Source organism: Shewanella sp. AS1 (genome assembly GCF_021412565.1).
Lineage (GTDB): Bacteria > Pseudomonadota > Gammaproteobacteria > Enterobacterales > Shewanellaceae > Shewanella.
In genome coordinates this window covers 1-56738 of record NZ_JAKCLJ010000011.1, presented here as the reverse complement: position 1 = coordinate 56738, position 56738 = coordinate 1, and the positions used below count along the sequence as shown (strand labels likewise).

Genomic DNA, 56738 nt, shown 5'->3' with positions numbered 1-56738 from the left:
GGCCGTTGTAGTGTACTTTGCCACCGTTAATCATCTCTTTGGCCAGGGCGCGGGTTTTGTAAAATCGGGCGGCCCATAACCATTTGTCCAATCTGACAGTCACAGCTTGTTCCGGAACCAAGACAAACCTCCTCTACAGGCAGACAAAAGATGGGTAAGCTCACAGGCTTAACAATAAGTTACATCCAAAGGCGGGCGATAATGGCGATATAGCGACTGACCTCACACCCTTTTTAGGCGCGTAAAGTTAGCATAAATAAAGGCTATAGGCCAATATAGCATCAGTTATAGGCTTGTTGCAGATAACAGTCTAGGTTAGCATTAGCTATAGTATGTTATTAAATTATTACTTAATTAGATTAGAGACCTGTTTAGAGGGTCCATATACATGGATATTTTAGATAAAGTTATTTCTGTGGCCAAAGGTGTACCCCACAAGCCTCTGAGCACAGCTATTTTTTGGCTGGGCCTGATTGTTTCTGCTTATCTTCTGGCACAAATAACATGGAAATTTGTGCCCGCCAGCCAAACTACCACAGCGTGGAAACCAACGCCGACCCAAGTGGGTGGCGCTTCTTCATCGGTCAACCTAGCGGGATTGGAAAACCTATCCCTGTTTGGCAAGGCCGATCCCAACGCCGACAAACCTAAAGTCGCGCCTGTCGAAGAGAAGCTGATGGATGCGCCTAAGACCTCCTTATCCATCCAATTAACTGGTGTCGTTGCCTCGACGGCCGAGCAGAAAGGTCTGGCGGTGATTGAGTCTAGCGGCAGCCAGAATACCTATAGCCTAGGCGATCAGATTAAAGGCACTGCGGCCTCACTCAAAGAGGTGTACGCCGATCGCATCATCATCTCCAATAGCGGGCGTTACGAAACCCTGATGTTAGATGGCCTGAAATATAATGCGCAAAGCAGTGCTAACGATCAGCTGCAACAAGCCAAGCGAGCTGGCAATGTGACTAAAGTGGATAGACGGGACGATGAAGAGGTATCGGAAGAGATACTTAACTCGCTGCAGGATCCAAGTAAGATCACCGACTATCTGGCTATCTCACCGGTTAACAGTGATGGTGAAGTTCAGGGGTACAGATTAAACCCCGGCAAGAATCGAGAATTGTTTCAACAAGCAGGTTTGAAGGCTAATGATTTAGCCAAATCAATTAACGGCTATGATCTAACTGATATGAGCCAGGCATTGGAAGTGATGGCGCAGTTGCCTGAATTGACCGAGATCTCCTTGATGGTGGAGAGAGAGGGTCAATTGGTAGAGATCATGTTTAGTTTGCCGCAATAAAAAGGGTTTAGGGGAAGTAATTAATGAACAACAAGAAAGTCCGCCGCAATCTTATTGCGAGCATGTTTTTGGGCGCATCCATGTTAGCGCCTTCGCAGGCATGGTCTGAACAATATGCGGCTAATTTCAAAGGCACTGACATTCAAGAGTTTATCAATATTGTCGGTAAAAACTTGAATCGCACTATTATTGTCGACCCGACGGTACGCGGCAAAATCAATGTGCGCAGCTATGATCTGCTCAATGATGAGCAATATTATCAGTTCTTCCTCAATGTGCTGCAGGTGTATGGTTATGCCGTGGTCGAGATGGACAACAACATCATCAAGGTGATCAAGGATAAAGATGCCAAGACCTCGGCCATACGCGTAGCCGATGACAGAAGCCCAGGCCTTGGTGATGAGATGGTGACACGCATAGTTGCCCTGTATAACACAGAAGCCAAACAGCTCGCCCCGCTACTGCGTCAGTTAAACGATAACGCCGGTGGTGGTAACGTAGTGAACTACGACCCTTCAAACGTCTTGATGATTTCTGGCCGCGCCGCCGTGGTAAACAAGTTGGTGGACATAGTACGCCGCGTCGATAAACAGGGTGATACCGAGGTGCAAGTTGTGCCTTTAGAGTATGCTTCTGCTGGTGAAATCGTGCGCATTATCGATACCCTCTACCGCGCGACCGCCAACCAGGCGCAGATGCCGGGGCAGGCGCCTAAAGTGGTTGCCGATGAGCGTACCAATGCCGTGGTGGTCAGCGGTGATGAGAAGAGTCGTCAGCGTGTGGTTGCCCTAATCAAAACCTTAGATGCCGAGCAGGCATCGACCGGCAATACTAAGGTGCGCTATCTGCGCTATGCCAAAGCCGAAGAGTTGGTGGAAGTGTTGACGGGCTTTGCGGAAAAACTCTCGAGAGAGCAGGAAGGCGCGGCGAATCCTCAAGGGGGAGGCCGAAGCTCACGTCGTAATGAAATCAATATTATGGCTCACGCCGATACGAACGCCTTAGTGATAAGTGCAGAGCCGGATCAGATGCGCACCATTGAGAGTGTGATCAATCAGTTGGATATTCGCCGTGCTCAGGTATTGGTTGAAGCCATCATAGTCGAGGTCGCCGAAGGGGATAATGTTGGCTTCGGTGTGCAGTGGGCTACAGAAGCCGGTGGTGGAACCCAGTTTAACAACCTTGGCCCAACCATAGGCGAAGTCGGTGCAGGTATCTGGCAGGCGCAAGGGGAAGACGGTAACACAGTCACTACTATCGACAGCAATGGTAACCCGGTAACGACCACTAACCCAGATACCCGTGGCGATATCACGCTATTGGCTCAGGCTTTGGGTAAGGTAAATGGCATGGCGTGGGGCCTGGCTATGGGCGACTTTGGTGCCTTGGTGCAGGCAGTATCTAGCGATACCACCTCTAACGTGCTGGCAACACCTTCTATCACCACCCTGGATAACCAGGAAGCCTCCTTTATCGTTGGTGATGAAGTGCCTATCCTGACTGGCGCCCAGAACTCCAGCAATGGTAACAGTAACCCATTCCAGACCGTTGAGCGTAAAGAGGTCGGTGTGAAGCTCAAAGTGGTGCCCCAGATCAACGAAGGCAGCACAGTGAAACTGACCATAGAGCAGGAAGTGTCGGGTATCAATGGTAATACAGGCGTCGACGTGACCTTCGCCACCCGCCGTCTGACCACCACTGTGATGGCCGATTCGGGTCAAATTGTCGTCCTCGGCGGTCTGATCAACGAAGAGACACAGGAGAGTGTGCAGAAAGTACCTTTCCTTGGTGATATCCCTATCCTGGGGCATCTGTTCAAGTCCACCTCCAGCAGCAAGAAAAAACGTAACCTCATGGTGTTTATTAAGCCGACCATTATCCGTGACGGTATCACTATGGAAGGGGTCGCGAGTCGTAAGTACAACTACTTCCGTGCCCTTCAACTTGAGCAGCAGGAGCGTGGCGTAAGCTTGATGCCGGGTGCCGATGTGCCTGTGCTTGAAGAGTGGAACCAGGAGGAATACCTGCCGCCCGAGGTCAACGAAGTCTTAGAGCGTTACAAAGAGCGTAAGGGGCTAGACACGCCGCTACGTGAAAGCGATTCGACTCTGAAGCATATTTCAGACAGCAAGAAGCAAGATAAAGCCGATGAGTGATCTGCAAGCCTCCCAAAATGATGAACTGGCCCAGGTATCGAGTGAACTTGGGCTGGCGCAAGAGGCCGAATCGGATGAAGTGTTTCACTCTAATAGCCGTGAACGGTTGCCCTTTGCCTTTGCTCATCGCTTTCAGCTAGTACTGGAAAAGGAAGAGTCGGGCAAGTTAACCCTGTTCCATACAGAGGCGACGCCTATCGAGGCTATGCTTGAGGTGCGCCGTTATACCGGGCAGGAACTGGCCTTGACTCAGCTCGAAGCCACTGCTTTTGAGTCTAAACTGACCAAGGTGTATCAGGCTAACTCGTCTGAAGCCCAGCAGCTGATGCAGGATATAGGCAACGAAATGGATCTCTTCACCCTGGCCGAGGAGATCCCACAAACTGAGGATCTGCTCGAAGGGGATGACGATGCGCCTATTATTCGTCTGATCAACGCGCTCCTGTCTGAGGCGATCAAAGAGGAAGCCTCGGATATTCATATCGAGACCTATGAGAAACAGCTGGTGGTGCGTTTCCGCGTCGACGGCGTGCTGAAAGAGGTGCTCAAGCCAAACCGTAAGTTATCTTCGCTGTTAGTGTCGCGTATCAAGGTCATGGCCCGTCTGGATATCGCCGAGAAGCGGGTGCCGCAAGATGGCCGTATCTCGCTGCGTATTGCCGGTCGCGCCGTGGATGTGCGTGTCTCGACCATGCCCTCTAGCCACGGCGAGCGTGTGGTATTACGTCTGTTGGATAAGAACGCCGGCAATCTGGATCTGAAACAGCTGGGGATGACAGACACAATTCGCCAGCAGTTTGATCAGCTGATCCGCAAACCTCACGGTATCATTCTGGTGACCGGGCCAACGGGTTCGGGTAAGAGTACGACCCTGTATGCGGGTCTGACCGAGATCAACTCCATCGACACCAACATACTCACGGTTGAAGATCCTATCGAATATGAGCTGGCCGGTATTGGTCAGACTCAGGTAAATACTAAGGTGGATATGACCTTCGCTCGTGGCCTACGCGCCATTTTGCGTCAGGATCCGGATGTGGTGATGATAGGTGAGATCCGGGATCTGGAAACCGCCCAAATTGCCGTGCAGGCCTCCTTAACGGGTCACTTGGTGATCTCGACCCTGCACACCAATACGGCTTCGGGTGCCATTACTCGTCTGCAGGATATGGGGGTTGAGCCCTTCCTAGTCTCTTCGAGTCTGCTCGGGGTGTTGGCGCAGCGTCTTATCCGTACCTTGTGTCCTGTCTGTAAGACAGAGCATCTGCCGGATCAGCGCGAGCGGGAGCTGTTAGGGATAGATGCCGACGATCCGCGTCATATCTACCGTGCCAACGGCTGTAGCGCCTGTGGTAATAACGGTTATCGTGGCCGTACCGGTATCCATGAATTGCTGCTGGTGGACGACCATATTCGTGAGTTGATCCATACAGGCCGCGGTGAGTTGGCTATTGAGAAACACATACGCAAGACAGTGCCCAGTATTCGTCACGATGGCATGAGCAAAGTGCTGGCCGGGGTCACTACCCTGGAAGAAGTGCTGCGCGTCACCCGCGAGGAGTAACGGATGCCAGCCTATGAATACAAAGCGCTCGACACTAAAGGTAAACAGCAGAAAGGGGTGATAGAAGCCGATACGGCGCGTCATGCCCGTGGTCAACTGCGTGAACAGCGCCTGATGCCGCTGGAAATTACCGCCGTGGTGGAGAAAGAGTCTAAGGTCAAGTCGGGCGGTTTTAGTTTTAAGCGCGGCATCTCGGTGTCCGAGCTGGCGATGATCACCCGTCAGATAGCCACCCTGGTGGCATCGGGTCTGCCTATCGAAGAATCTCTTAAGGCCGTGGGCCAGCAGTGTGAGAAAGATCGTCTCGCCAGCATGGTGATGGCGGTGCGCTCACGTGTGGTAGAAGGTTACAGCCTGGCCGATTCCATGGCCGAGTTCCCGCATATTTTCGATGATCTCTATCGTGCCATGGTGGCGTCTGGCGAGAAATCCGGTCACCTTGAGGTGGTGCTCAACCGTCTGGCGGATTACACAGAGCGGCGTCAACAGCTCAAGGGCAAGATGACTCAGGCGATGATCTATCCCATAGTGCTGACTGTGGTGGCTATCAGCGTTATCGCTATCTTGCTGGCGGCGGTTGTGCCTCAGGTGGTTGGACAGTTTGAGCATATGGGGCAGGAGTTGCCCTGGACGACCCAGCTTTTGATCGCCGCATCGGACTTTGTGCGCGACTATGGTTTTATCCTCCTTGGGGTAATAGTGCTGGCGATCGTTGGTTTTAAGCAGTTGCTTAAGAGCAGTGCCAATCGGATGCGTTTCGATAGTGCGCTGCTGAATATGCCTGTGATTGGCAGGGTCAGTAAGGGGCTCAATACCGCGCGTTTTGCCCGTACTTTGAGTATTCTCACCGCAAGCTCGGTGCCGCTGCTGGATGCGATGCGTATCGCCAGCGAGGTCTTGATGAATGCCAGGGTTAGGGTGGCTGTCGAAGAGGCAACCGCTCGGGTGCGTGAGGGGACAAGTTTAGGCGCGGCACTGGCCAATACTAAACTTTTTCCGCCTATGATGCTCTATATGATCACCTCGGGTGAAAAAAGTGGTCAGTTGGAGCAGATGCTGGAACGCGCCGCGGACAACCAGGATCGCGAGTTTGAGTCCAATGTGAATATCGCGCTCGGGGTATTTGAGCCTTTGCTGGTGGTCAGCATGGCGGCGGTGGTGTTGTTTATCGTGCTGGCGATCCTGCAACCCATTTTAGAATTGAACAATATGATTAGTGGTTGATGCGCCAGAGCAGCAAAACCATGCAATAGCGTGCTCACTCACGGGAGTTAGCACTTAATAGAGGATGTAGTAATGCAAGCAAGAAACAAGCAGAAAGGTTTTACCCTGTTAGAAGTGATGGTGGTTATCGTGATCTTGGGGATCCTTGCCTCTTTGGTTGTGCCTAACCTGATGGGTAACAAAGATAAGGCCGATCTGCAAAAAGCGGTATCTGACATAGTGGCATTGGAAAATGCCTTGGATATGTACCGTCTGGATAACAGTGTTTACCCAACCACAGAGCAGGGGCTTGAGGCGCTGGTTCAGAAGCCAACCATTTCGCCTGAGCCACGTAACTACCGTAGCGACGGCTATGTGAAGCGTCTGCCACAGGACCCATGGAGAAATAACTACCTGCTGTTAAGCCCAGGTGAGCGCGGCAAGATAGATATTTTCAGCGCAGGTCCCGATGGTCAGCCAGGCACTGAAGACGATGTTGGCAGCTGGAATCTGCAAGATTTCCAATAATAGCCAGTCGATGATTCAGTCTAAGAGTCGAGCCTAATGAGGTCGCTGCGTCAGTCGGGGTTTACCCTGATGGAGGTCTTGTTGGTCATCTTGCTGATCGGTCTTGCGGCCGCGGCGGTGACCTACACCTCAAGCAGTGCCGGTAAGCAGCAGGAGCTGGAGCGCACGGCAAAGCAGTTTATCGCCACTACTGAGTTGGTGCTGGATGAGACTGTGCTCAGCGGCCAGTTTATCGGCATAGTAATAGACAAGAGTTATTACAAGTTTGTCTATTACGAAGAGGGCAAATGGAAACCTTTAGAGGATGATCGCCTGCTGGCAGAGCGAGAGATGCCCTATGGGGTTGAGATGAGTCTTATCCTAGATGGCTTGCCCCTGTCTCAAGAGGATGAAGAGGATGACTCCTGGTTCGATGAGCCTCTTATTGAGCTAACGGAAGAAGAGAAAAAGAAATTCCCCGAGCCGCAGGTAATGCTGTTTCCCAGCGGCGAGATGAGTGCCTTCGAGCTGACCTTTGTCAGCAAGGATGAGCAGGGAGATGAGATTGATACATTGGTGGTTGGCGATGCGCTTGGCCGGTTAACTCTGGGGAGAGACGATGGATTCGAAGATGAATAAGGTCCATAACACCGGCTTAAGGGGCGCACAGCTACAGCTTGTCAGTCCGGAGGCATTGGGTGCGTAATAAGCAGCGAGGCATGACACTGCTTGAGGTGATAGTCGCCCTGGCCGTCTTTGCGACAGCGGCCGTGTCTATCACTAAGAGTCTGGGACAGCAGATCGCCAACATGCCGATTCTGGAGGAGCGCACCCTGGCACAGTGGGTCGCCGATAACCAGATGGTCGATGCCCGACTAGAGGAGAAGTTTCCCGCACTGGGCCGCAAAGAGGGGCGGGTCGAGCTGGCGGATAAAGAGTGGTATTGGCGTAAGGAAGTGGTGAAAACCGCAGATGATAGCTTTCGTATGATACGCATAAGCGTTAGCGATGATGAAAGGTATCAGCGGATTGTCGCTCAGGTCAGCAGTTATGTATTCAATGAAGGTTAAGGGAGCCCAGGGCTTTACCCTGCTGGAGATGCTGGTGGCCATCGCCATCTTTGCCATGTTGGGGCTGGCGGCTAACTCAGTGCTGCAAACTGTGATGAAAAATGATGCCACCACGGCGGAGTTTGCCGACAGACTCAAGGCATTACAGCAGGGTTTTGGTGCCCTGGAGCGGGACTTTGGGCAGATGGTTGCCCGCACCCCACGCTCCCTCGAAGGGGGGCGGGGCAGCACAGTGCTCCAGACAGGGGCGGATCTGCTGGATACGGATCCTGACTCGGAGGCGATCGTCTTCTTTCGCATCGGCTGGCTCAATCCCGATGGCATTCTGCCCAGAGGCAGCTTGCAGTCAGTGGCCTATGTGGTGCAGAACCATAATTTAGAGCGCTGGTTTTTTCCCTATCCTGAGCCGGAGTTTGGCACTGAGCCGATAAAAACTGTGGTGATTAAGGACGTGGTGTCACTGGAGTACGCTTTTTTTGTTGATAATCAGTGGCAGCGAAAAATAGAGGCCACCAGTCTACCCCAGGCGATTGCGATGGAGATAGATGTCGAAGGGCTGGGCAAGATACAGCGTAAGTTTTTATTGCCTAAGGGCGCCTTGCTGACGCCGAGCGACGATGAAGACGATAATGCCGGCAATCAACCGGATGACGGCTCGGAAACGGATACGCAAGAGGGTAGCGAAGAGAACCCAGAGGATGACGGTACTGTGCCTGAGGTCGAGGATAATAATGTCTAATTTGCCTCGAAAACAGCGCGGTGTCGCACTGATAGTGGTGCTGATGATAGTCGCCATGATTGCGGTGATCGCCACTAACATCAACAGCCGAAACCAGATCTCGGTGCGCCGTACCATCAACCTGGCGCAATATGATCAGGCATACTGGTATGCCATCTCGGCCGAAGAGCTGGCCAAGAAGGTGCTAGAACAAGATTTGAAAGATGCCGACGATGGTAAGATCCACCGTCAGCAGTACTGGGCTCAGGCCAATGTGGTTTTTCCTGCCGAGCAGGGCGAAATAGGTGGCCGCATCAGTGATATGCAGGCCTGTTTTAATCTCAACTCACTGTCGATGAAGAGCAGCGAAGTGGAGAATGGCCAGCCGAAACTGTCGCTGCCGGCGCAGCAATTTAAGGGTTTGCTGGTGGCCTTAGGTATGGATGATTTCTCTGCGGAGCGCCTGACCCATACACTGAAAGATTATCTGGATGAGGATACGGTAACCAGCCCGTTTGGCGCCGAGGATGCGGAGTATGAGTCGCGAACCATAGCCTATCGCGCGGCCAACACCATAATGAATCATCGCAGCGAACTGCGCGCCGTGATGGGGGTCAGCCAGGAGGTTTACCTCAAGCTGACACCCTATATCTGCGCGATACCGGGTAATGACAGGCAAGTGCTGAACGTCAATACCATAGAGATAGAACAGGCGGCGTTATTGGCCGGCATGTTAGATAATAAGATAAGCGTGGGCGAGGCGGAGAGCATCATCAACCAGCGCCCGCCAGATGGTTACGATTCGATCGATGAGTTTTGGGAGAATAGTTCTATCTCTTCGTTGAAGAGTGAACAGAAGCTGGCCTCCAGTTTTAGCCTGAAGAGCAATTACTTTTTGTTGGAGGCGGCGGCCAGAGTCGATAGTGCCACCTTCCGTTTAGAGAGTGTGCTTAGAGTCGTCGGTAAGACCAAGTTAGAGGTACTGACGCGTCAGTATGGCGGGCAGAAATAGTCACCTTTGCTGTGATATACGGCAGGTAAAATAGAATAAAACAAGTCAGAGCTGTTGGCTGATGCGACTTGTGGAGAAAGACCTTGAGTGAACGATTATTTATCCGTTTAGGAAGAAGCATAGACCAAAGCTGCGCCTGGCTGGTTTGGTCTGAGCAGGAGCAAGAGATCATCGCTTCCGGAGAGCTGGCCGATGCCAATGCTTTGTCGACACTGGCAGAGCGCGCCGGTAATCGTCCGGTGGATATTCTGGTGCCCGCATCGGCGATCACCCTGACCTCGGTACAACTGCCCGAAAAGGGTCAGCGGCAGGCGATCAAGGCTTTACCCTTTATGCTTGAAGAGAGTCTGGCAGAGAATGTCGATGAGCTGCATTTCGTGACCGGCCCCCGTGACGGAGAGGCTTTAAGCGTTGCCGTGGTGGCGCATTCGCAGATGCAGAACTGGCTCTCCTGGCTTAAGGATGCGGGCATCCGTGCTCGGCAGATAGTACCCGATTGTCTGGCGCTGCCATTGCAAGAGTGTAAGTGGGCGGTGATGCAGTTTGGTTCAGATTACCTGCTGCGTACCGGCAGTGGCAGTGGTGTCAGCTTGGACGCCGGCTGGTTTAATGCCGCCTTGCCTAAATTGGTCGAGAAAGAGCAGGAAGAAGTGGTCACGCTGGCAAACTACAGCGAGCTTGAGATCCAGGGGGTTGAGGTTCAGCCTCAGCCTTTAGATCTGCCCATGTTAGTGCTGGCCAAAGGTATCTTACATGCGCCCCTGAACCTACTTACCGGGGCTTATACCCCTAAACGTGAATATGGCAAGCATCTGCTGCTGTGGCGCAATAGTGCCATAGTGCTATTTGTAGCGCTGGTGCTGGCTCTGGTGAATAAAGGGCTCAACATTCACCAGATGAACAGCGAGCGTGAGCAGTTGCAGCAACAGAGCAGCCAAATCTTTAAACAGGTGGTTGGCAGCTCGCGGGTGGTCAATATCCGCTCGCAGATGGACAGTGCCCTGCGCAGCCTGCAGGGTTCTGGCAGCGGTGCCGCTTTCTTTACCATGCTTGATGAACTCAAGCAGGCCTTTATTGCCGTGCCGGATCTCAAACCGACCACACTGCGTTTCGACAGTGGCCGCAACGAGATACGCATGCAGATCACCGCCAAGAGCTATGCCCAGATTGAGCAGTTTACTCAGCTGATCTCAAATCGTTTCGAGGTCAATGCTGGGGCGATGAACAGCGCCGATGATAAGATCAACAGCACCTTAACCCTGAGGAGCAAGTAGATGGACAACATTAAGGCGTGGTGGAACGGGTTAATTCTGCGGGAGCAGCAGTTGGTTGCAGCCTGCGGTGTGATGCTGGTGGTGGGCATCGGCTATTGGGGGATCTGGACTCCCATCAGCAATGCCGAAGCGGATGCGGAGCGGGCCTTGCAGGCGCAGCAAAATACCCTCAATTATGTTAAGCAGACCGCCAATAAGATAGCCGGTTTGAAACAGGCGGGTGGTAAGCAAGTCTATTCAGGCAGCCTAAGTACAGCCGTGACCCAGGGGGCGAAGAGTTTTGGCCTGGAGATCACCCGAATGCAGCCCCAGGGCAACAAGATACAGGTGTGGATGGATGAGGTGCCTTTCAATTCACTACTGGGCTACCTGAGCGATCTGGTGCAGGAAAAAGGGATGTCGCTGGATAATATCGAGCTGGCTCAGTCCGATACGCCAGGATTTGTTAAAGTCCGTCGTATTCAATTGTCGCAGTAATCAAGGCGTTAAGGTGTATTTGTGAGTCTAGTGAAGAAAATAGCGATCGGTTTTGTCGTTTATCTGGTTTTTTTAGTCGCCCTGTTTCCGGCCAGTGTTGCCGTCAGCCTGGCGCCTTTGCCGAATATGGTTAAAATTAGCGGCGTTTCGGGCAGTGTCTGGTCGGGCAGTGCCGAGCAGGTGCTCATAGGTCAGCGTCAGCTGGAGTTAGTCAGTTGGGAGCTCAATCCCTGGGGATTACTGCTGGGTAAGGCGGATCTGGATCTGACTGTGGGCAATCGTGCCCATGCGGTCAATGGTAAAGGCTTGGTGTCTCTGTCCACCTCGGGTGTGGATATAGAACAGCTGCGTTTCGATGCGCCGAGTGAGTTTCTGCTCGGCAACAGCCGTCTGCCCTTCAGGACTCAGGTGGAAGGTAACTTTAGCCTGATAGTGCAGCAGTTGACTCAGGGCACATCCTGGTGTGAGCAGCTGAGTGGCAAGATGTTTGCCCAGCAATTGCAGGTGAATAATCAGTTCGGTAAATATCCGCTAGGGGATGTTGAGCTGGGATTAAGCTGCGTCGATGGCAACATCAAGATAGCCACAGATGAGACCATGAATGCCTTGGGCGTGTCGGGCAGCGCTCTGCTCAAAGATAAGAGTCAGTTCCAGGTCAGCGCCAAGATCAGAGAGACGGATGCTCAACCTAAAGATTTGAAACAGGCTTTGAGTTTCCTCGGTAAGAAAGACAGCCAGGGCTATTACCCCATCAGCTATCAGGGGCGTATCCCCGGCATGTAGCCTAGCTGTTGGCTGGCACTAGCTTGTAGAAACACTAGCTTGTAGCAAAGTAGACATAAAGTAAAAAAAGCACCACAAGGTGCTTTTTTTACTGGCTTTTTAGCGACAAAGCCAAGGGCTTATCCCTTAGGGGCGAGCAGTTGCTGGCGATGCTCCAACAGACTGAAAACGCCAAATAGCAGCACCCAAAGATAATGGCGCTTGCGGATTGGCATCAGGGCTTTGAACATTATGTGGAAAATCAGCACCTGCACCGCATGCATAAAGAGGGTGATAATAAACAGCAGGCTCAGCAGCAGGCCGATATCGCCCCCTATCGGACTGGGCAGGTTATAGAGCATCAGTGCCCAGGCAAAGAGGGTGATCACTTTGCCGCTTAAGATAAAAAGTTTCATGTTTTACTCGGCTATGGCTACTCGGTTATGGCTATTTTGCGATATGCCTTAGTTTATGACGTCGTTCGTTGGTGCTTGATACTGATAGAGACGGTAGATCACTTGTCCGGCTTTCTTCTCTTTCAGCTGAACCCAGGTTTCAGGCACTGGCAGAAGGGACAACTCACTCTCGGTTTCTACATAGATCTGCGCGCAGTCATTGAGCCAGTGCTGCTTATCTAAAGCCGCAATAGTCTCGGTTGCCAATCCCTTACGAAATGGCGGATCGATAAAGACGATATCGAAGCCCTGGGCCGGAGGCTGCTGCAGTAAGGCTAAGGTATCGCCCTGAACCACATCGGCATGCTCGCACTTGAGGGTGAGCAGGTTCTGTTTTAGCTGTTTCGCCGCGCTGGTTTGTAGTTCAAAGATGTTGGCATAGCTGGCGTAGCGGGACAGGGCTTCTAATGCCAAGGCGCCGCTGCCACCAAAACAGTCGAGCACCCGGGCGCCAGCCAGATCTCCGGCAAGCCAGTTAAATAGGGTTTCTCTCACCCTGTCAGTGGTTGGGCGTAGTCCTTCGAGATCATGTATGGGCAGGCGGCGTGAGCGCCATTGCCCGGCAATAATACGTACTTGCCCACTGGCGGGACGATTTCTAGCCATTTTATACCTGTCGATTAATGGATAAACTTAGCTCACACTTGGTCTGACCCAAGAAAATGATAGACTGATGCGCTAAATTGAAGCGGTTATTTTACCCCAAGCTTTCAAAAAAGGGTGGGCTAATCTCTGTTTTAGGCAAAAAGCTAAGGCTTTTCTGCATATTTGGCGCCGCTATCTGGTTATAATGGCGAGCATAATAGATTTCAGTAATTTGAGTAGCTGAGCAGCGGTATTACACATGGCAAAGAAAGGTTTTTTTTCCTGGTTCCGTAAAGACGATCCTAAACAAGAGGTCGCGGCACCAGAAATAGAAGAGGCGCAGCAAATAGCGCAAGAGCAAGCCGAACAAGCACGTCTGGCCGCAGAGCAGGCCGAACAAGAGCGTCTGGCTGCAGAGCAGGCTGAGCAAGAACGTTTGGCCGCAGAGCAAGCCGAACAAGCACGTCTGGCCGCCGAGCAGGCCGAACAAGCACGTCTGGCCGCAGAGCAGGCCGAACAAGCACGTTTGGCCGCAGAGCAGGCCGAACAAGCACGTCTGGCTGCAGAGCAGGCCGAACAAGCACGTCTGGCAGCTGAGCAGGCCGAACAAGCACGTCTGGCGGCTGAGCAGGCAGAGCAAGAACGTCTGGCTGCAGAGCAGGCCGAAGAAGCACGTCTGGCCGCAGAGCAACAAGCAGTGGCAGAAGCCCAGCCAGAGCCGCAGCAGAAACCCAGCAAAGAGGGCTTTTTTGCTCGCCTTAAACGTGGTCTTAAGCGTACCAGCGAGAATATCGGCAGCGGCTTTGCCGGTTTGTTCAAGGGCAAGAAGATCGATGATGATCTGTTCGAAGAGCTCGAAGAGCAGCTACTGATCGCCGATGTGGGGGTGGAAACCACCACTCGCCTTATCGCCAGTTTGACCGAACAGGCCAGCCGTAAGCAGTTAAAAGATGGCGAAGCTCTCTATGAGTTGCTGCGCGAAGAGATGCAGAAAACCTTAGAACCCGTCAGTGTGCCTCTGGTGCCGGAAAACAGCGATGGGCCTTTCGTTATTCTCATGGTGGGGGTCAACGGCGTGGGTAAGACCACCACAATCGGCAAGCTGGCTAAGCAGTATCAGAAACAGGGTAAATCTGTAATGCTGGCGGCGGGTGACACCTTCCGCGCCGCAGCGGTTGAGCAGCTGCAGGTTTGGGGTCAGCGCAACGAGATCCCAGTGATTGCACAGCACACGGGTGCCGACAGTGCCTCGGTATTGTTCGATGCCTTGCAGGCAGCACGTGCCAGAAAGGTTGATGTCTTGATCGCCGATACTGCGGGTCGTCTACAGAATAAGGCGCACCTGATGGAAGAGCTTAAGAAAGTGGTGCGTGTGATGAAGAAGCAGGATGAAACCGCGCCCCATGAGGTGATGCTGACCCTAGATGCCAGCACAGGCCAGAACGCCATCAGCCAGGCGCAGCTGTTTAAAGATGCGGTCGGTGTGACCGGCATTACCATCAGCAAGCTCGATGGTACGGCTAAGGGCGGGGTGATCTTTGCCATTGCCGATAAATTTGGTATTCCTATTCGGCATATTGGTGTTGGTGAGCAGATTGACGATCTGCGCCCATTCGATGCCAAAGAGTTTGTCGATGCCCTGTTTAGCCAAGAGGAAGCCGAAGCCCAGCAGTGATGTTAATTATGTAAGATTGCTGGCATATTTATCGTAAGGCTAAAACATTATTACAAGAATATTGGACACTTATGATTCGATTTGAGCAAGTGAGTAAAATTTATCCCGGCGGGCAGAAGGCCCTGACCGATGTAAGTTTTCATCTGCAGCGCGGCGAGATGGCGTTTTTAACCGGCCATTCCGGTGCCGGCAAGAGCACCTTGCTTAAGTTGATCACTGTGATTGAGCGGGCCAATGCGGGGCGTGTCTCCATCAATGGCCATGATATCGCCAATATTCGTCCTAAGGATGTGCCTTTCCTGCGGCGGGATATCGGCATGATCTTCCAGAACCATCACCTGCTGATGGATCGCTCTGTGTTTGACAATATCGCTCTGCCGCTGGTGATCGAGGGCTTTGCTCTGCATGAAATTAAGAAGCGTGTCTTAGCCGCGCTGGACATGGTGGGGCTTTACGGTAAAGAAAGGCATTATCCCATTATGCTTTCCGGCGGTGAGCAGCAGAGGGTCGGCATCGCCCGTGCGATTGTGAACAAGCCGCCGCTGCTGCTGGCCGATGAGCCGACCGGTAACTTAGATCCAAAGCTCTCCATGGACATTCTGCGTCTGTTTGAAACCTTCAATGATTCGGGCACCACTGTCCTGATAGCCACCCATGATCTGGGATTGATTGCCCGGATGAAGTATCGCACCCTGACACTGAAACAGGGGCGGGTGCTCGGGGGCAATGAGCTACCCACAGAATCTGCCTTTAGCCTGTAGTTGAGGAGCCGTGAATGAATCAACAACCTCAATTAGTGCGTAGCAAATTGCCCTTTACCGGGCGCATCGTGATGTTTTTTGTGCGCCATATTCAACATGCCATGGCCAGCATGGGCGAGCTGTGGCGCAATCCTGTCTCCTCATTCATGACCATGGCGGTGCTGGGGGTCAGCCTGAGTCTGCCTGCGGCGCTGCAGGTGCTGGTTAAGAACGCCGAGACAATTACCCAATCCTGGAACAGCGCCGCCGAAATTTCCCTGTTTATCGATAAAGATCGCAGCGAACGCAGCATACAGAGCCTGATCACCCGCATCAGTGCCTACCCTGAGGTGAGCGCGGTCAGTTATATCAATCGCGATCAGGCGTTGGAGGAGTTTCAGCGCCTATCCGGTTTCGGCGATGCCATCGCCTATTTAGATGAAAACCCCTTGCCTGCGGTGATCACTGTCACCCCAAGTCTGAAATATGCCAGTCCCAATGGCGCCAAAGAGCTGCTGAAGAAGCTGGAACTGGAAGCCGAAGTCAACTTTGGCCGCCTGGACATAGAATGGCTGGAGCGACTACAGGCGGTATTAAAGTTACTGGAGCGCACTGTAATGGCAATCGCAGCCCTGCTGGTACTGGCGGTGGTGCTGGTGATAGGCAATACCATTCGACTGGCGATCATGAACCGGCGCACCGAAATTGAGGTGATGAAGCTGGTGGGGGCGACCGAGAGCTTTATTCAGCGGCCGTTTCTCTATACTGGCATCTGGTTTGGGGTGATAGGCGGTATGCTCGCCTGGGTAATTATTAACCTCTTGGTCTGGTATCTTGACGGAGCGCTTATCGAGTTATTGGGCCTCTACGGCAGCCAGATGAAGATGCAATCGCTAACCCTGTTTGAGCTCGGCGAACTCATGCTCTTGGCCTCTTTCTTAGGCTGGTTAGGCTCTTACCTGTCGGTGCGCCAACATCTGCGCGCCATAGAGCCATCCTGATCTGTCTCCCTCTGGCTAGATGAACTAATCTTCACTTGCATTGTCTATAGATTCGGACAAAATTAATCGGTAAATGGTGTATTGACATAGGATGTCAGATCGCCGATAGTTCATCAGCTTGTCCCCATATAAACCCTAAGCTGGGTCGAGACAAAGGTCTTAAATAGGGGGAAATGGCCATGAGGCCGCAAGCGGTTTTATCGCGTTAAATTTAGCAAGAAGTAGGAGCGTTAATGACAAGTCAAACGCAATCAATGGCCCTGATGGTCCCTCAAAGCAGTGGTAGCTTAGAGGCTTATATTCATTCTGCGCACAGCATTCGCATGCTGGAGCCTGAGGAGGAGTATGAGCTGGCGAAGCGTCTGCAAGAGACTGGTGACATCCAGGCTGCGAAGCAGTTGATTATGTCTCACCTTCGTTTCGTTATCCATGTTGCCAAAGGTTATGCGGGTTACGGTTTACCTCAGGCCGATCTTATCCAGGAGGGTAATATTGGTCTGATGAAAGCGGTAAAACGTTTCGATCCCGATGTGGGTGTTCGTCTTGTGTCATTTGCCGTGCACTGGATTAAAGCCGAGATCCACGAATATGTGCTGAAAAACTGGCGCATAGTAAAAGTGGCCACCACTAAGGCGCAGCGTAAGTTATTCTTTAACCTGCGTAAGGCGAAGAAACGCCTTGGCTGGTTCAGCGATGAAGAGGTCACTATGGTGGCCGAAAATCTGGGTGTGTCGAAAGCCGACGTCACCGAGATGGAATCGCGTATGGCGGCGCAGGATCCTGCATTCGATCTGGCCAGCGATAACGACGATGAACAGGATTATGCCCCTGTACATTATCTTGAGGATCACTCTTCCAATCTGGCACAGCAGGTGGAAAACGATAATCTCGAATCCGATAATCAGGCACGTCTATTGGCGGCCATCAAAACACTTGATGAGCGTAGCCAACATATCTTAAGAGCGCGCTGGTTAGATGACGAGAAGACCACATTGCAGGAGCTGGCAGAGACCTATCAGGTGTCGGCCGAGCGGATCAGACAGCTGGAAAAGAATGCAATGAACAAACTTAAGGGTCAGATGGAGATCTAATCTCATCTTGCACTACTCAATAAAAAAACCTGCTTATAGCAGGTTTTTTTATGGCACAAAGCTAACAAATAGATGTTCGGGTATCAATAAATGTGTCAGTAGTGGCTGTTAAGTATCTGAATTATCTGCCTGTAATACGGCATCAATCAGCTGCTTACGTATCACTTTCAGTCCTGTACTTGCTGTCTCCGGCCAGGGGAAATAGCGCCTTGGCCGTTTAAAGCGGGCGATATACTGACAGACAAAAGCGTCGAGCTCCTCAGTCGATGAGAGCTCCCCTTTGATGATAGCAACCGGCAGGCAGCCAAACTCCTTATCCTCCATGGCGAAGACGATGGCATCTTGAATCTGGGGGTGACGTTTGAGGGCGGCCTCTATCTCCTCCGGTTGCACATTTTCGCCGCCGCAGACAAACATATTGTCGGCGCGGCCGCCGATCACCAAATTCCCTTCTTCGTCCCAGTAACCTAAATCTTTGGTATCGAACCAATTATCTTGATTAAGCGGCAGATTAAAGCTTAGGCCGCCATGGTCACTCAGGTAGCCCATAAACAGCGTCTCGCCACGGACCAGTATGCGTTTTGCGTCGATTCGCAGTTCCCTATGGGGTAACAGCTTGCCACTGCTGCCTTTAGCCGTGGCTAAGCCTGTGGTGATCTGCGAGCTCATCTCTGTCATGCCGTAGCTGGTATAGGCATTTAGATTCAAGGATGTGAGCTTGTCCAGCAGGGAGCCTGCGATGGCGCCTCCGCCCAGCAGCAGCGACTTGATGCCACTCAATGCCGCTTTATCTTTGTCCATGATACGCATCAGCTGTGTCGCCACCAGTGAGAGATGGGTCAGCGGCACCACTCTTAACTGCTCAATCAGCGACAAAGAGGGCGAGGGCAGCGTGATGGCGGCTTTAGCCAGGGCGCAGCGATTGACTATCGCCAGACCGCCAATATGAAACAGTGGTAGTGACAGCAGCCAGTTATCACCTTGCTCCAGCGGGATGAGGCTCGCCGAGCCCTGAGCACTGGCGATATGGTTCGCCAGACAGTGCACTGCCGCCTTGGGCTGACCACTGCTGCCCGAAGTGAGAATGATATTGGCGGCAAGCTTAGGATCTAAGGTGTTTGTTGAAGCGGCGTCATAGGTAGTGGCTGTGGTAGCCGTGGTAGCTGGGGCGCTAAAGTCCAGCTGCAGACCCGCTTTTGGCAAGAGAGAGCTGAACTCATCGGCCGCCCAGAAGGTATTTAATCCATAGCGTTGGGCCAGTTGGCTTATCTGCAGCTTGGGAAACCTTGGGGAGAGGGGGCAGAAAATCGCGCCGATATCGATACAGGCCCAATAGAGGCTGATCATGGCGCGGGAGTTGTTATCGATACAGGTTAGGATATCGCCCGTCTTTAGCCCTGCCTGTTTTAGCTGCTCGGCGAGCTTGGTTACCGCAGCACTGAGCTGAGCATAAGTTATGGCGAGGTAGGCTCCCTCTTGCCACTGTTCTTGCCACTCGAATAGCGCGATTGCCTTGGGTGCCTCACTGGCGGCCTGATGCAGAGGTGATCGAATCACTGACATATTGATTAACCAACAGACTTTATCAGATTCAGTTCATCAAGCATCAGGCAGCGCTGTTTACCGCTACTGAGCAGAAGATCGCAGCTAAAGGCGCCTAAAGTATCTAGCCCCGGCATCTCATTGGGGGTGCATTCGGCGGCGATAGCCTGTAGGGCGGCAATACCTAAGCTGGCTTCGAGACTCGAGCTGATAATGGTTTTGACGCCGGCATCGATGGCAGTATCGATAAGGGATTGCAGGCGTGAGAGGTGACCCACAAGCATAGGTTTTAGCACCAGGGCGCGCAGTCCCGCTTGCATAACAAACTGGTAGTTGGGATCGTGCAGGGTTTCGTCCAGTGCATAATGGATGCCCACGGCCTCGAACAGATCTGGGTTCTCACTCGGATTCTGGCAGGGTTCTTCTATGTAGTCGATGGCGTCCAAGGGCAGACAGGCACAGAAATCTATCGCCTGTGTCAAGGTGAAGGCGCGGTTGGCATCGAGGCGAATTTTCAGGGCTGGCCGCACCGCCAGAATATGATGGATAAGCTGCACCTCATCTTCCAGTGAGGTTTGCCCCACTTTCACCTTTACTGTATGAGTGTCTAGGCTCAAGGCGTCGATGCGGTTTTGCAGCGCGGCCTTATCCTCATCCTGATTGCGGTAGATAAGCGGAACCAAGCCGGGATTGTTGCGACACACAGGCAGCTGTCCATTGAGTTTGGCATGGAGCAGGCTCAGACCAAATGCCAGCGAGGGCAGCTTGGTGGTCTCTGCCGCATCCAGCAAAGCATCAAGCGGCACGCCTTCAAGCTTGGGAAGCAGAAGCTCAAGTTCGTCTATGACCTGCTCCAGACTCTCCCTGCTAAAACCTAAGATAGGGTTGCCGTCGATATCCACTCCTGAGAGCGGCGCTATCTCCACTTCGGCCTGCATCTCTGCTGTGCTGGCATGCAGCACTAACCCCTCGCGTGTATCGATGCGCTGAATGCCGACGGGTAACAGCTTATCCAGCGGGATTTGGTAGCGGTACAAGCAAAGTGACTGCAGCGTCATAAGGGGTCCTTGAGCAAAATTGCTTCCAAAGTGTGGCAAAAGGCCTCGCCCTGAGCGAGATGCACATTGTGGCCGGCATTGTCGAAATAGTGTAGCTGGATGGGGGCTTGTGTCTGCCACTTTGCCGCCAGGGCTGAAAATTTCGTATCGTCCTTGCCCACCAGATAGTGCCAGGCGATCGGATACTGATTGGGCAGATGGATGAGTTCCTGCTGCTGGCCCAAGGAGGTGGGCAGGTAGATGGCACTCAGTCCCTGAATCTTGTTGTAACGTCTGCGGGCGATCAACTGCTGGCGCTGCTTATCTGATAGGTCGGCAAATACCCCTTGTTGATACCAGAGGTCTAAGAATGCCTCGATTGAGACTTGCTGTAAGCGTTCATTCCACTGGTTGTCCTGAGTTAGGCGCTCACGCCTTAGGGCATCGCTGGCTAGGCCGGGATGGCAAGACTCAAGGGTGATGGATAAAATCGCTTCGCCCATTAATGGCAGCAGGTGCAGGGCGATTCGGCCTCCCAGCGAGTAACCCAGCAAGTGAAAGCGCTCTACCCCCAGATCTGACAAGCTGCTTTGGATCTGCTGTGCGACCTGCTCGAACCCCGGGCTTGGCAGGGGAAGCGCCGGGCTGTCGCCGTGGCCGGGCAGATCCATACAGATACAGTAAAAACGCTGACTCAGCCTTGGCATCAGCGCCTGCCAGTCGTCTTTGTCGCCGAGAAAACCGTGTAACAGCAGCAGCGTCGGTTTCTCCACTAAGCCGTAACAGCGGGTGGCCAACATCAGCTTTGCTTTATCCAGTGGGCGATCTGACCTATCTGCTTGCTGGCCTGATCCTGGGCAACACAAACCTCAATCACAGAGGGACCGTCGAACGCTAGGGCGTCACGGTAGATCTCATTGAAGCTGACGATATCCTCAATCCGGTTGTAAGTGATACCAAACATGGCGGCGGCATAGCCGAACTCTAAGCCGTGAGACAGGCGGTAATAGTCGCTGCGAAGCTTCTCGTCGGGCACGGGCAGCAGATTAAAGATATTGCCGCCGTCATTGTTGAGTATCACTATCACCATGGGACTTTTTACCCGCGCGGCGATGGCGAGGGAGTTGAGATCGTGCAGCTGAGATATATCGCCAATGACTAAGGTGGTGGCCTCGGCGTTATGGGCGGCAAGGCCGCAGGCACTGGCCAGTAAGCCATCTATGCCCGATGCGCCGCGATTGGTGTAGATATTAGCCGATGCCGGGGTGATAGGGGCGAACATGTCATACAGTCGCACAGGCAGGCTGTTACCGATAAACAGCTGCCCCTTGGCTTGATAGGCGATGGCGCGGATCACCTGAGCCTCGCCAAACTCCCCTTGATCTATCTGACGTTCAAACAGGGTGGCGAGTCTTTCGTTCTGCTCGATAAGTTCTGTGGCCCAGTTTGCCTCGGATGATCTTGGCCAGGGCTGGCTGGCAAAATGGCTCACGTCGCTGAGCCAGACCTGTTTGGCGCTGTGGCTAGGATCCAGTCGCCGCTGGTTGGGTAATACCTGCCAGTAGGCCTTCCATTTCTGTTCGGCCAGATAGGAAATCAAACGTTTAGAGAGCAGGCGTCCGCCAAAAAACAGCACCTTCTGCGCTTCTTGCAGTAGCGCCTTGGCCTTAGGTTTGAGCAGTAGCTGATCGATATTGTTGATTGCCGCGCCATGTTGTCTCAACTGAGACTGGGCATCGGTCAATACCGGCCAACCCAGTTTTTGCGCCAGCTCGATTATCTCTTGTGGATTCTCTTCAGGGGCTAAGGTGCCGACCACTATCACCCCTTTGCCATGGACGAAACGGGCGAGGGCATCTTGGCTTGGCGCATTGTTTATGTCGCCTTTAGCATATTGGTTATAGGGTGTCGTGTTGTGTTGCCAGTTACCCAGGGAGCGCAGATAGTCGCTAAAGTCAGAGCTAATGGCGCTGGGGTAGAGGGGCTCGCGATACATGCAGTTGATGTGCACCGGCTGAGTCTGGTTGCTGACGGCGGCATCCAGGCTGGTGAGTAAGGCCTCTGGCGCAATGGCGAGATCCGGCGTGGGCAGGTTGAGCTGCGTGGCATAGTTAGCAAAGATGGCCGGTTGCACTATGGCCTGATTGGCGCCGCAATCGAGCAGTTCTGGGGGTCTGTCGCCCGAGAGAATAATCAAGGGCACTTGAGTGAGCCAGGCCTCAACAACCGCGGGATAGAGATTAGCCACTGCGGTGCCCGAAGTGGTGATAATTGCCACGGGCGCGCGGCTCGCCTTCGCCAGCCCCAAGGCGAGAAAGCCCAGGCCGCGCTCATCGAAATGCAGATGCTGTTTGAGTTTACTCTGTTTGGCCGCGGCCAGAGTCAAGGGCGTCGAGCGTGAGCCCGGCGCCATGCAGACATGTTGTACGCCTAAACGCGCAAGTTCTTCCAGAATAAGCGAACCCCAAAGTAGGTTCAGTTCCGCTGTTTTTTCGATTGGCATAATGGTCTGGTCAACATGATGGTTTTATTAGTTTATCTTGAACTGAATGCTAATGGAAACTTGGCAAGCAAACTGTTACTTAGCTCCAGTTTAGCCCTGAGCCTGAGGATTGCCGCGAAATATTGCTGTCGGCTTTAACTTGGATTTCGGCTAAGATAGCCGCAATTTTCCCGATGCCCCTTTCTGACTGGCTGAGGGTGTTATCAAGGAGCGGATAAAGGTGGAGCAGATTCGAGGCAGTATTGGACGTTGGCAGGGGGCCGGCTTGATGGCGACCACTTTGCTGGGAACCGGTGTATTTATCTTGCCGCAACTCACCCTGGCCTTAGCGGGATTTGGCGCCCTGTTTGCCTGGATCTTGCTGACGCTAGCCATTATTCCTGTCACCCTGGTATTTGGCCGTCTGGCGGGCTTCTTTCCCCACGCTGCGGGTCCGGCCTATTTTGTTGAGCAGGCGTTTGGCCGCACCGCAGGGCGGACTATCGGTTTAATTTTTCTGCTGGTGATCCCCATTGGTGCGCCAGCGGCCATTCTGATGACCTTTCAATTTATCAATGAACTGGTGCCGATTTCGGGCTGGTATCAGGTGTTGATTGAGCTCTTGCTACTCCTGCTGCTTCTGCTGATTAACCTCAAAGGGATACAGGTGTCGGCCAAGCTGCAGTTTGCCCTGACCCTGGCGATTGTTGCCGTGGTGGTGCTCATGTTTGGTGCCGGCGGTACCAATCTGGGTCAGCTTGAGCTGGTGGCCAGTGAGACAGAGATTGAGCTGGACTTAGTGATGGCCGCTGCCGGGATCGCTTTCTGGAGTTTCTTAGGCGTGGAGGCGATGACCCATCTGGCCAATGACTTTAAGCATCCTGAGCGTGATATGTTGCCCGCCATGATTCTGGGCACTGTGCTGGTGGGTCTCGTCTATATTGCCTGTACCTTGCTTTTGCTGTTTGTTCCCCTCGGTGATGGTTTAGCCATGGTGACCGCCTTCGATCGTCTGCTGGGAGGATATGGCGCCCAAGTGATTGGCATTTTGGGCATAGCGGGCGGCCTCTCCACGGTAAATGTCTATACCGCCAGTGTGGCCAGGCTGGTGTGGAGCTTTAGCCGAGAGGGAGTCTTGCCACGTTATTTCGACAGGCTTAACCAGCATCAGGTGCCTGTGAGGGCGCTCTCTATGGTGTTATCGCTGATGGGCTGCGTGATAGTGCTGACCTACCTATCCGGTCAGGAGCTGGAGCATCTGATCGCCTGGAGTAACGGCGTGTTTGTGATCATCTACCTGATGTCCATGCTGGCCGCTGCCAAATTACTAGGCAGAGGCTATTGGCCTCAGGTGCTCTGTGGTGTGCTGTTTTGTGTGATGATGCTATTCGCCCTGGGCTGGAGCATGCTATATGCCCTTGGGCTGGTTATCTTAGTGGCGCCATTGCTGAAATGGCAGCGCCGCTATCAGAGCCGTAAGGCGGTAGCTTTAGATGTAAAGCTTCAGCCCTAAATCCTATCGGCCATCTCAGCTGGAGATGGCGGCATTACGCAGCTGAATAAGTTCACTGTGTTTCAGATAGAGCAGCTCGGCGGTGCGGCGGATGATTTGATCTTCGTAGCGGCAGAGCTGGCCATCGGCGTAGGCGAGTTTCCACATGGCTAAGATAAGTTTCTGCTTCTGCTCGATAGAAAACAGCGCGTTGATCTCTTTGGTAAATTCATACAGAGAGGTGGCATCGCGCTGGGCAGTTTTACCTTCCTCAATCAGGCGGCTGGCCTCCTGTTTCTCTATGCCCAGCTCGTTGCTTATGACGCTTGGCAGCAGCGCCGCTTCGGTTGCATCTAAGGTCTCATCGGCATACACAACTTCCAGCAGCAGGCTGACGGCGGCCAGATGTAGGTGTTTTTCCTGCTCCTCAGGCGTGAGGGGGCGGGGCTTTGAGGTTAACATTTGTCTGAGTTGTGCCAGCATCACCCATCCTTTTTTCTTGAGGTTAGCTTTAAGTTGTTATGCTTAGGGGTTAACTATTAGAACAGAAAGGTGTGTTCGAGTTCACCCTTTCAAGATGAACTCTTGTTCATCGAGCGGTTATCATTTTAACACTCTGGCTGTGACGCTCACATTAAGGTGCCAACCCCTTGCATCAGGAGATCGGCCGTGCCTTCACCCGCCGTGCTGTCCAGATAATCTTTTACTATACCCACCATGGGCTGGGCCAGCTCTTTGGAGATGCCGAGTTTCTCAAAGGCATCATAGACTTGAGCGCCACCCTGCAAGGATGAGCCTAAACTGCCTGCCTTGGATAGGAGTCCCGACATGCCCGAGCCGCTGTCTGCCGATGGTGCCGCGCTTAACAGGCTGTCCATGTTAGGCACAGCATCCGCGATAGGGCCGAAGCTGTCATCGCCCAGGTTTGACTTTGCCAGGCCAAACAAGCTACCCAGCCCCCCTTCAGCCTGAGATTGGCTGAGTCCGAGTTGCGACATCACAGAGCCGACCAGATCGCCGCTCGCTGGCGTTGAGCTGGCCGTGGGCTCTTCACTATTGGCGTCGGTTTGGCCGGTGGCAAGGGCTTGGGGGAGATAGAGGGCTAAAGTTGCCAGTAAGGCACTCAGCAAAAGGGTCACTTTCATGGGGTCATCCTATGTTTCTTTTAGGTAAGCTTCTAAACTGTGGGATATTTCAGTCTAGATTGCTCCGGGTTTTATCGCTATTTTTAGATATCTGTTGTGCATTGAGACTGAAATTTCGGTATCCTGTGCGACTTACTGCCTGGTTTATAATTATCTAATGGAAAGACCTATGTCGATATCAGCGATTTTGACAGAAGCTTATTACTTCTTTCGCAATCATATTCGTCAATTAGCCATCTTGACTGTGCCTATTTTACTGGTACAGGTGGGCATTCAGATGTGGTTAGGAATGGAGCTTAGAGCCGCTGACCTGGAAAATCCTCAATTTGGTGTGCCCCATATGGTGGCCATGATGGCACTCTTGTTGGTATTTTCGCTCTTGATTGCCGCGCTGACCCTGTTTATGGAGGTGCGCTCCCACGGTCACGAACCTTCGACCGGGATGCTGCTGAAAACCAGTCTCAATTTTGTACCTGGCCTGCTGTTAGCCGGGGTGTTTTCGGGCATGGCGATCATTGCTCCTGTGATGATTCTGGCCGCTTTTGGGCCGCTGACACTCGTCGGTCTGGCCATCAGTATCTATCTGTTTGCCCGTCTGGCCTATGTGAACTTTATGGTGGTGGTCGAGCGTTTGACACCGCTGGCGGCCATTAAAGGCAGCTTTCAGTTCAGCCGTAGCATCGCCTTTAAGACCCTGATGGTGTTGCTGCTCTATATTCCTCTGTCGTTAATTGGCGGTTCATTATCTGCGTTAGTCGAGCCTGTGGGACTGCCTCTGATGCTGGTCGTCGAGGTGATAGTGGCTTTCTTTGGCCTGTTTATTAACGTGGCGCTTTTCCGCCTCTATATGGTTTCTCGCCCCACCCCTAAGGTTGAAGAAGAGGCGTAATCCTGATTAAAGGGGCTGTCTCTGGCCCCTTATCGACACAATCGACGGAGTCTATGCCGTGCTGACAGATATTCAATTGGTGAGCCAGTTTTCCCGCGAGCTCGGTGAGGATTACCGACTCGCCAAGAGCTATATTCGGGATGTGCCGACTCAGACTCTGCTGCAGATCCGCAGCTTTATCCATAGGCTAACCGAACGCTTAGCCAAGTCTCAGCATCTGACTTTTGATAGCCCCAATCTGTACGATCGTATCGAAACCTTAAACCGTGAGCGGGTGATCAATGTGCGCCTGACCCGTGCGCTGCATCGTCTGCGCGGTGACGGTAATCGCGGCGCTCATCCTGAGAAATACCATTTAACCAGTGATGCGCTGCAGGAGTTGGCAGAGCGTTCCATCGAGCGCCTAGCCAAATTGGTGGCCGATCTCTATCCCTTGTTACATCATGAGGATGCCCCCGAGTATCAATTTACCCCCAGCGATGCCATCGCCGGACGGGATCTCTGTTATCGCGCCGTGATGGAGAGCGACCCTCTGGCGCAATATCTGGTGGGTATGTCGCTCAAGACCCGCGGCTTGATGCAGAAGGAGCAGGAAGATGCCCTTGCCGATAATGGCGATGCTAAGGCGCAGAGCAATTTAAGCGAACAGAGTTTTCGCCAGGCGGCGTACTGGTTTGCTCAGGCGGCGCCTTTTCATCACGATGCCATGCATGAGCACGGTGTCAGCCTGCTTCATGGTTATAGCGGTGAGGTGAACAGAAGCGCAGGCGAGGAAGCGATAGTTAAGGCGGCCAAGGCCGGGGTGGCGAATGCCATGGCGCTGCTGGGCTATTTCTATCTGGTGGGCGGCGAACATATCGAAGTCAGCCACAGCGATGCGCTGCATTATCTGCAGGCGGCAGCGGCACTGGAACAAGCCGAAGCCATGGCGAACCTAGGCGTGCTGTTTTATCAGCAGGCGGATTATGTGCAAGCGTTTCGCAATATTGCCAGCGCCGCCAAGGCTGGGTTCCCCCATGCTCAATACCATATGGCGTTGATGCTGGCGCGGGGCGAGGGGTGTCAGGCAGATCCTCTGGCCAGCGAGCAGTGGATGGCCGAGGCGGCGGAGCAGGGGCAAACCGATGCCATGCTCTACCGCGCTCAGCAGATGCTCAACAATGAAAATGCCCTGGGCAATGATTTTTCTGTGGCCGAGCGTTATCTGCGTGAGGCGATCAAATATGGTCACAGTGTACCGGCCATGATAGAGCTGAGTATCGCTCTGGCCGACGGCATCTTAGGCCGTATCGATGTGGTGGGATCGGCTGCTCTGCTTAATATGGCGCGTCAGCGAGCCAATGAACGTGAATTAGCCGTGATAGAACCTCTGTGGCAATCTCTGGTCACCCAGATAAACAGTGTGCTGGCGATTGCCGATAAAGAGGATGAGATAGCCGCATTGAAGCGCGCCAGTGAGCTCTTGTCTGAGCCCTTTTGAGCTAGGGCTAAAATAAAAAAGAGACCCTTTTAGGAGTATAAAAGGGTCTCTTTTTTTGTGGGGTAAGCCGCGGCTTATCTCGAATAACTGGGCTCTGACAACTTATCCCTGAGGATCATGCTCGAAAGTGCGTCCCTGTCTGGGCTGAGAGGCGCGGCTAAAGGGTGTTTCCTTCACTATGCTGTCTGCCTCAGTAAACTGCTCGGCAAATGGCGCCTGGGTCTGGCGGCGAAACTTAGCCAGTTGACGTTTTAAATAGACGCGTCCAAAAAGGCTCAGCAGAATGAAACTGATTGCACCAATCAGTAGAACAAAGGGCAGCGCTAGCAAGACCAATGTCATCACACCTAAACCGATAGCAAATGCCAACCACCCACGGCTTCCAGAGAAGCGGTTTTGAAAAGGGGTGCGTTGGAATTGATGATAAATCATAGTATCTCCTCTATTTGCTGGACTCGATTCTGCCTATTTAGCGGCTAAATTACACGTTAAATCGGGTTAATCTTCTTCTGGCCCAGCCAAAAAGCGTACATCTGGCTAGTCTGGGTCGGCAAGCGTCGATTTATCGACCGCCTCGGCGACACTCTGGCATATAGTTTCCCTGAGCCATTTATGGCCTGGCTCATCCTGATTGCGCTCATGCCATAACAACACATAGGCAAAGTTGGCGAAGCTTATCGGCAGCGGCAACTGAACTAAAGAGTAGAGTTTCTGGGCGTGGCTGGCAAAACTCGATGGTAGAGTAAAGATAAGATCGCTATGGGCACAGATACTGGCGGCGCCGTAGAAATCCGGTACTGTGCTGCTGAGGTGGCGCCTGTGTCCCAGGTTCGCCAGATGGTAATCCAGCGCCCACCATTCATTGCCCTCACAGCGTACCTGCACATGGGACATGCTGAGGTAGACGGCCAGATCCCAGTTACCCTGCTGTATGCTGGCGAGCAGAGGGTGCCCCTGACGCACCAGACACACTTGATGATCGGTAAACAGGGTCTGATGGGAAATCCCCTCAGGCAGCCGGTCGATGATCATATCTGACTGAGGGTGCATATCCCGACCTGTGATGCCGAAGTCTAACTGACCCAGCTGGAGTTCGGAGAGTGAGGCATTGGTCCAGAGGTAGGAGTCGAGTCTCAAGTTAGGTGCGTTGTTGAGCAGTGGCCCGATAAAATAGGGCAGCAGGGTTTCGTAGGCACTCTCCACCATGGCGAAGGAAAACTGCCTTATGCTGGTGGCGGGAATAAAGGCGGGCGCCTGGGTCAGTTGATAGAGCCCCTGCAACATTTTGGGCAACTGCTGACTGAGCTGCATGGCGTGTGCCGTCGGCTTAAGGCCGTGTGCGGTGCGAATAAACAGTGGGTCGCCCAAGGTGTCTCGCAGACGGCTGAGACTCTTGCTCAGCGCGGACTGGCTCAGATGCAAACGGCTAGCGGCGCGGGTGACGCTGCGCTCTTCCAGCAGAACCTGCAATATCACCAAGAGGTTAAGATCGATACGGGCTAGATTGTCCAGATTCATAGATATTCCTCAGCGGAAATTAGCTTTTGAAATTATACCATTTCTATTCATAACTAGGCTTGTTTAAAATTAACAGATGAAATAAGCGTCATGTTTATTACCCGTTTGAATAGAACAAAGAGAAGTCATGCGTCCGAATCTGTTACCCGTTTTAATGCTAATGGTGGTGCTTAGCCCACTGGCTATCGATATCTATCTGCCCTCCCTGCCGACCATGGCGGCGGAGTTTTCCGTGTCATCCAGCGAAGTGCAATCGACCCTGGTGCTCTTCCTGTTTGCCATGGGGATAGGCCAGGTGCTGATTGGTCCTCTAGCGGATCGCTATGGTCGCCGCCCTGTGGCTATCGGCGGTTTACTGCTTTACATTGCCAGCAGCCTGATGGCGGCACTGGCCATGGAGTTTCAGTGGTTGCAGCTGGCGCGTGTGCTGCAAGGCCTGGCGGCTTGCTCTACCTCGATAGTGGTCTTTAGTGCGGTGCGCGATTGTTTCACTCCAAAAGAGGGCGCCCGTTACTACAGCTACCTTAATGGGGTGATCTGTGTGATCCCAGCGTTGGCACCCACCCTTGGCGGCCTGCTGGCACTGCAATTTGGCTGGCGCTCAACCTTTATTTTTATGATGCTATACGCAGTCGTCATCATGTTGGTGGTGAGTTACCGTCTGCCGGAAACTCGTCCGGCTAATACGGTAACCAGCGGCGCCCTGTATCGCTGGGCTCAATATAAGCCGGTGCTGACCGAGCCGCACTTTCTCTTCTATGCCTTCGCCTGTATGTCGGGTATGGCGGCGATACTCTGTTATGTTTCCTACTCGCCTGTATGGCTTATCGAGCGCATCGGTGTCTCTGAGCTGACCTTCAGCGGTCTGTTTGGCCTCAATGCCGTGGTGAATATCATCGCCTGTTTTGCAGCGCCTGTGGTGATTAGTCGTCTGGGGAATCGCCCCACTGTGATCCTGGCGTTAAGCACTCTGGTGGTATCGGCTCTGCTGCAGCTTATGGTGCAGTGGTTTGGCCCGCAAACCGGTTTAGCCGCCGCCTTTGGCTTTATGTTGCCTATGATGCTGCTCTGTATCGGTTTTGCTCTGCTATTGGGGCCTGCAACCAGTATGGCGCTGTCGGCCTTTGGTGAGCGTGCCGGTACGGCAACGGCCATGCTGGGTTGTATCCAGATGAGCGGTGCCTCTCTGTTTGCCGGACTCGTGCAGCAAACCAGCCTGCCTGCGCCTTTTGCTGTGTCATTAGTCATGGGCGGCATGGCCATTGCCCTGCTGAGTGTCATGATGATGGGGCGTTTCGATCACTGGCATCAGGAGCAACATGCCCATTAATTTTTGATCTGGCGTGACCGATTGCGTGTCTCCCCTAAGCGATTGCTCTGGGGATCACCCTTTTGCCTGCACTCATTGACCCTGATGCAGGCTTTTTTTATCCATGATTATCTGTATCCAGAAGGTCTTGGCCGCCTTCGGCTCTTATGTTGCCTGCAGCGTTTGGCATCTCCTCAATCCAGGGAAGTCAGATGCTCATCAAGGGGATTGGTGTACACTAAGCCAAGGTTTTTGTTGTTTAATGAGAGTAGAGCCTGTTTTGAGCCGTCCCATCTGTCCCAAATGCCACTATCCGCAAACCGCCTGTCTCTGTGATCGCTTAAGGCCGATGTCGACTCGGGTCGAGTGTATCGTGCTGCAAGACCCAAACGAGGTCAAACAGGCGAAAAACAGCGTCAAGCTGATGAGAGCCGTGCTGGATAATTTGCAGATCCATGTGGGAGAAACCCCAGAGGATTTTGCCGAGCTAAGAGGGTATCTTGAGCGGCAGCAAAAGCCTGTGTTCCTGCTGTATCCCTCTGAAGCGAGTCACAACTTAAGTGAGATGCAGGCGCCCAGTGACGCTATCCTGCTTCTGCTGGATGGCACCTGGCGCAAGGCCTATAAACTGCTGCAACTCAACCTCTGGCTGAAGCAATACCCTGGGGTGCATCTTGAACTTGAGCAGGCGACGAATTACACCATACGTAAAGCCAAGCGGGAGGATAGTCTGTCCACGCTTGAGGCCGCCGCTATGGCCATTTCCTGCCTAGATAAACAGTGCGATACCTCGCCTTTAACCGAGGCGTTGGCGGCCTTGGTTGAGCAGCATTTGAGCGCCATGCCAGCTGAGATAAAGCTTAGATATTTAAGCCAAAAATAATTATCTAAACTTGTGATGCACATCGATGTCCTTGGATCAGCTTACGGGGTAGATCACGATATCCGGAGGAAAAATCGGGTTTAATAGACTCAAGTCATCTGGTAACGGGTGGTCAGATAGTAATGCCAGGGTATTGGCCATGCAGGGAGTCAATGCGGCGTTTCGCAACTGGCATTACTATCGGTTAATTCGCTATTCCCCTCTTTACGCTTCTGTTCTATTTATTCTTTTTACAAGATCCCACTGTGTTACTCTGCCAGTGATGCTAGTATCTAGATCTCATTTCGCGTGTCTGACAGATGGATTGCTAAATCTTAGGGGGAAATTATGCTGCGTCTTTATTGTTATCTTACTGTGTTAATTCTTGGTTTTTCATCGATTTTAGTCAGCTCAAGCCCTGTGGCGAAGGAGCATAAAGTGCTGCGCCAAAAGGCCGATGCCGCTGAGGTTATCGCCCATAAAACCGAGCAGGAGCAGCTGGAGAAAGCGCGCCAGGCGGCTAAAGTAACCCAGGCGAGGGAGCAGGCTCTGCTCAAGTCTCAGGGTTCTGGTTGGGAGGAGGCGCAGCGTCAAAAGGCGCAGCAGGATTTTAATCAGCGTCAGAGTCGTGAGGAGAAATACCTGCAAGAGGCTAAGAAAGCCGCTAACCAGGAGCGTAAGCTTCCTAAGCCTTAACCTAAACCAGCTAAGCCTTAATCCAAACCAGCTAGGCCTTGAGTCCTATTCTCAAGGTTTGACCCAGAGGAGTACCCTTGAGTCCTTGCCCTTTATGCCAGAGTCTGGCGCTGTCCCTGTTCCATCGCGACCGACACAGAAGCTATATGAGATGTGGTCACTGCCAGCTGATCTCTGTGCCCGATGAATTTCTGCTTAGCGCCGCCGATGAGAAAGCCTTCTACGATAGACATCAAAATAACAGTGATGATCAGGGCTACCGGCGCTTCTTAGGCCGCACCTGGCAGCCGCTCAGTAGCCGTTTGACACCACAGATGCAGGGACTGGATTTCGGTTGTGGCCCAGGGCCGACCATAAGCGTTATGGCGGCCGAGCAGGGGCTGAAGATGGCGGATTACGATCTCTATTATGCTAATCGCCCCGAGCTGCTTGAGCAGCAATATGATTTTATTACCATGACAGAGGTGATAGAACATGTCGCCGATGCTTTTGCCTTATTACAACAGCTTGATTCCTTGCTAAAACCCGGCGCTATTTTGGCCGTGATGACCAAAAGGGCGCTCGATGAGCAAGCCTTTATCAACTGGCATTATAAGCAGGATCTGACCCATATCCGCTTCTACAGTATCGCCACCTTCGAATGGATTGCCGCCCACTTTAATTGGCAGTTGGAGGTGATAGATAAGGATGTGGTCTTCTTTACCCGCGCCTGATCTGCCATTTGCTTACAAATTTGTACAGTGAATATCACCATAATTCGCTTGATCTTTCCGACCGTTTCCCCTCTTAATAGTTGTCTGTTATAGAGCCTCATTGCGATAGCTTTTCGCTTTGTGGCTCGCTTATGGACTAAGTTAGGGAGCGACAAATGTTGCGAGCAATGAATGCTTTGTGTCTGTTTATCGGAAGCCTGGGGCTTTCGTTTGCAGTGCAGGCGACACAGGCGGAAGATATTAAAAGCTTCACCCTGGAAAATGGAATGAAGATCATGGTGCTGGAGGATGCTTCTATCCCCAATGCCAATATGTATCTGTTTTGGAAGGTGGGATCTCGCAATGAGATGCCCGGTATCACTGGGATCTCTCACTTCTTCGAGCACATGATGTTCAATGGGTCGCAGAAGTACGGACCTAAGATGTTCGACCGCACTATGGAAGCCGCCGGCGGCGCCAATAATGCCTACACCACAGAGAATATGACGGTTTATACCGACTGGTTCCCTGCCAACGCCTTAGAGACTATGTTCGATCTCGAAGCCGATCGTATCGCAAACTTGGATATCAATGCCGATATGGTGGAGAGCGAGCGCGGTGTGGTCGCCTCTGAGCGCATCACTGGCCTTGAAAACTCCAACTGGCGCACCCTGCAGGAGGAGATCAAAGGCGCCGCCTTCAGAGCCCATCCCTACAGCTGGTCTGTGATAGGTCATGAGTCAGATATTGCCGCCTGGACGCTGGAGGATCTGGTGCAATATCACAAGACCTATTACGCCCCCAATAATGCCGTGGTGGTGATTGCCGGAGATGTGAAATTCGATCAGGTTAAGGCCCTGGCGAATCAATATTTCGCGTCCATCCCTGCCCAGGCTCCCCCCAGAGAGGTGAAAACCGTCGAGCCTTTACAAAAGGGCGAGCGACGGGTGTTTGTGCAGAAGGCTTCTGTTAGCACACCGAATGTGATGCTGGCCTACCATGTGCCTGCTACCTCCAGTGACGATTATTACGCGCTGGATCTGCTATCGGCTATTCTCTCTACCGGCAACAGCTCCCGTCTCTATCAGGGGCTGGTGGAGCCTCAGGTGGCTATCGAAGTGGAAACCTATATGCCGATGAGTTTCGACCCCAACCTGTTTTATGTGATGGGTGTCGCCGCGCCTGGGATCACCGCCAAGGAGCTTGAGAAGGGGATGATTGGCGAGATCAAGCGTGTGGCTGTTGAGGGCGTAACACTGCGAGAGCTTGAAAAAGTGAAGAACTTTAAGCTGATGAGCTTCTATCGCACCATGGAAACCATCAATGGCAAGGCCAATACCATAGGCAGTTACGAGCTCTATTTTGGCAGCTATGACAAGCTGTTTAACGCACCAGAAGCCTACAACAAGGTGACGCCTGAGGATATTCAGCGGGTGGCACAGACTTATTTACGCCGCGCCAATCGCACCGTTGCCGTACTGGCCGCAACCGAGGAGGGCGACGAATGAAGCCATTAACTTTTTCACTTAATGCCCTGAGCAGGCTGACATCGCTTGTGTTGATCGCGACCAGCGTGATTTTGTCAGGCTGCGCCGTGCAGGGGCCAGCGGTGAGTATCGATACCGGCAGTTTCAAGATGCCAGCTTATGAAACCTATCAGTTGGACAACGGCCTGACTCTGTATCTGATGCCGCAAAAAGAGGTGCCGCTCATCACTGTTAATGCCGTGGTGCGCGCCGGTGCGGTTAAGGATACCAGTTTTGGTCTCGCCAGCATGACGGCCCAGGGACTCTTGCTGGGCGCCAAGGGTAAGTCCAAATCTGACATAGAGCAGATGGTGGATTTTCTCGGTGCCTCCATAGATGCCAATGCGGGTAAAGAGGGCAGCTATGTCAGTGCCGATTTTATGGCGAAGGACATGGATACCATGCTGCCTTTAGTGCGGGATCTGCTCGTTAGCCCAGATTTCGAGTCTGGCGAGTTTGAAAAGCTGCGTCAGCGGGAGATAGCCGGTCTGGCGCAGGCGAAAGAGAGCCCCCGAAATGTGATTAGCCGCTATTTCGATAAGCAGGTGTTTGGCGATCATCCCTACGGCAATCCTGTCTCGGGCACTCGTACCTCGCTGGAGGAGATGACCCTGTCTCAGTTAAGGGCCTTCCATAAGAGTTATTATCAGCCCGGTAACAGCGCCATCGCCATCGTAGGAGATTTCGATGCGGCAGAGATGAAGCGCAAATTAACCGGATTGTTTGCCGAGTGGAAAAATGGAGAACAACTCAAGACACAGGATCTGACTCAGAATCAGCCCGAGCTGGATAAGAGCCGCGTTCTTTTGGTCAACAAAGGTGATGCCATAGAGACGACCTTCCTGATTGGCGGTAAAGGGATCGCCCGTTCAAACCCCGACTATGTGGGGCTGCAGGTGGTCAACACCATTCTAGGTGGCCGATTTACCTCCTGGCTGAACGATGAGCTCAGGGTAAATGCCGGCCTGACCTATGGTGCCCGCTCAGGCTTCGTGCCTTATTCTCAGGGCGGCGTGTTTAGGATCAGTACTTTCACCAAGACAGCGACCACCAAGGAAGCGATCGATCTGGCCATTAAAACCTATGGCCGTCTCTGGGAGAAGGGGATAGATCAGGCAAGCTTAAACTCTGCTAAGGCCTATGTGAAAGGGCAGTTCCCGCCTAAGTTTGAGACCAATGGTCAGCTGGCGGCGTTACTGTCTGACATGTACCTCTACGGCTTCGATAACGGTTTTATCAATGATTTTCAGATGAAGGTCGATGGCCTGACGCTGGAGGAGAGCCAACGTTTGATCGACAGTTATTTCCCCAAAGATAAGCTGCAATATGTGCTGATTGGCAATGCCGACAAGATTGCCGATATTGCCGCCCAATATGGTGAAGTGAAACGTCTGGAGATTGAAGCCGTGGGCTTCGGTAACTAGTTAGATTTTGTTCAGCGAATAGCAAAAGCCCCTGAGACTCGCATCTCAGGGGCTTTTTAGTTCTTTGCAGATTAGCTTGGGCTCGCTTTAGTTAGAGCGCGCCCTCATAGCCTATCTGACGCCAGGCTTCGTAGCTGATGATGGCCACCGCGTTGGAGAGGTTTAAGCTGCGGCTGTTGGCGGCCATGGGGATCCTCAGTCGCTGCGTGGTCGGCAGAGACTCGATAATTTCCATAGGTAAACCTCGGGTCTCTGGCCCAAACAGCAGCACATCCTCTTTGGCAAAACTCAGTTCGCTATGGGGGCGACTACCCTTGGTGGTGCAGGCCATGATGCGTCTGCCATCCATAGCGGCAAGGAAGCTTGCATAATCTTGATGGCGGGTGACCCGGGCCAGATCCTGATAATCCAGACCTGCGCGGCGCAGTTTTTTCTCTTCTAGATCGAAACCCAATGGCTCAATCAGGTGAAGATGGCAGCCGTTGTTGGCGCAGAGGCGAATGATATTGCCCGTGTTGGGTGCGATTTCTGGTTCATAGAGAGCGATATGGAACATGTGAGTCTGCCTTTGCCAAATGAGGCGCAATTATAGCCGTAATTACAGGTGCAGGGGAAAGATTTGATGCGTGCCAGGATTTTGTCTTGTCGGCGATGGTTTTCGGCTTGATACTTAAACTGGGAAATAGTTACAAATGAAACGGTATTTTCGTGATAAAAATGCAAAGCTGCTTTTTATTAGCTATTTTTTATTACAAGAATAGATAGATGTCTAATTAGTTTACGGTTGAATAGTTTGCGATAGATCGCAAAAATAGCTCTGAAATGGGGCATGAATTTGATGTCTCCTAGGTGAGCTTGCATACTCTGTTGCCGTTAGGTTGCACTGTTTACATTTTGCTCATGTATAGAGTTTTCTCATTTTCAGAGATCTGGGTGACTTGGTTGTTTTATCGCTTTTGGGTAGTGAGTTCCTCTTTGGCGTTTTGGCGGCTTGACCTAATCATTAAAAACGAGACCCTAAGTCGCCTTGTGTAACTCTTTTGAGTCGTCTTTCCTCCTGAGGCTTTGATGGGCCGTCCAGGTGGAAATGGCGCACAGCGTAACTTTACTCGATTGGCCGTTATGGTTTAAGCGGGTGATGTTACAGACTCCTCAGATATAGATATCTGTCTATATTCAACAAAAAAATTGGTTGTATGATGAACATTCTCAAATTTCTTCCCTTGGTGCTGTTAACACCTGCATCACTTTTCACCTCTACTGCTCAGGCTGAGGCCGCAGAAGATGGCATCAATATCTCAGGTACTCTGAGGGTCAATTATGGTTATAAAGACTATGATGAGGTCTCCAAGGATAAGCTGGGTGATTTCACTTTCGACATGGCGGCGATCAAGTTTAACGGCAAGCTAGGTGATTGGGGGATCGCCAGTGAGTATCGTTTCTTAGATGGCTGGAACATGCTGCGTTACGGTTATGGTTTTTATGATGTTAACCCAGAGTGGCAGATTCAGCTGGGTGTGACTCAGGTGCCTTTCGGTAACCCAGGGTTTGCCTCTAACAGCTACTGGTTTGGCGTCCCTTACTATCTTGGTTTCGAAGATGATTACGATCTCGGTGCCAAAGGTGTCTACTCAAGCGGTGCTTGGGGCACTGAAATTGCTGTGTTTAAGAATGCCGAGTATGGCGCATCGCGCAACGAGCGTTACGCCACAGATATCTACACAGGTAATGTTAACGGCACAGATTACTACAACGAGGAAACCAACTCCTTTAACATTCGTCAGACCTATGAGCTGACCTATGAAGGCGGGCGTACCCTGTTTGGTGCATCGGCCATGGTGGGTCAGATCTATAACAGTAATACAGGTAATAATGGCGACCGTTACGCCTTTGCGCTGAGCATGGACAGCAGCTATCAGGGCTGGGGCTTACAACTGCAGGCGATGCAGTATGAATATGATGCCGCCGATGCTGTTGACAGCAACAAGATAGCTATGTCTGTTTACGCCTGGCAATATGAGATTGCATCTAAAGCGCAGGCATACAGCGTCAACCTGACTAAGACGGTGGACTTTGACTGGGGCAATATCAAGTTCTATAACGACCTTGGCATAGTAACGCCCGATGTCGCCGACGACAGTTTCGATACCAGCTATCAAAACATCACAGGCGCAGCCATCTCCTCAGGCCCTATGTATACCATGATCGATTTTATCATGGGCAAAAACATGTACGCTTCGACCCGTGGTACTAACCATGTGGGACTGCCAGAAGTGTATGATGGCTGGGACAAGCGCATTAATATTAACTTTGGTTACTATTTCTAAGCTTTAAGCTCAGCTAAGAATTTACTCAGAGTAAAAAGCCAGCGTCATTGCGCTGGCTTTTTTACATCTGTGGTTAAGGCGCTTTGGTGAAGCGGCAAGTCGCAGGTGACGACCTTTCCCCAGAATCAGCACTTAAGCGGCGGGTAAGCGGATAGTGACGTTTAAGCCGTGGGGCTCAACATTGGTTGCGACTATTTCGCCTTGATGGGAATCGATGGCCGCCTTGGCGATGGCCAGTCCCAGTCCCCAACCGCCGGACTCGCGCTCCCGCGCCGATTGTGGACGATAGAAGGGATCGAATATCGCCTGCAGATCTGTCTCCACTTCGATACCGGGACCATCGTCTATCACTTGGATAACCACCTCATTATCCTTGGGCAATGCCCTGATGGTGATCTCTGTTTGTGCATGACGAATCGCGTTACGCAGTAGGTTTTCTATGGCCCTTGTCAGTGGGCGTGGCGCTATGGGCAGAGTGAGCTGATCGTCAATCTCGATAAAGAGTTTTTTGCCCTTTTGTTCGGCTTCATATTCTACATCGTCAAGCACTTGGCCCAAGGTCTCACTCAGGGATAAGTTGTGTTTGCTCTCATGTAGGTGGAGCTTGGCACGAGACAGCTCCAGCAGCTCATCTATCATGGCTTTGAGCTGCTCGGACTCATAGCTAATACGTTCAAGCTCGCTGGACTCCTGACCCTTTTTGCGGGCAACGGCCAGCGCCAGTTGCAGCCTTGTCAGCGGGGTGCGCAGTTCATGGGAGATGTCGCTGATCAGGCGCTGCTGGCTACAAACCATAGACTGAATCGAGCCCGCCATGGCATTGAAGGCGACCGCCAATTGGCCTATCTCATCGCTACGTTTCGTCGTGCTCTTATCCGCCCTGTGGCTTAAATCGCCCTTGGCAACCGCCTCGACGCTCTGTTTGAGTGAGCGCAGCGGTTTGCCCAAGTGCCAGGCGAGAATACCGCAGAGCAGGCCGGAGAGAACGATGGCCAAAATCAGAGTGAAGACAATATTGTCGGCAAAGAAGAGGAACCAGGGGCGCGGGTGCATCTCGGCGAGTCGCCCGTAGAGGCTATATTTATGGCCTTCCACTGCAAATTCGTGGGGGCCGAAGAGAATTTCATTCTTAAAGTTGTGGCTGATGGGGCGACCGGCATCTTCGGCCAGCAGCATAAAGCGGCGCATCTCGCGAGGCACCCGCTCTGTGTTGATGACTTGCCCTTGTTCATCGACCAGATAGAAACGCACGGGTCGATTGCCGATCTCCTTTATTCTATGCCACCTGTGGCGCCCATCATGGGGTTTTACCAGCTCAGGCTTCTTTTGAATATGTTGTGCGACTCGGACAAGCAGTGCATCTAGCTTTGGCCCTATCTCATTTTCAGTATGATTTTGCTGCAGCAGAGGTAGCAAGCCGACTATGGCAATAATTAAACTGCTGCAGAGCCAGAAGCTCAGCAGCAGTTTGATAAAAATACGGTTAGGTAGGCTTTGGAATTTCATTAAGTTAACCAGATATAGCCCTTACCACGTAAGGTCTTAACCCTTGGGCGTCCATCTGCCCTGTCCGGCAGTTTTTTACGCAGGTTTGAGAGATGCATATCCAGGCTGCGGTCAAATGGCATCAGTTTTTTACCCAGCACATTTTCGCTGAGGCTGTCTTTGCTGAGCACTTCACCGCTGTGTTGTAGCATGTAATAGAGCAGGCTGAATTCAGTGCCGGTAAGGATAAGCAGTTGATCCTGGCAGAATACCTCCTGGCGACTGGGATCCAGCTTGATATCGGCAAACTCGATAATCATGGTGTGCTGTTCATCGGCATGGTTTGCGGTGCGGCGAATAATCGCCTTGATACGGGCCACCAGTTCCCTGTCGTTGAAAGGCTTGGGCAGGTAATCATCGGCACCAATTTCCAGCCCGACAACTCTGTCGATCTCGTCCCCTCGGGCGGTCAGCATCAACACAGGCGTTTGCTTCTTGCTGCGCAGGGCTTTAAGTACCTCGAAACCATTGAGTTTTGGCAGCATGACATCGAGTAAGATCAGGTTAAAGTCCTGCTCCAAGGCCAGAGAGAGTCCGGATTGACCATCGTGGGCTAAGGTTAAGCTGAATCCTTCAAGCTCGAGTAACTGTGCCAACAGTTCGGCCAGACCTAAGTCGTCATCGATTAACAGAATTTGATTCATTTTGTGCCTTATGGTGCTTTTTTTCGATTATACCGCTTCTGGTGTCAATTGCAGTCTATCAATGTAATTCTACGTAAATCTCACTAACTTTACAGAGGTTTACCTAAGGGGCACTCAGGATTACGTTGCAGCGGCTAAGCTATAGTCAAGTTAACTAGATAAGGGTTAACTGTTCGTCATCACTTTGCACCACTGCAAGTAAGAGGCAAATTATGAAAAAGCACATAGTGAAATCCGCCATGCTGGCTCTGATGACCACAAGCCTGATGGCCCCTACCGCGTTTGCCGGTGAACCTACTCCTCAGGATAAGCCCATGCAAGGGCAATATCATAAGGGTCAGCATAAGGGTCACCATGGTTTCATGCATGGCATGTTACGTGGCCTGGATCTGACCGAGCAGCAGAAATCAGAGATCAATAAATTGATGGATGAGAAAAAAGCGGCGCGAAAGGATAAGCGCCTGACGGCTGAGGAGCGCCAGGCCCATAAGGCGCAGATGCTTGAGTTGGTGACCAGTGAGTCGTTCGATGAGGCTAAGGTGCTGGCGGCCATGAAGGAGAGAGAGGCCAAGCGAGAGCTGGGTATGCTGGAGATGATTAAGCTACAGCGCTCTGTCTATCAACTACTGACACCCGAGCAACAGACCCAGTTTAAAGAGAACTTTAACAAACGCGGCATGCGTAAAGGAGATCGCCCATAAAGGCTAACTGAGTTACAATGAAGTCCTATCTCTTCCCCCTACTTTTTACGAGTAGTGATAAGGCTTTATGACACAGACTTCCCAATACGACTTTTGGGTAAAACTGGCTAGCCGCGCCGCAGTGGCTACCGCTTTTACCCTGATCGCCATCAAACTGGCGGCCTGGATCTACTCAGGTTCCGCCAGTATGCTGGCCTCTCTCACCGACTCCTTCGCCGATGCCTTGGCTTCAGTCGTTAATTTCATTGCGATCCGTTATGCGATTGTTCCCGCCGATAATGATCATCGTTATGGTCATGGCAAGGCCGAACCCTTGGCCGCGCTGGCACAGTCTGCCTTTATCATGGGCTCAGCTTTCTTGCTGCTGTTTCATGGCGGGGATCGTCTGATCAATCCAACCCCGGTTAACAATGCCATGTTGGGGATTGTGGTATCCGTCATTGCCATCGTCCTGACCTTCGCGCTGGTGATGCTGCAAAAACGTGCCCTGGCAGCGACCTCAAGCACTGTGGTCGAGGCCGATTCACTGCATTATAAGTCTGATTTGTTGCTCAACGCCTCGGTACTGCTGGCGCTGGTATTGTCCCAGTATGGCTGGTGGTGGGCCGATGGCCTGTTTGCACTGCTGATCGCTTTGTTTATTGGCCAGCAGGCGCTGGATCTTGCCTATCGTTCGGTGCAGTCTCTGCTGGACAGGGAGTTGGATGCCGATACTAAGCTGAAGATAGTGCAAGCGATTGAACAAGATCCTCGTATCAACGGTTTTCATGATCTGCGTACCCGTGAATCGGGTAAGACCAGCTTTGTGCAGTGCCATCTAGAGCTCAACGGCAAGTTGAGCTTGGATGAGGCTCACGCCATCGCCGATGCGGCAGAGGCGCGCATAAGAGATCTGTTCGACGATGTGGAAGTGATAGTGCATCAGGATCCGGTTTAACCCCGCAGCTTCAGTTGCCGCGTACTTGGCTCAGGCTGAGCAGGGCGGTCGCCGCTGGGGTAAGGGGCAGATCTTTTCGCCAAATCAGCGCCAAATCCCAGGTGATGCCGGGCTCCATGGGTTTAAAAACCAGCTTGCTGCTGGCGAGGCGCTGACAGATAGGCTCCGGCAGAATGGCCAGTCCCATATTGGCTTCCACCATGGTTGCGAGAAAATCCCACTGACCACTGCGAAAAGCAATATTCAGTTTTACGCCCGCCTGGTTGCTCAGCTGGGTGATCAGTTTCGCCAGTGAAAACTGTTCGTTATACAGAATGAAAGGATAAGGCGCGAAGTCCTGCCAGCGGATAACCTCTTTTTCACACAACGGATGCCTTTCGGGCAAGCAGACCTGCAGGGGATAACGGCTTAGGGTGTAGTGGGCCAGCTCGTTATCATGGGCTACAGGTAGCGCGGTAAACGCGATATCCAGGCTATTGTTCACTAGGGCTAACTCACAGCTCAACCCACCGCCATATTCGTGCATCTGCAGTTCGATGCCAGGGTAGCGTTGACGAAAGTCGGTCAGCAGGCCAATCAGCAGGCTGCTCATCATGGGGCAGACCCCCAGACGCAGATGACCCGATTTTAAACCGCTCAGGTTGTTGAGCTCCTCCTGCAGCCTGTGCCATTGCCCCAGAATTTCCCGTGCGCTTTGCTCCATTAACTTACCGGCCTGGGTTAGCTCTACTTTCTGGTTATTACGATGCAATAGCTGTTGACCGACATTATCTTCTAAACGTTGAATGATTTTGCTTAGCGTTGGTTGGGTAATAAAACATTTTTCCGCGGCTTTAGTGAAATTTGCGCTCTCAACTAAGGTGAGAAAGTGTTGTAAGTTTCTGATTAAAATATTCATTCTTAAATGGAATTCACTTCATGTCATTTATTCATTTTACTAATTATAGCGGTAATAATACTGTTAAGTGACCAACAGAATGGAGTAAATCATGAGCAGCAATCAAAACATCTGGGTGAGCGCTTTATTACAAGCCGCTATGCCTGTCGCTAAGTCTGAAAAAGAACGACAAGCAGCAACATCAACAAAAAATAACCCAGCCTAAGCTGGGTTATTTTTTTAGTTCATTTCGAGCTCTTTTAGCTTTCTTGTCAGGGTGTTACGCCCCCATCCGAGCCGTTTGGCGGCCTCCTGTTTATGGCCATTGGTATGTTTAAGTGCTGTTTCCAGTAATATCCGCTCGAAGACGGGCTGCACCTCGGTGAGCAGATCGCTTTCTCCCTCGCTGAGGCGCTGATCTATCCATTGGGTGAGCGCCCGTTGCCATGAGCCGCTGGCCTCGGTATTGCCATTGGTTTGCGGCTGGGGAGCCAGGAGTTCAGGAGGCAGGTCTTGAGGTAAGATCTCCTTGCCCGATGCCATTACCATCAGCCAGCGACAGGTGTTTTCCAGTTGCCTCACGTTGCCGGGCCAGGGCAGGCTGGACAGCAGTTCGGCGGTAGCTTTGGTCAGAATTTTAGGCTCGACACTGATCTCTTTGGCGGCAGTGGCTAGGAAGTGGCGCGCCAGTTGGGGGATATCTTCACGTCGTTGCGCCAGGGGCGGCAGATGTACCCGGATCACATTGAGGCGGTGGAACAGATCCTCACGAAAATCCCCTTTGCTGACTAAGGACTCCAGATTCTGGTGTGTAGCCGCAATAATACGCACATCTACCTTTACCGGTGAGTGTCCGCCGACACGGTAAAATTCGCCATCGGCCAGCACCCTGAGCAGGCGAGTCTGAATATCCAGTGGCATATCGCCAATCTCATCAAGAAACAGTGTGCCGCCATCGGCCTGCTCGAACCGTCCCTGACGCACATTCGCCGCGCCGGTAAAGGCGCCTTTCTCGTGGCCGAAGAGTTCAGATTCGATCAACTCTTTGGGGATGGCCGCCATGTTAAGGGCGATAAAGGGTTTCTCTTTGCGCGGGCTGTGTTTATGCAGTGCGCCGGCAACCAGCTCTTTACCCGTACCAGACTGGCCATTAATAAGCACGCTAATGGAGGAGCGCGATAGCCTGCCTATGGCGCGAAACACCTCCTGCATGGCGGGTGCCTCACCAATAATTTCTGGGGCTTTTACCTCGGGTTCGTGTCTCAGTTTGGGTGATTGTTCTTTCGCGTGATTAATGGCGCGCTCCACCAGACCTATCGCCTCATCGATATCGAAAGGTTTAGGCAGATATTCGAAGGCGCCTGCCTGATAGGCGCTAACGGCGCTGTCGAGATCCGAATGAGCCGTCATTATGATGACAGGAATATGGGCATAGTGTAGCTGTAGGCGCTCAAGGAGGGTGAGGCCATCTGTGCCTGGCATTCTGATGTCTGAGATGATCACTTGGGGCTGGCTCTGTTCCAGTGCTTGCCAGAGTGACTCGGCTGCGGCGAAGCTGGCACAGCTTATTTTGGCGCCTTTTAAGGCTCTTTCCAGTACCCAACGAATCGAACTGTCATCATCGAGAACCCAAACTTTTTCTGTCATAGCTTCACTCTCTTCAGTTGAATGCTCATCAATTAATTTGTCACCGGCAGTAGAATGGTAAATTCGGTCTGCCCCACTATAGAGGTGCAGTCGATTCGCCCGCCGTGGAGCCGGGCAAAGTTATGGGCTATGGATAAGCCGAGCCCGGAACCCTGCTCCCGTCCTGTCACCATAGGGTAGAAGAGGGTGTCCATCAGCTCAGGCTTGATGCCCGGGCCGTTATCTATGATGGACAGCGCCAATACCAGTTTGTGACGTTCGGTTCCCAGGGTCACCTGATGCTGAGTGCGGGTCTTGATGCGGATCTCACCGCCTTCTTCCAGTGCCTGTATGGCGTTTTGCACTATATTGAGCACGGCCTGTTGTAGCTGTTCCTGATCCATGGTGATATCGGGAATAGAGGGGTCGTAATCTTGGATCAGCTCGATATTGCCCGGCAGGGTCACCTGCACCAATTTGATCACCTTCTGGATCACTTCATGGATATTATGGATGCTGTGCTCTGTGGGCATTTGCGGCCCCAGCAGGCGATCCACCAAGTTACGCAGGCGATCGGCCTGCTCTATGATGAGGTCGGTAAACTCACGCTGCTCATCATGCTCTAACTCTCTTGCCAGCAGCTGCGCCGCGCCGCGCAGTCCGCCGAGGGGGTTTTTAATCTCATGGGCCAGGTTACGCACCAGGTATTGTGCCGCTTGTTGCTGCGCATCTATGGTGAGCTGTTGCAGTATGCGCCTCTGTTGATCCACCTGACGCAGCTCTAGCAGCCCCTGAGGTTTGGCATCAGTCATGTCTATGGGGGTGAGGGTGATATCGACCGTGTGTTGCTGGCCATCTAAGGTGACTATGGTTGCGGCGTTCACCGTGAGCCCCTGATGCTCTTCGATGGCGGCGATAAGCAGCTCAGAGTCGGCGCTGAGTTCATGATAACAGTCAGTAAATTTGTGTTCGATGAGCCTGTGATTGCCTAGCCCGAGTAGCTGCTCTGCCGCGCTATTGGCATACCCTAAGGTTAAGTCATCATTGATGACCATGACCGCGGTGACTAGGTGGTTGAGCAGAGGCTCTGTATTCATTCACGACTCCAGGAAAATAGTATGCACCATTATGGTGCACCAATTTGGTGCATGGTGCAAGCTATCTTCATCGAGGCAAAACGAATATTACTTTTGTAACCTTTTAAAAAACAATGAAAAACTAGATTTAGTTACTAAACTGTGTCGCCTTGGGGACTGATTTCATGCTTGCTCGATGAAGAAATACGGTTCTTGGCGGAGTAGATGCAAGTTGTTTGCCGTTTTGTTCCAGTGCGTGAATTTGAAAAACATGCTCGCCGCGATCGATATTTTCCAGATTAAAAATGGCACTCGATTGGGCGGCGCCGATCACCTTACCATCCATAGACAGGACCAAGACATGACCTGAGGCCAGCTTAGGGTGTACCTTACCTATGATGGTGATATTACCGTTATTGTCGCGGATAGTTTCCTCTTCGGTCGGGCTGGTGATACTGAGGGTATAAGGCGGCTCTGCGGGTTGAGGGGCTTTAGCCGAAGGGGGTATCACCACAGGGGGTGGCAGCTTCACCTGATTTTCCGTACTGGGCTTAAACTCGACCTGCTGTGAGTTTTCCACTGGAGTATCTGAATAATGCACCTTGCCATCTTTATCGACCCACTTATACACAGTTGCCATGGCAGAGGCCGTCAGCAATAGCAGGGTTAACAACAGAAGGGTTCGCATAAAAGATCCTTGTATTCAGTGGTCTCTCTATCAGATTAGACACTTTTAGCCGAAAAATCATCGACAAAATTGTAAGACAACCCTTAATTGACCGGCAGTTGATGGCGAGAGAAGGTCTGCTTGAGCACCACAGTGGATTCTATGCTGGCGATGCACTTAAGGCTGCCGAGTCGGCGTTTCACAAACCTTTCATATTCCAGCAGATCGTGAGCGACGATTTTCAGTAGATAATCGTGCCCGCCTGTGATCACCGAGCATTCGAGTACCTGCTCAAGCTGGGACATCTCGTGCTCGAATTGATCGGCATGACGGTCGGAATTTTCGCTCAGGCGAATAAAGGCGTAGACCACTACCTTAAGTTGTAGACTGGCGGCGTTGAGTCTGGCGCTGTAGCCATCGATATAGCCGTTTTGCTCCAGTTTTTTAATTCGTCTCAGGCAGGGGGTATCGGACATATTGAGTCGGCTGGCCAGTTCAGCCACTGAGATCCGTCCCTCTTTCTGCAGTATTTCCAGGATTCGTCTGTCTTTACTGTCCAGGGCTTTGCCCTCTTGCGCTTTGATATCCGCAGATTTCATATTCAGCACCGTTTTGGTGAGTGATTATTTTCATTTATAGAGTAAATAATATCGGAAATCACTAATAATCTTCCTATATTGGTCAGATTATAACGATAATAACTCCTTGCTTGGTGTTAGGTTAACCTGTGTGGTCACAAAGCCTAAGGCGCAGACCTTAGCCAATAAAAAGAAATAGAAAGAGTACCCTATGAGTAACAATGTTCAGGCGTTTGATAATTGGATCCGCAACGAGTTTGTCGAGTTAAATTCGGCCTTGGAGCGCAGATATTTACAGCAGGATGATCCTGCCAATGTGGTGGGTATCGGCGATGAATTAAAGCAAGAGTTAGAGCAGCAGGGCCGGGTTTTGATTAAGGCATTGCTCGAAGAGGGCAATACAGACGAAGGGTTCGACAGCGCCTTCGACCTGCTGGGCAATGTGGGCCTCTATATGGCGGCTTGTCGCCGTCACGAGATCACCGAGCCGAGCCGGGAAACAAGCTCACCCTTGCTAGAGGCATCGGCCCTTGCCATGCATATCGGTGCCTCCATAGGTGTGACGCCCCGCTTTGCAACAGCCCACCTTACGACCCATAACAGTGCAGTCAACGGCATCTACAAACGCTTTACCGATCTCGAAGATGAGAAGCTGTTTGTCGATTACAACACCAAAGGGATCTTAGCTTATAAGCGCGCCGCCGATGCGCTGTTGAAAATCCAGCCGTTGGGGATCTCTCATCCGATAGCGGCGGATTTGCTGAATGTGGCGCTGCAAGCGTTGCAGGATGTTATCGACTCCAATAAGACGCTATTCGATAAGCTGGACACAGATATGTTCTTCAACTGTGTCCGCCCCTATTACAAACCCCACAGGGTCGGACAACAGGTGTATCGCGGCGCCAATGCCGGCGACTTTGCCGGGATTAATGTGATCGATCTGCAGTTGGGTCTGTGTTTCGCCAACGAGCAATCCTATTCTCAGCTGCTGGTGGACAAGTTCCTCTATATGATGCCCGAAGATCAGCATATCTTACGGGACTGTATGCGCCGCCCAAGCTTAATGGATGACTTCTTAGGTGCTATGGATTGTCAGGATCAAGCCTGGTATCAAGAAAACCTGCGCCGCTTTATTGCCGTGTGTGAGCGCCACGGCGAAACCGCGATACAGCATCATAACCAATTGGTTGATAAGTATATTACTCAGCCATCCAAGCAGATGGAGCAGCAACATATAGAGAAGGTGACCGCCAGTGGGCCGCCACTGCATGTCTTGCTTAACTCTTTAGAGAAGCTACGTGACAGACGTGCGGCCGCCAAGCGGGATGATATTCGTACCCGTTTCGACGATCTCAATACGCTGAAAGCCAGCCTTACAGATGGAGCAAATTAAATGCAGCAGGATAATTTTATCTTGGCCGATGGCATCTATCTGCTGAATCACTCTGTGGGTCGCCCCTTGAAGAGTAGCGAAGCTGCGTTTCATCAGGCTGTTTTTGCGCCATGGCAAGGTTCGAGCCGTGAGCCATGGGGTGAGTGGTTAGGGGCTATCGACCACTTTACTTCTGGCCTTGCCAAACTCTTTAACAGCAATCAGCGCCAGTTTTGCCCTCAGGTGAACCTCTCCAGCGCATTGACCAAATTGGTCATGTCGCTGCCACGGCTCACCCGCGAGGGCGCCGTGATCTTGATGAGCGAAATCGACTTTCCCAGCATGGGTTTTGCGCTGCGTCAGGCCTTGCCCCATTGCCAGTTACGCTTTATCGCCAGAGAGCTGGATGTGACCGATCCTCAGGTGTGGGCGGATCATCTTAAATCTGATGTGGACTTGGTCTTTATCAGTCACGCCTATTCCAATACCGGGCAGCAGGCGCCCATTGGTGAGGTGATCAAGCTTGCGAAGGCCAATAATAGCCTCTCGATTATCGATGTGGCGCAATCGGCCGGTGTCCTGCCCATAGATTTAACCGCGCTTGCACCCGATTTTATGATTGGTTCAAGCGTTAAATGGCTTTGTGGCGGGCCGGGCGCGGCGTATCTGTGGCTGCATGAAGATCATATTGACGCCTGCCAGCCTAAGGATGTTGGTTGGTTTAGCCATGAGAATCCGTTCGAGTTCGATATTCACCAGTTCCGCTATCACCCCTCGGCGCTTAAGTTCTGGGGCGGTACCCCCTCGGTTGCGCCTTACGCGATAGCCGGTCACAGCATAGACTTCTTCGCTAAGCTGGGTGTAGAAGTGGTGAGACAGCATAACCAGCAGCAGATAGATAAAGTGGCGGCTGTTTTAGGTGAGCAGTTTGTCTCGCCTAGAGCCCATGAGCGGCGCAGCGGCACTATGATTTTGCAGTTTGGTGAGCGACAAGGGGCGGTAATGCAAGCCCTAGAACAGGCTAAGATCAGTGTCGATCAGCGTCAGAGTGGCATACGGGTTTCACCCCATATCTACAACGATGACAGTGATATTGCGAGTTTAATCGAGGTATTACAGCAGTTTGCTTAACAAAAAGGCTTCCCTTGTCTTAGGCAAGGGAAGCCTTTAGCGCGTTATCTCGGCTAAGCTAGCATCTCTCAGGGGCGTTTCCCCTGCTTACTTTTCCCCAGCTTACTTCTTTTCTAGTGTTAGTTCGACGAAGCGCTGCATAATCGCGGCATTGGCCATAACGCGCCGGTCAAAACTTTGCAGCGCCGGGGTTTCGCTACAGACACCGACACTGGCGCCGAGGCGTACCAAGAAGGCTTCGAATGAGGTATCGAAGTGGTTGAAAATAATGCCATCTTCTATAGGACAGTCATCGATTAAGCCATCCTCGGCGATAGGGAAGTATTGCCCTAAAGTGTCACGCAGGGCGCGGCTGAACTTGCCCGGGGTCTGATTGGCCTCGAACGAGTAGATATAGGTGTTTTTCTGCAGCACATCTTCATGGCAGGTCAAGATGCCATTTTTACTGGCCGCCTGCAGCAATTGAGTGTGCTCGATCAGAATTTTACCTTCATTAGAGCTGGTCTCATCTACCTTACCGCGACCATTCTCGACGAAATAGCCTCGATTGGGGTTTTCGCCTGAGTTATTGAATCTATGGCCTTTCTTAAAGCCTGTTGGGTTAGCCAGTGGCAGAAGGCTGATGTTAAGTTGCTGGAACAGCTCAGGCTCAAGTTCATTGAGGAAATAGAGCAATCCCCAGGGGCCGGCAGACTCTTCACCATGAAAACCGGCGCTGATGAGGATTGAAGGTTGCCCCGCTTTCTGCGCCGGAGACTGATAGAAATTAATCGGGTAATCGCCAGTTTGTCCCAGCTTTCTTTCCTGTAATCCCAAGCGAGAAACTTGCTCGGCTAAACGCTCGTAAAAGGTGTCAATATCATTACTGTCACAACTAAAAATATCGCTTTTCCAAGTGAAGCACTCGAAAGGGTTTCGGATCGACATATTGGAGTTCTATTTTAGATTAACGGCCTGTTTATGATAGCAGTTTGTCATTAAAGATAAATATCTTTAAAGCGGCAAAAATCGAATAGTTAAGATGAATTTATACATAAAAAAACCGCCGTGATTTGGCGGTTTTTTTCATTAAGACTGAAGATTACAAACTGTAATAGAGTTCGAACTCAACTGGGTGAGTGGTGCGAGATACTTTTTCTGCCTCGGCCTTTTTCAGCGCGATGTAAGAGTCGATGAAGTCGTTAGAGAATACGCCGCCCTTAGTCAGGAACTCACGGTCTGCATCCAGGTTTTCCAGTGCATTTTCCAGAGAGGTTGCCACTTGTGGGATCTCAGCCGCTTCTTCAGCGGGTAGATCATACAAGTCTTTATCCATGGCATCGCCTGGGTGGATCTTGTTTTGGATACCGTCAAGACCCGCCATCAGCAGCGCTGCGAATGCTAAGTATGGGTTAGCCGTTGGATCTGGGAAGCGAGTCTCGATACGGCGTGCTTTCGGGCTTGGTACCACAGGGATGCGGATAGAAGCAGAGCGGTTACGTGCCGAATATGCCAACATAACAGGCGCTTCGAAGTGTGGTACCAGACGCTTGTATGAGTTAGTGCTTGGGTTAGTGAAAGCGTTCAGCGCGCGAGCGTGCTTGATGATACCGCCTATGTAGTAAAGGGCAGTTTCACTCAGACCCGCGTACTTGTCACCAGAGAACAAGTTAACACCGTCTTTAGCCAGTGATTGGTGAACGTGCATGCCGCTACCGTTGTCGCCAACGATTGGTTTAGGCATGAAAGTCGCTGTCTTGCCATAGGCATGAGCCGTGTTGTGAATCACATATTTAAGGATCTGAATTTCATCGGCTTTGTTAGTTAAAGTGTTAAAACGAGTAGCGATTTCGTTCTGACCCGCTGTAGCCACTTCATGGTGGTGTGCTTCAACAACCTGGCCCATCTCTTCAAGGATAAGACACATGGCGCTACGTAGATCCTGTGAAGAATCGACAGGCGCTACTGGGAAGTAACCGCCTTTCACGAACGGACGGTGACCCGTGTTGCCATCTTCATAGGAAGTTCCTGAGTTCCAAGCCGCTTCTTTGGCATCAAGCTTAACGAAACAGCCTGACATATCTGCACCAAACTTAACGTCGTCGAACAGGAAAAACTCTGGCTCTGGCCCAATCAGCACTGTGTCAGCAATACCGGTAGAGACTAAGTATTCTTCGGCTTTCTTAGCGATAGAGCGTGGGTCACGGTCGTAACCTGTCATAGTGCTAGGCTCTAAAATATCGCAGCGAATAAGGGCAGTAACTTCTTCAGTAAAGGGATCCAAAACGAAAGAAGATGGGTCTGGCATTAATACCATGTCAGACTCGTTGATCCCTTTCCAGCCCGCGATAGAGGAACCATCGAACATCTTACCGTCTTCAAAGAAGTCAGCATCAACTTGATGAGATGGAATAGAAACGTGCTGCTCTTTACCTTTAGTGTCGGTAAAGCGTAGGTCAACAAACTTAACTTCAAACTCTTCGATCTGTTGTAAAACTGATTCAACTGACATGCTTAATTCTCCAAGTAGGTAGAGGGGCTGCCCTGCATTCACTAATTCAAGGTTGCGCTTAGCGCGGCTCTGCACAGTGATAAGCCAGAGTCATGCCAAAGTGTTAACTTATTGATAGCTAGTGGATTGTTTAAATGCGGGGGAAGCGAATGGGCTAGATTTGCACTGTCTTGGTGCGCACATTGCTTTCTTGTGGTGCAATCACCATCTTGGTGCGCACCATGATAAACATGGCTATTCATGGCTGACTAAAAAATAATCCTGTGCGTGAGCCCTCCGCTAGAGTAGAATGACGCGTTTTTTATTGCAATAGCTATTATTAAGGCTATTGCAATATCCTATTTTTTTGATGGTAAGAGGTTTATCCGTGTTAGAGAATTTACGTAACATCGCCATTATTGCACACGTTGACCATGGTAAAACGACCCTGGTTGATAAGTTGCTGGCACAGTCTGGAACCCTTGAGACTCGAGGAGAGGCCGCTGAGCGGGTGATGGATTCCAACGATCTTGAAAAGGAACGTGGGATCACGATTCTGGCGAAAAATACTGCCATCAAGTGGAACGATTACCGTATCAACATCGTTGACACCCCAGGCCACGCCGACTTCGGTGGTGAGGTTGAGCGTGTACTTTCTATGGTTGACTGTGTTCTGCTGCTGGTTGATGCCGTTGATGGCCCAATGCCGCAAACCCGTTTCGTGACCAAGAAAGCCTTCGCTCAAGGCTTAAAGCCAATCGTGGTGATCAACAAGATCGACCGTCCAGGCGCGCGCCCTGATTGGGTAATCGACCAAGTATTCGACCTATTCGACAACTTAGGCGCTACAGACGAACAGCTGGACTTCCCTATCGTGTACGCATCTGCACTGAACGGTTTTGCGACCCTGGACCCAGACGAAGCTGGCGAAGATATGACGCCACTGTTTGAAACTATCGTTGAAAAAGTATCTTCACCTGACGCCGATGCCGAAGGTGCTTTCCAGATGCAGATCTCTCAGCTGGATTACAACTCTTACGTGGGTGTTATCGGCGTGGGTCGCATCAAGCGCGGCAGCGTCAAGGTAAACCAGCAGGTAACTGTGGTTGGTGCCGATGGTAAGACACGTAACGGCAAGGTTGGTCAAGTATTAGGTTACATGGGGTTAGAACGCCACGAAGTGAGTGAGGCTAACGCCGGCGATATCGTGGCGATCACCGGTCTTGGCGAACTGAAGATTTCTGACACAGTTTGTGCGGCTGGCGCGGCAGAAGCGCTGCCACCACTTTCAGTTGACGAACCGACTCTGACCATGACCTTCCAGGTCAACACCTCACCATTTGCGGGTAAAGAAGGTAAATACGTGACCTCACGTAACATCCTTGAGCGTTTGCAACAGGAACTGGTACACAACGTGGCACTGCGTGTGGAAGAGACCGACAGCCCAGATCGTTTCCGTGTATCGGGTCGTGGTGAGCTGCACTTGTCTATCCTGATTGAGAACATGCGCCGCGAAGGCTACGAGTTAGCCGTTTCTCGTCCAGAAGTTATCGTTAAGACTATCGATGGCGAGAAATGCGAGCCTTACGAAACCCTGACTGTGGATGTGGAAGAAGAGCATCAAGGTACAGTGATCGAGAAGCTAGGTATGCGTAAGGCCGACATGCGTGACATGCAGCCAGACGGGAAAGGCCGTGTGCGTATTGACTTTATCATTCCAAGCCGTGGCCTGATCGGTTTCCAAACCGAGTTTATGACAGCCACTTCGGGCACGGGTCTGATCTACCATTCATTCGACCACTATGGTCCAGTGAAAGGTGGCGATATTGGTCAGCGTCAGAACGGCGTGTTGATCTCTAACGCAACGGGTAAAGCACTGACATTCGCTCTGTTCGGTCTGCAGGATCGCGGTCGTCTGATGATAGGTCACGCCGCAGAAGTTTACGAGGGTCAGGTTGTGGGTATTCACTCTCGTGCCAACGACCTGACAGTAAACTGTCTGAAAGGTAAGCAGCTGACTAACATGCGCGCATCGGGTACCGATGAAGCACAGGTATTGACACCACACATTCAGATGACCCTTGAGCAGGCGCTTGAGTTTATCGATGATGACGAGTTGGTAGAAGTAACGCCACTGAGCATTCGTGTGCGTAAGCGTCACCTGACTGAAAACGATCGTAAGCGCGCCAGCCGCGCCTCGAAAGACGCTTAATTGCAAGCATTCGCCAGCTGCACCTTTTAGGTGCGAAGCTCGCGCCAAGCCCTTTAAACTAAGCCCTTTCGACCAAGACCCTTCGATCAAAAGAAGCCCCAAGCAGCAATGCTCGGGGCTTCTTTATTTCTTGTCCTATGGTCTTATGGATAACAGGATATAACAGAGGATGACAGAGCATCATAAGTATTTGTCGGTAGGTTCAGATCACAGCAGTTGCGCCAACAGCTGTTTCATCTCACCCTCATCGAGTGTGATGGGTGAGTTCTTATTGTTGGCCTGACTCACCACAGTAGCGATTTTGTCTGCGCTTAAGCCATGATGCGACAGCCGTCCCAAGGGGGCTGCCCATTGGGAAAATTGTTCGATTGCTTCAAGATCGCTCATCCCCTGCGGAAACAGTATTGCCCGCGCCTGGGAGAATTTTTCCAATGGTGCCTTATCCAGCAATCGGCCAAATACCGGCGCCAACAATAGGCCGCAGGCGGCGCCGTGGGGAATATTGCAGGCGGCGCCTAGTGGCCCAGCCAGCCCGTGAACCGTGCCTAGCCCCGCATTGGCCAGGCTCAGCCCCGACAGGTAGGCCGCAAGCGCAAGCTGTCCCCTAAGCTCAGGCTCCTCATCTGTACCATAAAGATCTTCCCTAAATAATCGGCTGCCCTTGGCAAACAGCTGGATGCCTTGCAGGGCGAGGGCATCGCTTATTGGGGTGGCGGTGGTCGAAACGAAAGATTCCAACAACTGGCAAAAGGCATCCATGGCGCAGGCGAGAGTGATCGAGGCAGGCGTGCCGACACTCAGTTGCGGGTCGATTAAGGCAATGGGCGGAATATAGGCATCGTGACGCAGAGACTTTTTAAATGCGCGCTCCCCCTTTTGGCCTATCACCGCATTCTTAGTCGCCTCGCTGCCCGTACCCGCAGTGGTAGGCACGGCGATGAGCGGCAGCGTTGCGGCGGTCGGTGTTCTACTGCCAACCCCTTCCAGGTAATCCATGACTGAGCCCTGATGACACACAATGGCCGCCACCGCTTTGCCTGCATCCAGCACGCTGCCGCCACCGATGGCAATCACAGCTGTGACCTGTTGCTGTTTAGCAAATTGGGTGAGCGTGTCTATCACCTCGGGTGTCGGCTCGTCGGTCACTAGCTGGTGATGAACAAGAATACCCGCAGCAGCGAATTGGCGCTGCAGCTCACTCCAGATGGCTGTGGTGACAAAATGCCGCCCCGTCAGTATCAATACCGAACCATAGGCGGCCACTAAACCCGGTAATTGGGCTATTTTGCCGTTACCGAAAATCAGTTTAGCGTTACCTAAATGGGTGAATGACTGCATCTTCAATCCTATTACTTGTTCGGGCGAGCTATGGCTTTATAAAGTTAGTTTAACGGGCTTTAGGAGTGAAATCTGCGAGTTGTGAGACGTTAAATCAATTATGCAATATTTAGCTGAGATAGATGCCGTGCAGGTACTGCTTCGACTCGCTGCAAGTACGTCCCTGTAAGCTCTACGACAGCATCTGATGTGAATGGATTCACAAATGCCGTGGTGACGGATGTCAAGGAGCGGCCTTGCTGTCGAAGGTCTCAGCCGCACCTACACCCGTATCTATCATTTCTTCGATTTGAGCTTATGAGTAACTTTTGGACAAAAGCAGTTTTTAAACTTTAACTTGATGGTAAGCTCATTACCTGTGGTGAGCTTACGTGTAGTTACTTCTGAGGCACGCTGTAAACCCATCCGTGGGCGCTCCACGATTTCATCCCTGAAATCGAAGGCCTCAGCCGCACCTACACTCAGCTATCCATCACTTCGATTAAACCTTACGAATATGACTCCGATAATCAGAAGCAAAATAATTTTTGGACAGAAGCGTGTTAGAGTTAATAATCAAAATGCTCCAGCTCACATTACTATAAGTTAGGCTAATTTAAGAGCAACTCTCTTGAAAAAAGCCGTGTTTGTTTTGGAGTAACGTGAATCTTGTTAATGAAAAGGTGAGATAGCCATGGCAAAGCAACAGCTGCATGATAACCGAGGACCAGGGTTTATTTATTTTATCCGAAGCGAAGGCATGGGCAGAGAGAATGAATTTAAAATTGGTCTGTCTGTCGATCCAATACAGCGTTCCAATGAACTTTTTAATACTTCTACGCCTTATCCGATGTATGTTCATCGCGCTGTTCAAGTGCAAGACATGGCTGAAATGGAGCATACCTTCCATACGCTTTATTGGGGCCACAGAATACATCCCGCTCGAGAATGGTTTTACGTGGTGACAGATAGTCAGCTGTATGCTTTAGGTTACGGCTCTTACAGTAACATTAGTGATGAAATGTATACCGAATTTCTCAATATCCACATTGATAGTCTCATAGATGGCTGCCGTGACATTGACCTATATTGCCAAGAAATTGATGTAGGTTACCTCAGTGAAAAGCATCTTGATTCTAAATCATTTTCTCGCTAAAAATATGGCTGTTATGGGGATATTTCCATGCTAGTAATTCTACTAAATTAGTGATCTATCGATTATCTTGGGTATTAAAAACGTCTAATCTGACAGCCAGATTTGCTCGTCCACTACACTATGAATTTAGTTCTGATTCTTCTACCGCCTTTTCAAGCTGCTTGATAAACAAACTATGAGCCTCTTCCAATGTTTGCTCTTTCATTTCCGCTACTCGCTTTCTTATTAACCTCTCTTGATTTTCAGGCTTTTTATACACATATGCAGCATCAGTGTTGATAAATCTACTGTTAATTGTAGTGGTCAACTAAAATTGGCCACGGTTTTGTATTCAAGCCAATATCTTCGCTCTGACTCATTGGGTGTCAGCCCACCGTTATATTGATGTGGTCTCAGCTGACTGTAATACCCCGTCACATAT

General features: G+C 51.7%; 54 protein-coding genes (1 of these 54 running past the window's edge). 32 read left to right on the top strand and 22 right to left on the bottom strand.

What is annotated here, in order from left to right:
* Positions 1 to 121, bottom strand: partial view of a ribosome-associated heat shock protein Hsp15 gene (gene hslR, locus LZP69_RS13335; protein WP_234201232.1) — the 5' end (the start) only. It extends 272 nt beyond the left edge of the window; 121 of the gene's 393 nt are visible here — the first part of the coding sequence; it begins with the start codon at positions 119 to 121; its stop codon lies off the left edge, out of view.
* 267 nt (positions 122 to 388) lie between these two features.
* Between hslR and gspC the strand changes: the two genes are divergently transcribed.
* From gspC to LZP69_RS13275, 12 genes are all read left to right on the top strand, one after another.
* The gene (gspC, locus tag LZP69_RS13330) at positions 389 to 1297 is read left to right on the top strand and encodes a type II secretion system protein GspC (protein WP_234201231.1); all 909 of its coding nucleotides are present in this window, start codon (positions 389 to 391) and stop codon (positions 1295 to 1297) included.
* A 23-nt stretch (positions 1298 to 1320) separates the two neighbouring features.
* Positions 1321 to 3453, top strand: coding sequence for a type II secretion system secretin GspD (gspD, locus tag LZP69_RS13325; protein WP_234201230.1), 2133 nt, complete (start codon positions 1321 to 1323; stop codon positions 3451 to 3453).
* Positions 3446 to 5017 (top strand): type II secretion system ATPase GspE, encoded by a 1572-nt coding sequence (gene gspE / locus LZP69_RS13320; protein WP_234201229.1) that lies wholly within the window; start codon positions 3446 to 3448, stop codon positions 5015 to 5017. Before gspD ends, gspE begins: the two co-directional genes overlap by 8 nt.
* Before the next feature lie 3 nt (positions 5018 to 5020).
* A complete protein-coding gene (gspF, locus tag LZP69_RS13315) occupies positions 5021 to 6241 on the top strand; it encodes a type II secretion system inner membrane protein GspF (RefSeq protein WP_234201228.1) in 1221 nt (406 codons plus the stop codon).
* 72 nt (positions 6242 to 6313) lie between these two features.
* Entirely contained in the window at positions 6314 to 6748 is a 435-nt protein-coding gene (gene gspG / locus LZP69_RS13310; protein WP_234201226.1) for a type II secretion system major pseudopilin GspG, read from the top strand.
* A 36-nt stretch (positions 6749 to 6784) separates the two neighbouring features.
* The gene (gene gspH / locus LZP69_RS13305) at positions 6785 to 7366 is read left to right on the top strand and encodes a type II secretion system minor pseudopilin GspH (RefSeq protein WP_234201225.1); all 582 of its coding nucleotides are present in this window, start codon (positions 6785 to 6787) and stop codon (positions 7364 to 7366) included.
* Between the two features lie 59 nt (positions 7367 to 7425).
* The gene (gspI, locus tag LZP69_RS13300; protein ID WP_442800686.1) at positions 7426 to 7797 is read left to right on the top strand and encodes a type II secretion system minor pseudopilin GspI; all 372 of its coding nucleotides are present in this window, start codon (positions 7426 to 7428) and stop codon (positions 7795 to 7797) included.
* Positions 7778 to 8536 (top strand): type II secretion system minor pseudopilin GspJ, encoded by a 759-nt coding sequence (gene gspJ / locus LZP69_RS13295; RefSeq protein WP_234201224.1) that lies wholly within the window; start codon positions 7778 to 7780, stop codon positions 8534 to 8536. Before gspI ends, gspJ begins: the two co-directional genes overlap by 20 nt.
* On the top strand, positions 8529 to 9527 hold the full coding sequence (gspK, locus tag LZP69_RS13290) for a type II secretion system minor pseudopilin GspK (protein ID WP_234201223.1): 999 nt from the start codon (positions 8529 to 8531) through the stop codon (positions 9525 to 9527). The genes gspJ and gspK overlap by 8 nt, the downstream gene beginning before the upstream one ends.
* Positions 9528 to 9610: 83 nt before the next feature.
* Positions 9611 to 10801, top strand: coding sequence for a type II secretion system protein GspL (gene gspL / locus LZP69_RS13285; protein WP_234201222.1), 1191 nt, complete (start codon positions 9611 to 9613; stop codon positions 10799 to 10801).
* Positions 10802 to 11278 (top strand): type II secretion system protein M, encoded by a 477-nt coding sequence (locus tag LZP69_RS13280; RefSeq protein ID WP_234201221.1) that lies wholly within the window; start codon positions 10802 to 10804, stop codon positions 11276 to 11278.
* A 21-nt stretch (positions 11279 to 11299) separates the two neighbouring features.
* Positions 11300 to 12061, top strand: a complete 762-nt coding sequence (locus tag LZP69_RS13275; protein ID WP_234201220.1) for a type II secretion system protein N — start codon at positions 11300 to 11302, stop codon at positions 12059 to 12061.
* Positions 12062 to 12180: 119 nt separating this feature from the next.
* Here LZP69_RS13275 and LZP69_RS13270 read toward each other — a convergent pair whose 3' ends face one another.
* Together LZP69_RS13270 and rsmD are read right to left on the bottom strand one after the other, a co-directional pair.
* Positions 12181 to 12456, bottom strand: coding sequence for a DUF1145 domain-containing protein (locus LZP69_RS13270; RefSeq protein WP_234201218.1), 276 nt, complete (start codon positions 12454 to 12456; stop codon positions 12181 to 12183).
* Positions 12457 to 12504: 48 nt separating this feature from the next.
* Positions 12505 to 13101 (bottom strand): 16S rRNA (guanine(966)-N(2))-methyltransferase RsmD, encoded by a 597-nt coding sequence (gene rsmD, locus LZP69_RS13265; RefSeq protein WP_234201216.1) that lies wholly within the window; start codon positions 13099 to 13101, stop codon positions 12505 to 12507.
* 238 nt (positions 13102 to 13339) lie between these two features.
* On the opposite strand from rsmD, the gene ftsY reads away from it, so the two are divergent.
* The 4 genes from ftsY to rpoH all read left to right on the top strand — a co-directional run bounded on the left by ftsY (position 13340) and on the right by rpoH (position 17587).
* Positions 13340 to 14755, top strand: coding sequence for a signal recognition particle-docking protein FtsY (ftsY, locus tag LZP69_RS13260; RefSeq protein ID WP_234201214.1), 1416 nt, complete (start codon positions 13340 to 13342; stop codon positions 14753 to 14755).
* Positions 14756 to 14826: 71 nt separating this feature from the next.
* Positions 14827 to 15516 (top strand): cell division ATP-binding protein FtsE, encoded by a 690-nt coding sequence (ftsE, locus tag LZP69_RS13255; RefSeq protein WP_234201211.1) that lies wholly within the window; start codon positions 14827 to 14829, stop codon positions 15514 to 15516.
* Positions 15517 to 15530: 14 nt separating this feature from the next.
* On the top strand, positions 15531 to 16496 hold the full coding sequence (ftsX, locus tag LZP69_RS13250) for a permease-like cell division protein FtsX (protein WP_234201209.1): 966 nt from the start codon (positions 15531 to 15533) through the stop codon (positions 16494 to 16496).
* Between the two features lie 233 nt (positions 16497 to 16729).
* Positions 16730 to 17587, top strand: coding sequence for an RNA polymerase sigma factor RpoH (gene rpoH, locus LZP69_RS13245; protein ID WP_234201207.1), 858 nt, complete (start codon positions 16730 to 16732; stop codon positions 17585 to 17587).
* Positions 17588 to 17695: 108 nt separating this feature from the next.
* Here rpoH and menE read toward each other — a convergent pair whose 3' ends face one another.
* The 4 genes from menE to menD are packed head-to-tail and all read right to left on the bottom strand — an operon-like array spanning position 17696 to position 22669.
* Positions 17696 to 19150, bottom strand: coding sequence for an o-succinylbenzoate--CoA ligase (gene menE / locus LZP69_RS13240; protein WP_234201205.1), 1455 nt, complete (start codon positions 19148 to 19150; stop codon positions 17696 to 17698).
* 5 nt (positions 19151 to 19155) lie between these two features.
* Positions 19156 to 20187: an o-succinylbenzoate synthase gene (menC, locus tag LZP69_RS13235; RefSeq protein ID WP_234201203.1), complete on the bottom strand. Its 1032-nt coding sequence runs from the start codon at positions 20185 to 20187 to the stop codon at positions 19156 to 19158.
* Positions 20184 to 20966, bottom strand: coding sequence for a 2-succinyl-6-hydroxy-2,4-cyclohexadiene-1-carboxylate synthase (gene menH / locus LZP69_RS13230; RefSeq protein WP_234201201.1), 783 nt, complete (start codon positions 20964 to 20966; stop codon positions 20184 to 20186). Before menH ends, menC begins: the two co-directional genes overlap by 4 nt.
* A complete protein-coding gene (menD, locus tag LZP69_RS13225) occupies positions 20966 to 22669 on the bottom strand; it encodes a 2-succinyl-5-enolpyruvyl-6-hydroxy-3-cyclohexene-1-carboxylic-acid synthase (RefSeq protein WP_234201199.1) in 1704 nt (567 codons plus the stop codon). Before menD ends, menH begins: the two co-directional genes overlap by 1 nt.
* A 220-nt stretch (positions 22670 to 22889) precedes the next feature.
* Here menD and yjeH point away from each other — a divergent pair, with 220 nt between their 5' ends.
* Positions 22890 to 24161, top strand: coding sequence for an L-methionine/branched-chain amino acid transporter (gene yjeH / locus LZP69_RS13220; RefSeq protein ID WP_326490269.1), 1272 nt, complete (start codon positions 22890 to 22892; stop codon positions 24159 to 24161).
* A gap of 15 nt (positions 24162 to 24176) precedes the next feature.
* Here the strand turns inward: yjeH and LZP69_RS13215 are convergent, their stop codons facing one another.
* Together LZP69_RS13215 and LZP69_RS13210 are read right to left on the bottom strand one after the other, a co-directional pair.
* Positions 24177 to 24623: a tellurite resistance TerB family protein gene (locus LZP69_RS13215; RefSeq protein WP_234201197.1), complete on the bottom strand. Its 447-nt coding sequence runs from the start codon at positions 24621 to 24623 to the stop codon at positions 24177 to 24179.
* A gap of 146 nt (positions 24624 to 24769) precedes the next feature.
* A complete protein-coding gene (locus LZP69_RS13210; RefSeq protein WP_234201196.1) occupies positions 24770 to 25285 on the bottom strand; it encodes a DUF2780 domain-containing protein in 516 nt (171 codons plus the stop codon).
* 169 nt (positions 25286 to 25454) lie between these two features.
* Here LZP69_RS13210 and LZP69_RS13205 point away from each other — a divergent pair, with 169 nt between their 5' ends.
* Together LZP69_RS13205 and LZP69_RS13200 are read left to right on the top strand one after the other, a co-directional pair.
* Entirely contained in the window at positions 25455 to 26174 is a 720-nt protein-coding gene (locus tag LZP69_RS13205) for a hypothetical protein (protein WP_234201194.1), read from the top strand.
* Positions 26175 to 26232: 58 nt separating this feature from the next.
* The gene (locus tag LZP69_RS13200) at positions 26233 to 27654 is read left to right on the top strand and encodes a DUF4145 domain-containing protein (protein WP_234201192.1); all 1422 of its coding nucleotides are present in this window, start codon (positions 26233 to 26235) and stop codon (positions 27652 to 27654) included.
* Positions 27655 to 27756: 102 nt separating this feature from the next.
* Here the strand turns inward: LZP69_RS13200 and LZP69_RS13195 are convergent, their stop codons facing one another.
* Entirely contained in the window at positions 27757 to 28086 is a 330-nt protein-coding gene (locus LZP69_RS13195) for a hypothetical protein (RefSeq protein ID WP_234201191.1), read from the bottom strand.
* Between the two features lie 105 nt (positions 28087 to 28191).
* On the bottom strand, positions 28192 to 29172 hold the full coding sequence (locus LZP69_RS13190; RefSeq protein WP_234201190.1) for a LysR family transcriptional regulator: 981 nt from the start codon (positions 29170 to 29172) through the stop codon (positions 28192 to 28194).
* Between the two features lie 127 nt (positions 29173 to 29299).
* On the opposite strand from LZP69_RS13190, the gene LZP69_RS13185 reads away from it, so the two are divergent.
* From LZP69_RS13185 to LZP69_RS13160, 6 genes are all read left to right on the top strand, one after another.
* Positions 29300 to 30502, top strand: coding sequence for a multidrug effflux MFS transporter (locus LZP69_RS13185; protein ID WP_234201189.1), 1203 nt, complete (start codon positions 29300 to 29302; stop codon positions 30500 to 30502).
* 259 nt (positions 30503 to 30761) lie between these two features.
* Positions 30762 to 31364 carry a tRNA-uridine aminocarboxypropyltransferase gene (locus LZP69_RS13180; protein ID WP_234201188.1) on the top strand — a complete coding sequence of 201 codons (603 nt, stop codon included), beginning with the start codon at positions 30762 to 30764 and terminating at the stop codon, positions 31362 to 31364.
* Between the two features lie 327 nt (positions 31365 to 31691).
* Positions 31692 to 32039, top strand: a complete 348-nt coding sequence (locus tag LZP69_RS13175; protein ID WP_234201187.1) for a hypothetical protein — start codon at positions 31692 to 31694, stop codon at positions 32037 to 32039.
* A 77-nt stretch (positions 32040 to 32116) separates the two neighbouring features.
* Entirely contained in the window at positions 32117 to 32752 is a 636-nt protein-coding gene (locus LZP69_RS13170; protein WP_234201186.1) for a class I SAM-dependent methyltransferase, read from the top strand.
* Between the two features lie 155 nt (positions 32753 to 32907).
* On the top strand, positions 32908 to 34239 hold the full coding sequence (locus tag LZP69_RS13165; RefSeq protein ID WP_234201185.1) for a M16 family metallopeptidase: 1332 nt from the start codon (positions 32908 to 32910) through the stop codon (positions 34237 to 34239).
* Complete coding sequence (locus tag LZP69_RS13160) at positions 34236 to 35681, top strand: M16 family metallopeptidase (RefSeq protein WP_234201183.1); 1446 nt, start codon at positions 34236 to 34238, stop codon at positions 35679 to 35681. Before LZP69_RS13165 ends, LZP69_RS13160 begins: the two co-directional genes overlap by 4 nt.
* 91 nt (positions 35682 to 35772) lie before the next feature.
* Here the strand turns inward: LZP69_RS13160 and trmL are convergent, their stop codons facing one another.
* Positions 35773 to 36237 (bottom strand): tRNA (uridine(34)/cytosine(34)/5-carboxymethylaminomethyluridine(34)-2'-O)-methyltransferase TrmL, encoded by a 465-nt coding sequence (gene trmL, locus LZP69_RS13155; protein ID WP_234201181.1) that lies wholly within the window; start codon positions 36235 to 36237, stop codon positions 35773 to 35775.
* 640 nt (positions 36238 to 36877) lie between these two features.
* Here trmL and LZP69_RS13150 point away from each other — a divergent pair.
* Complete coding sequence (locus LZP69_RS13150; RefSeq protein ID WP_234201179.1) at positions 36878 to 38008, top strand: hypothetical protein; 1131 nt, start codon at positions 36878 to 36880, stop codon at positions 38006 to 38008.
* Positions 38009 to 38140: 132 nt separating this feature from the next.
* Here the strand turns inward: LZP69_RS13150 and LZP69_RS13145 are convergent, their stop codons facing one another.
* Positions 38141 to 39514, bottom strand: a complete 1374-nt coding sequence (locus LZP69_RS13145) for an ATP-binding protein (protein WP_234201177.1) — start codon at positions 39512 to 39514, stop codon at positions 38141 to 38143.
* Positions 39514 to 40197: a response regulator gene (locus tag LZP69_RS13140; RefSeq protein ID WP_234201176.1), complete on the bottom strand. Its 684-nt coding sequence runs from the start codon at positions 40195 to 40197 to the stop codon at positions 39514 to 39516. Before LZP69_RS13140 ends, LZP69_RS13145 begins: the two co-directional genes overlap by 1 nt.
* Positions 40198 to 40409: 212 nt before the next feature.
* On the opposite strand from LZP69_RS13140, the gene LZP69_RS13135 reads away from it, so the two are divergent.
* Together LZP69_RS13135 and fieF are read left to right on the top strand one after the other, a co-directional pair.
* On the top strand, positions 40410 to 40898 hold the full coding sequence (locus LZP69_RS13135; RefSeq protein WP_234201174.1) for a Spy/CpxP family protein refolding chaperone: 489 nt from the start codon (positions 40410 to 40412) through the stop codon (positions 40896 to 40898).
* Positions 40899 to 40965: 67 nt separating this feature from the next.
* The gene (fieF, locus tag LZP69_RS13130; RefSeq protein WP_234201172.1) at positions 40966 to 41835 is read left to right on the top strand and encodes a cation efflux pump FieF; all 870 of its coding nucleotides are present in this window, start codon (positions 40966 to 40968) and stop codon (positions 41833 to 41835) included.
* A 10-nt stretch (positions 41836 to 41845) separates the two neighbouring features.
* Here the strand turns inward: fieF and LZP69_RS13125 are convergent, their stop codons facing one another.
* The 5 genes from LZP69_RS13125 to LZP69_RS13105 form a co-directional block, all read right to left on the bottom strand.
* Complete coding sequence (locus tag LZP69_RS13125; protein ID WP_234201170.1) at positions 41846 to 42733, bottom strand: LysR family transcriptional regulator; 888 nt, start codon at positions 42731 to 42733, stop codon at positions 41846 to 41848.
* Between the two features lie 219 nt (positions 42734 to 42952).
* Positions 42953 to 44359 carry a nitrogen regulation protein NR(I) gene (gene glnG, locus LZP69_RS13120; protein ID WP_234201168.1) on the bottom strand — a complete coding sequence of 469 codons (1407 nt, stop codon included), beginning with the start codon at positions 44357 to 44359 and terminating at the stop codon, positions 42953 to 42955.
* Positions 44360 to 44391: 32 nt separating this feature from the next.
* Positions 44392 to 45435, bottom strand: coding sequence for a nitrogen regulation protein NR(II) (gene glnL, locus LZP69_RS13115; protein WP_234201167.1), 1044 nt, complete (start codon positions 45433 to 45435; stop codon positions 44392 to 44394).
* Positions 45436 to 45562: 127 nt separating this feature from the next.
* Positions 45563 to 46102: a DUF4124 domain-containing protein gene (locus LZP69_RS13110; protein WP_234201166.1), complete on the bottom strand. Its 540-nt coding sequence runs from the start codon at positions 46100 to 46102 to the stop codon at positions 45563 to 45565.
* A gap of 83 nt (positions 46103 to 46185) precedes the next feature.
* A complete protein-coding gene (locus tag LZP69_RS13105) occupies positions 46186 to 46680 on the bottom strand; it encodes an Lrp/AsnC family transcriptional regulator (protein ID WP_234201165.1) in 495 nt (164 codons plus the stop codon).
* A 190-nt stretch (positions 46681 to 46870) separates the two neighbouring features.
* Here LZP69_RS13105 and LZP69_RS13100 point away from each other — a divergent pair, with 190 nt between their 5' ends.
* The gene (locus LZP69_RS13100) at positions 46871 to 48052 is read left to right on the top strand and encodes a PrnB family protein (RefSeq protein WP_234201164.1); all 1182 of its coding nucleotides are present in this window, start codon (positions 46871 to 46873) and stop codon (positions 48050 to 48052) included.
* Positions 48053 to 49162: an aminotransferase class V-fold PLP-dependent enzyme gene (locus LZP69_RS13095; RefSeq protein ID WP_234201163.1), complete on the top strand. Its 1110-nt coding sequence runs from the start codon at positions 48053 to 48055 to the stop codon at positions 49160 to 49162. It begins immediately after the preceding gene.
* A gap of 102 nt (positions 49163 to 49264) precedes the next feature.
* On the opposite strand, the gene LZP69_RS13090 is transcribed toward LZP69_RS13095, so the two are convergent.
* Positions 49265 to 50089: an N-acetyl-ornithine deacetylase gene (locus tag LZP69_RS13090; RefSeq protein WP_234201162.1), complete on the bottom strand. Its 825-nt coding sequence runs from the start codon at positions 50087 to 50089 to the stop codon at positions 49265 to 49267.
* A 154-nt stretch (positions 50090 to 50243) separates the two neighbouring features.
* Positions 50244 to 51653 (bottom strand): glutamate--ammonia ligase, encoded by a 1410-nt coding sequence (gene glnA, locus LZP69_RS13085; RefSeq protein WP_234201161.1) that lies wholly within the window; start codon positions 51651 to 51653, stop codon positions 50244 to 50246.
* Between the two features lie 367 nt (positions 51654 to 52020).
* On the opposite strand from glnA, the gene typA reads away from it, so the two are divergent.
* Positions 52021 to 53844, top strand: coding sequence for a translational GTPase TypA (gene typA / locus LZP69_RS13080; RefSeq protein ID WP_234201159.1), 1824 nt, complete (start codon positions 52021 to 52023; stop codon positions 53842 to 53844).
* 207 nt (positions 53845 to 54051) lie between these two features.
* Here typA and LZP69_RS13075 read toward each other — a convergent pair whose 3' ends face one another.
* The gene (locus tag LZP69_RS13075; RefSeq protein ID WP_234201157.1) at positions 54052 to 55182 is read right to left on the bottom strand and encodes an iron-containing alcohol dehydrogenase; all 1131 of its coding nucleotides are present in this window, start codon (positions 55180 to 55182) and stop codon (positions 54052 to 54054) included.
* 673 nt (positions 55183 to 55855) lie between these two features.
* Between LZP69_RS13075 and LZP69_RS13070 the strand changes: the two genes are divergently transcribed.
* Positions 55856 to 56317 (top strand): GIY-YIG nuclease family protein, encoded by a 462-nt coding sequence (locus LZP69_RS13070; protein ID WP_234201155.1) that lies wholly within the window; start codon positions 55856 to 55858, stop codon positions 56315 to 56317.
* Positions 56318 to 56738: the final 421 nt, after the last annotated feature.

Excerpts from the sequence above, each read along its gene's own strand:
- LZP69_RS13095 (WP_234201163.1), top strand. The coding sequence starts at position 48,053 with ATGCAGCAGGATAATTTTATCTTGGCCGATGGCATCTATCTGCTGAAT.
- menH (WP_234201201.1), bottom strand. The coding sequence starts at position 20,966 with ATGTTGGCCACCCGCTGTTACGGCTTAGTGGAGAAACCGACGCTGCTG.
- fieF (WP_234201172.1), top strand. The coding sequence starts at position 40,966 with ATGACACAGACTTCCCAATACGACTTTTGGGTAAAACTGGCTAGCCGC.
- LZP69_RS13165 (WP_234201185.1), top strand. The coding sequence starts at position 32,908 with ATGTTGCGAGCAATGAATGCTTTGTGTCTGTTTATCGGAAGCCTGGGG.
- glnA (WP_234201161.1), bottom strand. The coding sequence starts at position 51,653 with ATGTCAGTTGAATCAGTTTTACAACAGATCGAAGAGTTTGAAGTTAAG.
- glnG (WP_234201168.1), bottom strand. The coding sequence starts at position 44,359 with ATGACAGAAAAAGTTTGGGTTCTCGATGATGACAGTTCGATTCGTTGG.
- gspG (WP_234201226.1), top strand. The coding sequence starts at position 6,314 with ATGCAAGCAAGAAACAAGCAGAAAGGTTTTACCCTGTTAGAAGTGATG.
- LZP69_RS13215 (WP_234201197.1), bottom strand. The coding sequence starts at position 24,623 with ATGCTGGCACAACTCAGACAAATGTTAACCTCAAAGCCCCGCCCCCTC.
- glnL (WP_234201167.1), bottom strand. The coding sequence starts at position 45,435 with ATGAATACAGAGCCTCTGCTCAACCACCTAGTCACCGCGGTCATGGTC.
- gspC (WP_234201231.1), top strand. The coding sequence starts at position 389 with ATGGATATTTTAGATAAAGTTATTTCTGTGGCCAAAGGTGTACCCCAC.
- LZP69_RS13110 (WP_234201166.1), bottom strand. The coding sequence starts at position 46,102 with ATGCGAACCCTTCTGTTGTTAACCCTGCTATTGCTGACGGCCTCTGCC.
- menC (WP_234201203.1), bottom strand. The coding sequence starts at position 20,187 with ATGACGCTGCAGTCACTTTGCTTGTACCGCTACCAAATCCCGCTGGAT.
- LZP69_RS13145 (WP_234201177.1), bottom strand. The coding sequence starts at position 39,514 with ATGAAATTCCAAAGCCTACCTAACCGTATTTTTATCAAACTGCTGCTG.
- LZP69_RS13190 (WP_234201190.1), bottom strand. The coding sequence starts at position 29,172 with ATGAATCTGGACAATCTAGCCCGTATCGATCTTAACCTCTTGGTGATA.
- LZP69_RS13185 (WP_234201189.1), top strand. The coding sequence starts at position 29,300 with ATGCGTCCGAATCTGTTACCCGTTTTAATGCTAATGGTGGTGCTTAGC.
- LZP69_RS13150 (WP_234201179.1), top strand. The coding sequence starts at position 36,878 with ATGATGAACATTCTCAAATTTCTTCCCTTGGTGCTGTTAACACCTGCA.
- menD (WP_234201199.1), bottom strand. The coding sequence starts at position 22,669 with ATGCCAATCGAAAAAACAGCGGAACTGAACCTACTTTGGGGTTCGCTT.
- LZP69_RS13125 (WP_234201170.1), bottom strand. The coding sequence starts at position 42,733 with ATGAATATTTTAATCAGAAACTTACAACACTTTCTCACCTTAGTTGAG.
- gspJ (WP_234201224.1), top strand. The coding sequence starts at position 7,778 with ATGTATTCAATGAAGGTTAAGGGAGCCCAGGGCTTTACCCTGCTGGAG.
- LZP69_RS13175 (WP_234201187.1), top strand. The coding sequence starts at position 31,692 with ATGCTGCGTCTTTATTGTTATCTTACTGTGTTAATTCTTGGTTTTTCA.
- gspE (WP_234201229.1), top strand. The coding sequence starts at position 3,446 with ATGAGTGATCTGCAAGCCTCCCAAAATGATGAACTGGCCCAGGTATCG.
- LZP69_RS13100 (WP_234201164.1), top strand. The coding sequence starts at position 46,871 with ATGAGTAACAATGTTCAGGCGTTTGATAATTGGATCCGCAACGAGTTT.
- LZP69_RS13105 (WP_234201165.1), bottom strand. The coding sequence starts at position 46,680 with ATGAAATCTGCGGATATCAAAGCGCAAGAGGGCAAAGCCCTGGACAGT.
- LZP69_RS13070 (WP_234201155.1), top strand. The coding sequence starts at position 55,856 with ATGGCAAAGCAACAGCTGCATGATAACCGAGGACCAGGGTTTATTTAT.
- rsmD (WP_234201216.1), bottom strand. The coding sequence starts at position 13,101 with ATGGCTAGAAATCGTCCCGCCAGTGGGCAAGTACGTATTATTGCCGGG.
- LZP69_RS13160 (WP_234201183.1), top strand. The coding sequence starts at position 34,236 with ATGAAGCCATTAACTTTTTCACTTAATGCCCTGAGCAGGCTGACATCG.
- rpoH (WP_234201207.1), top strand. The coding sequence starts at position 16,730 with ATGACAAGTCAAACGCAATCAATGGCCCTGATGGTCCCTCAAAGCAGT.
- gspD (WP_234201230.1), top strand. The coding sequence starts at position 1,321 with ATGAACAACAAGAAAGTCCGCCGCAATCTTATTGCGAGCATGTTTTTG.
- LZP69_RS13135 (WP_234201174.1), top strand. The coding sequence starts at position 40,410 with ATGAAAAAGCACATAGTGAAATCCGCCATGCTGGCTCTGATGACCACA.
- ftsE (WP_234201211.1), top strand. The coding sequence starts at position 14,827 with ATGATTCGATTTGAGCAAGTGAGTAAAATTTATCCCGGCGGGCAGAAG.
- LZP69_RS13090 (WP_234201162.1), bottom strand. The coding sequence starts at position 50,089 with ATGTCGATCCGAAACCCTTTCGAGTGCTTCACTTGGAAAAGCGATATT.
- ftsX (WP_234201209.1), top strand. The coding sequence starts at position 15,531 with ATGAATCAACAACCTCAATTAGTGCGTAGCAAATTGCCCTTTACCGGG.
- gspK (WP_234201223.1), top strand. The coding sequence starts at position 8,529 with ATGTCTAATTTGCCTCGAAAACAGCGCGGTGTCGCACTGATAGTGGTG.
- LZP69_RS13270 (WP_234201218.1), bottom strand. The coding sequence starts at position 12,456 with ATGAAACTTTTTATCTTAAGCGGCAAAGTGATCACCCTCTTTGCCTGG.
- LZP69_RS13195 (WP_234201191.1), bottom strand. The coding sequence starts at position 28,086 with ATGATTTATCATCAATTCCAACGCACCCCTTTTCAAAACCGCTTCTCT.
- LZP69_RS13075 (WP_234201157.1), bottom strand. The coding sequence starts at position 55,182 with ATGCAGTCATTCACCCATTTAGGTAACGCTAAACTGATTTTCGGTAAC.
- gspF (WP_234201228.1), top strand. The coding sequence starts at position 5,021 with ATGCCAGCCTATGAATACAAAGCGCTCGACACTAAAGGTAAACAGCAG.
- LZP69_RS13280 (WP_234201221.1), top strand. The coding sequence starts at position 10,802 with ATGGACAACATTAAGGCGTGGTGGAACGGGTTAATTCTGCGGGAGCAG.
- ftsY (WP_234201214.1), top strand. The coding sequence starts at position 13,340 with ATGGCAAAGAAAGGTTTTTTTTCCTGGTTCCGTAAAGACGATCCTAAA.
- LZP69_RS13140 (WP_234201176.1), bottom strand. The coding sequence starts at position 40,197 with ATGAATCAAATTCTGTTAATCGATGACGACTTAGGTCTGGCCGAACTG.
- LZP69_RS13205 (WP_234201194.1), top strand. The coding sequence starts at position 25,455 with ATGTCGATATCAGCGATTTTGACAGAAGCTTATTACTTCTTTCGCAAT.
- gspH (WP_234201225.1), top strand. The coding sequence starts at position 6,785 with ATGAGGTCGCTGCGTCAGTCGGGGTTTACCCTGATGGAGGTCTTGTTG.
- LZP69_RS13210 (WP_234201196.1), bottom strand. The coding sequence starts at position 25,285 with ATGAAAGTGACCCTTTTGCTGAGTGCCTTACTGGCAACTTTAGCCCTC.
- menE (WP_234201205.1), bottom strand. The coding sequence starts at position 19,150 with ATGTCAGTGATTCGATCACCTCTGCATCAGGCCGCCAGTGAGGCACCC.
- trmL (WP_234201181.1), bottom strand. The coding sequence starts at position 36,237 with ATGTTCCATATCGCTCTCTATGAACCAGAAATCGCACCCAACACGGGC.